The 55,031-nt window shown below is 62.8% G+C and carries 54 protein-coding genes, 2 tRNA genes and 1 pseudogene (2 of these 57 running past the window's edge); 26 read left to right on the plus strand and 31 right to left on the minus strand.

The genetic code is table 11. The features are described from left to right. The 3 genes from BPNPMPFG_RS02010 to BPNPMPFG_RS02020 form a co-directional block, all read right to left on the minus strand. A protein-coding gene (locus BPNPMPFG_RS02010; protein WP_258593015.1) for an undecaprenyl-phosphate glucose phosphotransferase crosses the window boundary here: on the minus strand, nucleotides 1-1,044 show its 5' portion. The gene continues 486 nt to the left of window position 1, outside the view; only the first 1,044 of its 1,530 coding nucleotides appear in the window; the start codon lies at nucleotides 1,042-1,044; its stop codon lies off the left edge, out of view. Between the two features lie 96 nt (nucleotides 1,045-1,140). Further along, nucleotides 1,141-2,271: a glycosyltransferase family 4 protein gene (locus tag BPNPMPFG_RS02015; protein WP_258593016.1), complete on the minus strand. Its 1,131-nt coding sequence runs from the start codon at nucleotides 2,269-2,271 to the stop codon at nucleotides 1,141-1,143. A gap of 8 nt (nucleotides 2,272-2,279) precedes the next feature. Then, on the minus strand, nucleotides 2,280-2,843 hold the full coding sequence (locus tag BPNPMPFG_RS02020; RefSeq protein ID WP_258593017.1) for a polysaccharide biosynthesis/export family protein: 564 nt from the start codon (nucleotides 2,841-2,843) through the stop codon (nucleotides 2,280-2,282). A 257-nt stretch (nucleotides 2,844-3,100) separates the two neighbouring features. On the opposite strand from BPNPMPFG_RS02020, the gene BPNPMPFG_RS02025 reads away from it, so the two are divergent. Further along, a complete protein-coding gene (locus BPNPMPFG_RS02025; RefSeq protein WP_258593018.1) occupies nucleotides 3,101-5,380 on the plus strand; it encodes a GumC family protein in 2,280 nt (759 codons plus the stop codon). 45 nt (nucleotides 5,381-5,425) lie between these two features. On the opposite strand, the gene BPNPMPFG_RS02030 is transcribed toward BPNPMPFG_RS02025, so the two are convergent. The 6 genes from BPNPMPFG_RS02030 to BPNPMPFG_RS02055 form a co-directional block, all read right to left on the minus strand. After that, nucleotides 5,426-6,262, minus strand: a complete 837-nt coding sequence (locus BPNPMPFG_RS02030) for a GNAT family N-acetyltransferase (protein ID WP_258593019.1) — start codon at nucleotides 6,260-6,262, stop codon at nucleotides 5,426-5,428. A gap of 5 nt (nucleotides 6,263-6,267) precedes the next feature. After that, nucleotides 6,268-7,014, minus strand: coding sequence for an aspartate/glutamate racemase family protein (locus BPNPMPFG_RS02035; RefSeq protein WP_258593020.1), 747 nt, complete (start codon nucleotides 7,012-7,014; stop codon nucleotides 6,268-6,270). Between the two features lie 2 nt (nucleotides 7,015-7,016). Beyond that, a complete protein-coding gene (locus tag BPNPMPFG_RS02040) occupies nucleotides 7,017-7,835 on the minus strand; it encodes an ABC transporter permease (protein WP_258593021.1) in 819 nt (272 codons plus the stop codon). A 1-nt stretch (nucleotide 7,836) separates the two neighbouring features. After that, a complete protein-coding gene (locus tag BPNPMPFG_RS02045; protein ID WP_258593022.1) occupies nucleotides 7,837-8,748 on the minus strand; it encodes an ABC transporter permease in 912 nt (303 codons plus the stop codon). Nucleotides 8,749-8,957: 209 nt separating this feature from the next. Then, nucleotides 8,958-10,247, minus strand: coding sequence for an ABC transporter substrate-binding protein (locus BPNPMPFG_RS02050; protein ID WP_258593023.1), 1,290 nt, complete (start codon nucleotides 10,245-10,247; stop codon nucleotides 8,958-8,960). 34 nt (nucleotides 10,248-10,281) lie between these two features. After that, nucleotides 10,282-11,370: an ABC transporter ATP-binding protein gene (locus BPNPMPFG_RS02055; RefSeq protein ID WP_258593024.1), complete on the minus strand. Its 1,089-nt coding sequence runs from the start codon at nucleotides 11,368-11,370 to the stop codon at nucleotides 10,282-10,284. A gap of 263 nt (nucleotides 11,371-11,633) precedes the next feature. Here BPNPMPFG_RS02055 and BPNPMPFG_RS02060 point away from each other — a divergent pair, with 263 nt between their 5' ends. Then, entirely contained in the window at nucleotides 11,634-12,347 is a 714-nt protein-coding gene (locus BPNPMPFG_RS02060; RefSeq protein ID WP_258593025.1) for a GntR family transcriptional regulator, read from the plus strand. Between the two features lie 3 nt (nucleotides 12,348-12,350). Here the strand turns inward: BPNPMPFG_RS02060 and BPNPMPFG_RS02065 are convergent, their stop codons facing one another. Continuing rightward, nucleotides 12,351-13,580: a GNAT family N-acetyltransferase gene (locus BPNPMPFG_RS02065; protein ID WP_258593026.1), complete on the minus strand. Its 1,230-nt coding sequence runs from the start codon at nucleotides 13,578-13,580 to the stop codon at nucleotides 12,351-12,353. Nucleotides 13,581-13,671: 91 nt separating this feature from the next. Between BPNPMPFG_RS02065 and BPNPMPFG_RS02070 the strand changes: the two genes are divergently transcribed. Beyond that, nucleotides 13,672-14,730 carry a polysaccharide deacetylase family protein gene (locus BPNPMPFG_RS02070; protein ID WP_258593027.1) on the plus strand — a complete coding sequence of 353 codons (1,059 nt, stop codon included), beginning with the start codon at nucleotides 13,672-13,674 and terminating at the stop codon, nucleotides 14,728-14,730. Between the two features lie 22 nt (nucleotides 14,731-14,752). Here BPNPMPFG_RS02070 and BPNPMPFG_RS02075 read toward each other — a convergent pair whose 3' ends face one another. Next, nucleotides 14,753-14,968, minus strand: coding sequence for a DUF2842 domain-containing protein (locus tag BPNPMPFG_RS02075; protein WP_258593028.1), 216 nt, complete (start codon nucleotides 14,966-14,968; stop codon nucleotides 14,753-14,755). Nucleotides 14,969-15,121: 153 nt separating this feature from the next. On the opposite strand from BPNPMPFG_RS02075, the gene BPNPMPFG_RS02080 reads away from it, so the two are divergent. Further along, nucleotides 15,122-16,213: a COX15/CtaA family protein gene (locus BPNPMPFG_RS02080; RefSeq protein WP_258593029.1), complete on the plus strand. Its 1,092-nt coding sequence runs from the start codon at nucleotides 15,122-15,124 to the stop codon at nucleotides 16,211-16,213. 6 nt (nucleotides 16,214-16,219) lie between these two features. Here the strand turns inward: BPNPMPFG_RS02080 and BPNPMPFG_RS02085 are convergent, their stop codons facing one another. The 4 genes and pseudogenes from BPNPMPFG_RS02085 to speB form a co-directional block, all read right to left on the minus strand. Continuing rightward, on the minus strand, nucleotides 16,220-16,543 hold the full coding sequence (locus tag BPNPMPFG_RS02085) for a hypothetical protein (protein WP_258593030.1): 324 nt from the start codon (nucleotides 16,541-16,543) through the stop codon (nucleotides 16,220-16,222). Nucleotides 16,544-16,625: 82 nt separating this feature from the next. After that, nucleotides 16,626-17,470 (minus strand): annotated as a pseudogene (locus BPNPMPFG_RS02090) (aminoglycoside phosphotransferase family protein). After that, the gene (gene argC / locus BPNPMPFG_RS02095) at nucleotides 17,467-18,393 is read right to left on the minus strand and encodes an N-acetyl-gamma-glutamyl-phosphate reductase (protein WP_258593031.1); all 927 of its coding nucleotides are present in this window, start codon (nucleotides 18,391-18,393) and stop codon (nucleotides 17,467-17,469) included. Before argC ends, BPNPMPFG_RS02090 begins: the two are co-directional and overlap by 4 nt. Nucleotides 18,394-18,423: 30 nt before the next feature. Then, a complete protein-coding gene (speB, locus tag BPNPMPFG_RS02100) occupies nucleotides 18,424-19,431 on the minus strand; it encodes an agmatinase (RefSeq protein WP_258593032.1) in 1,008 nt (335 codons plus the stop codon). A gap of 124 nt (nucleotides 19,432-19,555) precedes the next feature. On the opposite strand from speB, the gene BPNPMPFG_RS02105 reads away from it, so the two are divergent. From BPNPMPFG_RS02105 to BPNPMPFG_RS02115, 3 genes are all read left to right on the plus strand, one after another. Beyond that, nucleotides 19,556-20,764 (plus strand): acyltransferase family protein, encoded by a 1,209-nt coding sequence (locus BPNPMPFG_RS02105; RefSeq protein WP_258593033.1) that lies wholly within the window; start codon nucleotides 19,556-19,558, stop codon nucleotides 20,762-20,764. Between the two features lie 151 nt (nucleotides 20,765-20,915). After that, the gene (locus tag BPNPMPFG_RS02110; RefSeq protein WP_258593034.1) at nucleotides 20,916-21,974 is read left to right on the plus strand and encodes a glycerophosphodiester phosphodiesterase family protein; all 1,059 of its coding nucleotides are present in this window, start codon (nucleotides 20,916-20,918) and stop codon (nucleotides 21,972-21,974) included. An 86-nt stretch (nucleotides 21,975-22,060) separates the two neighbouring features. After that, on the plus strand, nucleotides 22,061-23,449 hold the full coding sequence (locus BPNPMPFG_RS02115) for an MFS transporter (RefSeq protein ID WP_258593035.1): 1,389 nt from the start codon (nucleotides 22,061-22,063) through the stop codon (nucleotides 23,447-23,449). Nucleotides 23,450-23,548: 99 nt separating this feature from the next. Here the strand turns inward: BPNPMPFG_RS02115 and BPNPMPFG_RS02120 are convergent, their stop codons facing one another. Further along, nucleotides 23,549-24,427, minus strand: coding sequence for an aldo/keto reductase family oxidoreductase (locus BPNPMPFG_RS02120; RefSeq protein ID WP_258593036.1), 879 nt, complete (start codon nucleotides 24,425-24,427; stop codon nucleotides 23,549-23,551). Nucleotides 24,428-24,518: 91 nt separating this feature from the next. On the opposite strand from BPNPMPFG_RS02120, the gene BPNPMPFG_RS02125 reads away from it, so the two are divergent. After that, the gene (locus BPNPMPFG_RS02125; RefSeq protein ID WP_258593037.1) at nucleotides 24,519-25,418 is read left to right on the plus strand and encodes a LysR family transcriptional regulator; all 900 of its coding nucleotides are present in this window, start codon (nucleotides 24,519-24,521) and stop codon (nucleotides 25,416-25,418) included. Nucleotides 25,419-25,780: 362 nt separating this feature from the next. Here BPNPMPFG_RS02125 and rpsI read toward each other — a convergent pair whose 3' ends face one another. From rpsI to BPNPMPFG_RS02145, 4 genes are all read right to left on the minus strand, one after another. Then, the gene (rpsI, locus tag BPNPMPFG_RS02130; protein WP_111545698.1) at nucleotides 25,781-26,263 is read right to left on the minus strand and encodes a 30S ribosomal protein S9; all 483 of its coding nucleotides are present in this window, start codon (nucleotides 26,261-26,263) and stop codon (nucleotides 25,781-25,783) included. Between the two features lies 1 nt (nucleotide 26,264). After that, complete coding sequence (rplM, locus tag BPNPMPFG_RS02135; RefSeq protein ID WP_013532205.1) at nucleotides 26,265-26,729, minus strand: 50S ribosomal protein L13; 465 nt, start codon at nucleotides 26,727-26,729, stop codon at nucleotides 26,265-26,267. 360 nt (nucleotides 26,730-27,089) lie between these two features. Then, a complete protein-coding gene (locus tag BPNPMPFG_RS02140; RefSeq protein WP_258593038.1) occupies nucleotides 27,090-27,923 on the minus strand; it encodes a class I SAM-dependent methyltransferase in 834 nt (277 codons plus the stop codon). Nucleotides 27,924-28,127: 204 nt separating this feature from the next. Then, a complete protein-coding gene (locus tag BPNPMPFG_RS02145; protein ID WP_258593039.1) occupies nucleotides 28,128-28,580 on the minus strand; it encodes a PaaI family thioesterase in 453 nt (150 codons plus the stop codon). 152 nt (nucleotides 28,581-28,732) lie between these two features. Between BPNPMPFG_RS02145 and BPNPMPFG_RS02150 the strand changes: the two genes are divergently transcribed. The 7 genes from BPNPMPFG_RS02150 (at nucleotide 28,733) to BPNPMPFG_RS02180 (ending at nucleotide 34,138) form a co-directional block, all read left to right on the plus strand. Further along, nucleotides 28,733-29,554 carry an enoyl-CoA hydratase gene (locus tag BPNPMPFG_RS02150; protein ID WP_258593040.1) on the plus strand — a complete coding sequence of 274 codons (822 nt, stop codon included), beginning with the start codon at nucleotides 28,733-28,735 and terminating at the stop codon, nucleotides 29,552-29,554. 2 nt (nucleotides 29,555-29,556) lie between these two features. Continuing rightward, on the plus strand, nucleotides 29,557-29,979 hold the full coding sequence (locus BPNPMPFG_RS02155) for a VOC family protein (RefSeq protein ID WP_258593041.1): 423 nt from the start codon (nucleotides 29,557-29,559) through the stop codon (nucleotides 29,977-29,979). Beyond that, on the plus strand, nucleotides 29,979-30,755 hold the full coding sequence (locus tag BPNPMPFG_RS02160) for an AAA family ATPase (protein ID WP_258593042.1): 777 nt from the start codon (nucleotides 29,979-29,981) through the stop codon (nucleotides 30,753-30,755). Before BPNPMPFG_RS02155 ends, BPNPMPFG_RS02160 begins: the two co-directional genes overlap by 1 nt. Further along, on the plus strand, nucleotides 30,752-31,516 hold the full coding sequence (locus BPNPMPFG_RS02165; RefSeq protein ID WP_258593043.1) for a GNAT family N-acetyltransferase: 765 nt from the start codon (nucleotides 30,752-30,754) through the stop codon (nucleotides 31,514-31,516). The genes BPNPMPFG_RS02160 and BPNPMPFG_RS02165 overlap by 4 nt, the downstream gene beginning before the upstream one ends. Beyond that, nucleotides 31,503-32,024 (plus strand): CoA-binding protein, encoded by a 522-nt coding sequence (locus tag BPNPMPFG_RS02170; protein ID WP_258593044.1) that lies wholly within the window; start codon nucleotides 31,503-31,505, stop codon nucleotides 32,022-32,024. Before BPNPMPFG_RS02165 ends, BPNPMPFG_RS02170 begins: the two co-directional genes overlap by 14 nt. A 144-nt stretch (nucleotides 32,025-32,168) precedes the next feature. Beyond that, complete coding sequence (locus tag BPNPMPFG_RS02175; protein ID WP_258593045.1) at nucleotides 32,169-33,449, plus strand: O-acetylhomoserine aminocarboxypropyltransferase; 1,281 nt, start codon at nucleotides 32,169-32,171, stop codon at nucleotides 33,447-33,449. A gap of 314 nt (nucleotides 33,450-33,763) precedes the next feature. Further along, the gene (locus BPNPMPFG_RS02180; RefSeq protein WP_258593046.1) at nucleotides 33,764-34,138 is read left to right on the plus strand and encodes a cupin domain-containing protein; all 375 of its coding nucleotides are present in this window, start codon (nucleotides 33,764-33,766) and stop codon (nucleotides 34,136-34,138) included. On the opposite strand, the gene BPNPMPFG_RS02185 is transcribed toward BPNPMPFG_RS02180, so the two are convergent. Both BPNPMPFG_RS02185 and BPNPMPFG_RS02190 read right to left on the minus strand, forming a co-directional pair. Next, on the minus strand, nucleotides 34,139-35,176 hold the full coding sequence (locus BPNPMPFG_RS02185; RefSeq protein WP_258593047.1) for a hypothetical protein: 1,038 nt from the start codon (nucleotides 35,174-35,176) through the stop codon (nucleotides 34,139-34,141). Nucleotides 35,177-35,224: 48 nt separating this feature from the next. Beyond that, a complete protein-coding gene (locus tag BPNPMPFG_RS02190; protein WP_258593048.1) occupies nucleotides 35,225-36,475 on the minus strand; it encodes a cytochrome P450 in 1,251 nt (416 codons plus the stop codon). Nucleotides 36,476-36,593: 118 nt separating this feature from the next. Here BPNPMPFG_RS02190 and BPNPMPFG_RS02195 point away from each other — a divergent pair, with 118 nt between their 5' ends. After that, entirely contained in the window at nucleotides 36,594-37,697 is a 1,104-nt protein-coding gene (locus tag BPNPMPFG_RS02195; RefSeq protein ID WP_258593049.1) for an NAD(P)/FAD-dependent oxidoreductase, read from the plus strand. A gap of 18 nt (nucleotides 37,698-37,715) precedes the next feature. Here the strand turns inward: BPNPMPFG_RS02195 and BPNPMPFG_RS02200 are convergent, their stop codons facing one another. Further along, complete coding sequence (locus BPNPMPFG_RS02200; protein WP_258593050.1) at nucleotides 37,716-38,306, minus strand: hypothetical protein; 591 nt, start codon at nucleotides 38,304-38,306, stop codon at nucleotides 37,716-37,718. 339 nt (nucleotides 38,307-38,645) lie between these two features. Here BPNPMPFG_RS02200 and clpP point away from each other — a divergent pair, with 339 nt between their 5' ends. From clpP to BPNPMPFG_RS02220, 4 genes are all read left to right on the plus strand, one after another. Continuing rightward, entirely contained in the window at nucleotides 38,646-39,275 is a 630-nt protein-coding gene (clpP, locus tag BPNPMPFG_RS02205; protein WP_258593051.1) for an ATP-dependent Clp endopeptidase proteolytic subunit ClpP, read from the plus strand. 296 nt (nucleotides 39,276-39,571) lie between these two features. Next, nucleotides 39,572-40,846 carry an ATP-dependent Clp protease ATP-binding subunit ClpX gene (gene clpX / locus BPNPMPFG_RS02210; protein ID WP_023759839.1) on the plus strand — a complete coding sequence of 425 codons (1,275 nt, stop codon included), beginning with the start codon at nucleotides 39,572-39,574 and terminating at the stop codon, nucleotides 40,844-40,846. A gap of 306 nt (nucleotides 40,847-41,152) precedes the next feature. After that, entirely contained in the window at nucleotides 41,153-43,564 is a 2,412-nt protein-coding gene (gene lon / locus BPNPMPFG_RS02215) for an endopeptidase La (protein WP_258593052.1), read from the plus strand. 296 nt (nucleotides 43,565-43,860) lie between these two features. Then, nucleotides 43,861-44,133: an HU family DNA-binding protein gene (locus BPNPMPFG_RS02220; protein WP_224569706.1), complete on the plus strand. Its 273-nt coding sequence runs from the start codon at nucleotides 43,861-43,863 to the stop codon at nucleotides 44,131-44,133. A 152-nt stretch (nucleotides 44,134-44,285) separates the two neighbouring features. Here BPNPMPFG_RS02220 and BPNPMPFG_RS02225 read toward each other — a convergent pair whose 3' ends face one another. Further along, nucleotides 44,286-45,308, minus strand: coding sequence for an aldo/keto reductase (locus tag BPNPMPFG_RS02225; RefSeq protein WP_258593053.1), 1,023 nt, complete (start codon nucleotides 45,306-45,308; stop codon nucleotides 44,286-44,288). A gap of 174 nt (nucleotides 45,309-45,482) precedes the next feature. Between BPNPMPFG_RS02225 and BPNPMPFG_RS02230 the strand changes: the two genes are divergently transcribed. Together BPNPMPFG_RS02230 and BPNPMPFG_RS02235 are read left to right on the plus strand one after the other, a co-directional pair. Then, on the plus strand, nucleotides 45,483-46,049 hold the full coding sequence (locus BPNPMPFG_RS02230; RefSeq protein ID WP_258593054.1) for an SIS domain-containing protein: 567 nt from the start codon (nucleotides 45,483-45,485) through the stop codon (nucleotides 46,047-46,049). A 3-nt stretch (nucleotides 46,050-46,052) separates the two neighbouring features. Further along, entirely contained in the window at nucleotides 46,053-46,796 is a 744-nt protein-coding gene (locus BPNPMPFG_RS02235; RefSeq protein ID WP_258593055.1) for a creatininase family protein, read from the plus strand. Here BPNPMPFG_RS02235 and BPNPMPFG_RS02240 read toward each other — a convergent pair. The 4 genes from BPNPMPFG_RS02240 to BPNPMPFG_RS02255 form a co-directional block, all read right to left on the minus strand. Then, nucleotides 46,793-47,107: a hypothetical protein gene (locus BPNPMPFG_RS02240; protein WP_258593056.1), complete on the minus strand. Its 315-nt coding sequence runs from the start codon at nucleotides 47,105-47,107 to the stop codon at nucleotides 46,793-46,795. The two genes, BPNPMPFG_RS02235 and BPNPMPFG_RS02240, sit on opposite strands and share 4 nt — an antisense overlap. 2 nt (nucleotides 47,108-47,109) lie before the next feature. Next, the gene (locus tag BPNPMPFG_RS02245) at nucleotides 47,110-48,075 is read right to left on the minus strand and encodes a carbohydrate ABC transporter permease (protein WP_258593057.1); all 966 of its coding nucleotides are present in this window, start codon (nucleotides 48,073-48,075) and stop codon (nucleotides 47,110-47,112) included. Between the two features lie 12 nt (nucleotides 48,076-48,087). Next, nucleotides 48,088-49,116: a carbohydrate ABC transporter permease gene (locus tag BPNPMPFG_RS02250; RefSeq protein WP_258597036.1), complete on the minus strand. Its 1,029-nt coding sequence runs from the start codon at nucleotides 49,114-49,116 to the stop codon at nucleotides 48,088-48,090. Nucleotides 49,117-49,319: 203 nt separating this feature from the next. Further along, on the minus strand, nucleotides 49,320-50,975 hold the full coding sequence (locus BPNPMPFG_RS02255) for an extracellular solute-binding protein (RefSeq protein WP_258593058.1): 1,656 nt from the start codon (nucleotides 50,973-50,975) through the stop codon (nucleotides 49,320-49,322). Nucleotides 50,976-51,251: 276 nt separating this feature from the next. On the opposite strand from BPNPMPFG_RS02255, the gene BPNPMPFG_RS02260 reads away from it, so the two are divergent. The 3 genes from BPNPMPFG_RS02260 to rbsK are packed head-to-tail and all read left to right on the plus strand — an operon-like array spanning nucleotide 51,252 to nucleotide 53,738. Then, nucleotides 51,252-52,310, plus strand: a complete 1,059-nt coding sequence (locus tag BPNPMPFG_RS02260) for an ABC transporter ATP-binding protein (RefSeq protein ID WP_258593059.1) — start codon at nucleotides 51,252-51,254, stop codon at nucleotides 52,308-52,310. A 26-nt stretch (nucleotides 52,311-52,336) separates the two neighbouring features. Beyond that, nucleotides 52,337-52,789 (plus strand): RbsD/FucU family protein, encoded by a 453-nt coding sequence (locus tag BPNPMPFG_RS02265; protein ID WP_258593060.1) that lies wholly within the window; start codon nucleotides 52,337-52,339, stop codon nucleotides 52,787-52,789. Nucleotides 52,790-52,793: 4 nt separating this feature from the next. Further along, complete coding sequence (gene rbsK, locus BPNPMPFG_RS02270) at nucleotides 52,794-53,738, plus strand: ribokinase (RefSeq protein WP_258593061.1); 945 nt, start codon at nucleotides 52,794-52,796, stop codon at nucleotides 53,736-53,738. A gap of 222 nt (nucleotides 53,739-53,960) precedes the next feature. Here rbsK and BPNPMPFG_RS02275 read toward each other — a convergent pair. Next, nucleotides 53,961-54,037 (minus strand) — tRNA-Asp (locus tag BPNPMPFG_RS02275). A gap of 217 nt (nucleotides 54,038-54,254) precedes the next feature. Here BPNPMPFG_RS02275 and BPNPMPFG_RS02280 point away from each other — a divergent pair. Continuing rightward, nucleotides 54,255-54,330: transfer RNA gene (locus tag BPNPMPFG_RS02280), tRNA-Val, on the plus strand. Between the two features lie 31 nt (nucleotides 54,331-54,361). Here the strand turns inward: BPNPMPFG_RS02280 and BPNPMPFG_RS02285 are convergent. After that, the gene (locus BPNPMPFG_RS02285; RefSeq protein ID WP_258593062.1) at nucleotides 54,362-54,589 is read right to left on the minus strand and encodes a hypothetical protein; all 228 of its coding nucleotides are present in this window, start codon (nucleotides 54,587-54,589) and stop codon (nucleotides 54,362-54,364) included. A gap of 225 nt (nucleotides 54,590-54,814) precedes the next feature. After that, nucleotides 54,815-55,031: the 3' end of an SDR family oxidoreductase gene (locus BPNPMPFG_RS02290; protein ID WP_258593063.1), read on the minus strand. The gene runs 554 nt beyond the window's last position; the window shows 217 of its 771 coding nt (coding positions 555-771); its start codon lies off the right edge, out of view; its stop codon occupies nucleotides 54,815-54,817.

The following is a 55,031-nucleotide window of genomic DNA, read 5'->3' on the forward strand; positions in this document are numbered from 1 at the left end:
CGGCCCCTTGCTGTCGAGCTTGATGGCGATGGCGGTGGCCAGCATCACCGGCGAGAACACGACGATGCCGATGAGACTGAAGACGATATCGAAGGCGCGCTTGGCGACCGAATCCCAGTCGTTTATCGGCTTGTCGAAGATATCGAGCATCGGCACCGAGCCGATGTAGGAATAGGCGCGCGGGCGAAACTGCAGCGCGTTGGAATGTGCCGACAGCCGGATGTCGACCGGCAGCACCCACAGCTTCTTCAGCAGCTGCAGCACGCGCGATTCGGCGGTCAGCGGCAGCGATACGATCAGCATGTCGATGCGGGCGATGCGGGCGAACTCGATCAGTTCCGAGATCGTGCCGAGCTTGGGATAGCCGGCGACGATGGGCGGCGAGCGCTTGTCGCCGCGATCGTCGAAGATGCCGCAGATGCGGATGTCGTTGTAAGGCTGTTTTTCGACCGAGCGGATCAGGATTTCCGCCGCCTTGCCGCCGCCGACGATGACGGCGCGCCGCTCCATGCGGCCATCGCGCGCCCAGCGCCGGATCAGCTTCGACATCACCAGCCTGAGGCCGAACAGGAGAACGAAACCGACGACGAACCAGGTGCCGAACAGCAGGCGCGAATAGTCTTCCGACATCTTCATGACGAACGCTGTCAGCGCCATCAGGGCGAAGGTGCCGGCCCAGACCAGCAGGACGCGGCCGAAATTGGCGATCGGCCGCATCAGCGACACGACCTGGTAGCAGTCGGTGACGTCGAGCAGCACCACGGCCAGGAACGACGAGGCGGCGATCGTCAGCGGATACTGCCAGGCGAGATAGAACCCGATGTAGTGGAAATAGACGCCGAGCCCGGACAGGAACAGCAACCCGAATTCGACCATGCGCAGCACGCCGCTGACCATGATCGGCGACATCGTATCGCGCCTGTACTGCGAAGCGACCTGGCGGGCGACATCGTTCATGCCGCCGGGCGCATCGCCATCGGCCGGGCTGTCGAATTTACGCACCGCTTCTGCTGAAAAGCGGTGCGCGGGGTCGATCTCGTTCATGGAGTTTTCCGCAAGCTTCCCTCAGGTGAATAGCAAAAGAGAGCTAAGAAACCCTTGAAACAACGTGTGGCTTTGGAACGGCTTGGGGCCGCGGCCCTATCTATTGAGCGCGCCGAAGTAGGCCTTCTCGATGTCGGCGGCCATTACATCGACGCCGAAGCGTGCCTTGAGGCTGGCGCCATCGGGCATCAGCTTGCGATAGGCGGCTGGGTCGGTCAGGGCCTGGCGCATCTTGTCGGCGAGCTCGGCTGGGTCGGGCCGGATCAGGGCAGCGGAGCCGGAGCCAAAAATCTCCGGAATGCCGCCGACGGAGGTGGCGATCACCGGTTTTCCCGCGGCAAGCGCCTCCAGAACGATATAGGGCATGGCTTCGGCGCGCGAGGGAACGATGACGAGCGCAGCCAGCGCGAAAGCTTCCCGGGCAGGCATCGGCGGCAGGAAGCGGATTTGGTTCTCAAGCCCTAGTCGCTTCACTTGCGCGTGGTAGCGCGGCAGGTCGTCGCCGTCGCCGACCATGACCGCGGTAAGCGTGCGGCCGAGCCGGGGGCCGGCGAGGGCCAGCGCGTCGATGAAGATGTCCGGTCCCTTCAGGTCGCGCATCATGCCGATATAGAGCAGATCGACAGCATTGGGCCTGGTGATCGCCGGCTCGAATTCGGCGGCGCGCAATCCGTTGTAGACCAGGCTGTTGGGGATCGACGGCTCGCCGACCTTGCGGCGATAGGTTCGCCTTTCGTAGTCGGAAACAAACAGCAGGTAGTCGGTGAAGTGCGCCATGAAGCGCTCGAGCGCGAAGAACAGCTTTCCGGTGGCCGTCTTCTCGTCATAGTGGAGGGAGCCACCATGCGGCGAATAAAGGCGGGCTACGCGAGACCTTGATACCCGCAACAATGAGCCGAACAGACGAGTATAGGCGCCACCCTTGGCGCCGTGCCCGTGCAACACGTCCGGCCGCAATTCCTTGATGATCCTGTAGGTGCACCAGGCCGACGCAAGGTCGCCCGGGCCGACATGACGCTGCATCGGCGTGCGATGGATGCCGAGCGCCAGCATGTCCTTCATTTGCTCGAACAGGCGTTCCTCGAATGCGCCGCCCGTCATCGAATCGCAGACAATGCCGACGGAATGTCCGGCCGCGACCTGCGCCTCGGTCAGGTCGCGCACATGGCGGAAAATTCCTCCGACGGGTGAGCGAAAGCAATGGACGATCCTGAGTGTGTCCGCCACGTGGTTCGTCAGAACAGGCGTTCGCGAACGTAAACGGTGTCGCCGGGCAGCAGCGGGTCGGAGGTGACCACGCGGCCGGTCATCACCTTGCCGTTGATGTCGCGGGTGATGTCGACGCTTTCCTGGTTGGCGCGCGGCGTGAAACCGCCGGCAATGGCGATTGCCTTCTGCACCGTCAGGCCGGGGACATACGAATATTGGCCGGCAGCGCCCACTTCGCCCATGACGAAGATCGGCCGATAGCGATCGATCTCGACCGAAACGTCGGGATCGCGCAGATAGCCCTGCCGCAATTTGTCGGCGATTTCCTTTTCCATCTGCTGTGCGGTGTGGCCACGCGCCGGCACGGCGCCGACAAGCGGGAAGGAGAGATAGCCGGATTGGTCGACGCTGTAGGTGTTGGTCAGCCCGTCCTGCTCGAAGACCGTGACGCGGACGCGGTCGCCGGCGCCAAGACGATAGGGCTGGTTGAGCACCTCATGGAACGCAGCCGGTGTCGGCCGGTAGCTGGAACAGCCGGCGAGCATCGACACGGCAAGCAGCGCGCGAAAAAGGGAAGCAGTGCTTTTCATGACCGGACAGGTACCTTCGACTGGCCGCTGCAGCGTCGCAGCAACTCTGGGGATCGAGGTCCGTTATCATCCTGTTAGGGTTAATGGCCGGTAAAGGGAGCGGCAGACACTCGGCGCGTCGGCAAGAGTTTTACGATTTTTGGCGGTTTTGTTTGTCGCTCGCCAGTAAACCCTAACGAAAACTTACTTCGGTCTTAACGGCTGAGTTACCATAGTTGTTTACGGTGCGTCCTGACCCAGTATCGGAGTAGGGATGCATGTCCGTTCAGTCCGCGGCCGCAGATGTCGACGTCGATCTCAGGCAGCTCTTCGCCAGCCTGGCGAGGAACTGGCTGCGCATCCTCGTTGTCGCGCTGGTGGTGACCGGCGCGGCTTTCGCGCTCGCCTCGCTTGCCACGCGCCACTACAAGGCCCAGACGCAGGTAGAGATTGCTCCGCGTGAATCCGTCTATACGCGGCCGGCCAGCAACGGCGACACCGACAGGCCGATTCTCGATGAACAAGGCGTTGCCACTCAGGTCCAGATAATTTCCTCCAACGAAATCCTCAAGCGGGTCGCGCAGAAGCTTGGTCTGGAAAAACTGCCCGAGTTCGACGAAGCGCTCGACATGTCGGCGTTGAACCGCGCTCTGGTCCTCGTTGGCTTGAAGAGCGACCCGATGGAAATTCCGACGGAAGAACGCGTTCTCAAGAAAATGCGTGAGAAGCTCAACGTCTATGGCGTCGAGAAGACCCGCATCATTGCCATTGAGTTCTCATCGGAAGATCCCAAGCTTGCGGCCGCCATACCCGACGCCATTGCCGCCGCCTATATTGCGGGGCAGGGGGCTGCCAAGCTCGAATCGAACAATGCCGCCGCCGATTTTCTGGCGCCGGAGATCGCCGATCTGCAACGGCAGGTGAAGGATGCCGAGGCCAAGGTCGCCACCTACCGGGCGCAATCCGATCTTCTGATGGGTGGCAACAACTCGGTGCTTGCCACGCAGCAGCTTTCCGAACTGTCGAGCGAGCTGACGCGCGTGCGCGCCAACCGCGCCTCGGCGGAAGCGACCGCCAACAGCGTGCGCCAGGCGTTGCAGGGCGGCGGTTCGCTCGATGCCGTGCCTGAGGTCTTGTCTTCCGATCTGATCCAGCGCCTGCGCGAGCGGCAGGTTGAGCTCAGGGCCAACATTGCCGATCTGTCCACGACCTTGCTCGACAATCATCCGCGCATCCGGGCGCTTAAATCTCAGCTTGCCGATCTCGACGGCCAGATCCGCAATGAGGCGCAAAAACTGATGAAGGGTCTGATGACCCAGGCGCAGACCGCGCAGGCTCGTGAGAACCAGCTCGTTGCCGACGTCAACACACTGAAGGCCGCTTCGGCCCGTGCCGGCGAACAGCAGGTCGAACTCGATGCCCTGCAGCGTGATGCGACCGCCAAGCGCCAGCAGCTCGAATCGTACCAGACCAACTACCTGGCGGCGGCGTCGCGCAAGGACCGCAACTATCTGCCCGTCGATGCCCGGGTAGTTTCTCCGGCCCAGGTCCCCTCCGAGGCCTATTTCCCGAAGATAGGGCCGATCGTCGGCGCTGCCTTCGCCGCGTCGCTGCTGATCATGGCCATCGTGACGCTTCTGAAGGAGCTGTTTTCAGGCCGCGCGATGCGGCCGGCGACCGGCTCCCGATTCGAACGGATCGATGAGGTCGCGATGCCTCATGTAGCTCGGGCGCCCGATAGCGTCGCGATGCCGGTTGTCCGCCAGGAGGTCGACGTCATCGATGAGATGGGAGAGTATCCGGCTGAAGCGGCGGTCGAGCCCTACAGGGCCGCGATGCGCTATCCAACTGCCGAGACCGTTGCTCCTGATATGGCCGGGACGCCCGACATGGTCGCAATGCCCGAGGCGGCGCCGACCGAGAAGGCTGCTGTCGAGCCCGAACCGGCACGTTCCACCCTTGGCGAAATCGATGTCGAGAAGGCGGCGGAGAAGCTGATCGCCAGTGGCGCGGCGCGTGCCATATTCGTCTCGCCGGAGGGCGACGAGGCCGCCGCATCGGCGGTCCTGGTGGCGCGTGAAGTTTCCGACGCCGGCCTGCGCGTCCTGTTGCTGGACCTCACCGCTTCCGGCGCTGCCTCGCGGCCGATGCTGGACAGCGGGCTCTTCCCCGGCATCACCAACCTGCTCGCTTCGGAAGCGCAGTTCAGCGACGTTATCCACGCCGATCTCTACTCGGATTGCCACGTCATTCCGGTCGGCACGGCTGATCCGGTCCGCGCCATGCGCGCCGCGGACCGGCTGCCGATCATCATGCAGTCGCTGACAACAGCCTATGATCTGGTCGTGGTCGAATGCGGGCCTGCCGACGCGCAAGGCATCGGCCGTCTGGCCGGCGATGCCACCGAAGTCTTCCTCTCCATGCTGGAGCCGGATGATGAAGTGACGCAGGCCGCGGTCAAGCTGATCGAAAGCGGCTATCCGGACCTGACGCTGGTGACGCCGCTCGGCCACGAACCGCCCCGCAATCCGGTGCCGGGACGGCGCTCGGCGGCGTAGACGAGTTGCAAATTCTCTGGCGGACGCTGTTCGGTCCTGAAAGTTCTATCCCAACTCCAACGTCGTCACGCCGAATATCCTGTGCGGGCCGAGCTTTGGGGGCTGGCCCTTGTACATGCGGCTGGTGGTGAAGGTCGGTGAGAAGCCTGCCGCGTCGAGCGCTGCGATGAAGTCCAACTGGGTCGCTGGAACGTCGATGTGCAGTTCGCCGCCTCCGCACATACCCGCCAGTCCGTCGAGCAGTTGCAGCGCGATCTCCTTATCGTCGGCAAACAGCGGGCCGATCTTGAAGCCTGAGCGGCACGGGCGCGCCACCGCATAGCCGGTGGTGCCGCGCGAGCTGATCGCCGCCAGCCCGTAGTGAGGCGCCGGCAGCCAGCGCTGCAGGAAGGCCCGTCTCGGTGCCGGAAAACAATGGGTGTCATAGGCGATGATGTCGGGCACGAGCTGCGTCGTCACCGTGCGCAGCCCATCGTCCCTGACCGCCGGGCCCGCCTTGCGCCCACTGTAGCGGATGGTCTCGTAGGCGGGCCTGAAGCCCTTGTGCCGGTAATTGGCCTGCTGCTCGGCGACGCCGTCGAGGCCGATCGTGCGGCCCGCCAGCCTCGCCATGCCGGCAGTCCACACCGCCTTGCCGTAGCCCTTGCCGCGCATATCCGCCCGACAGATGTAGAGGCCGATGAAACCAAATTCATGGCCATAGGCCACCGCCGAGATTGCCGCGACCATTTCGTTACCGACAAAGGCGCCGATGAACCCTTCGGGATCCGCTGCCTGGAACATTGCCGCGTCCTCAAGGCCGGGGTTCCAGCCTTCCACCGCCGCCCAGTCGACAAGAATCGCCAGTTCCTGCAGCGACAGTGTGCGGATGGTCGGCTTCATGGCACTCACTCCGCGGCGACGGCTCCAGGCGAGAAGGATTTCAGCATGCCACGGTAGGGCTTGGCCAGTGGGCTCGCATAGGCGCCGCGCTTCGATGTCGACAGGCCGAGCGCTACCAGCGCCTCGGCCTGTTTCATCGCAGCGCCGACACCGTCGATGACAGGCAGGCCGAATTCGGCCTGGAGCCGGTGGGCAAGATCCGCCATGCCGGCGCAGCCAAGCACGATGGCTTCGGCGCGGTCCTCCTCGACGGCCCGGGCGATTTCGTCGCGCAGCTTCCCGATCGCGCCTGATGCCGGATCTTCAAGGGCGAGCACCGGAATGTCGGCGGCCCGTACACGCGCTCGCCCCGCCATGCCGTAGCGCTGCACCAACCCCTCCACCGGTATGCGGGAGCGTTCGGTGGTGGTGACGACGGTGAAGCGCTGGGCGATGAAGGACGCGATGCTGAGCGCCGCCTCGCAAATGCCGATGATCGGGATGTTGGCCATGGCGCGCGCGGCATCCAGGCCCGTATCGTCGAAACAGGCGATGATGGCCGCCTGCGCGCCGGCACGCTCGCCGGCGGCGATCTCCATCAGCAGGCCGGGCACGGCGAGCGCCTCGTCATAATAACCTTCGATCGAAGCCGGCCCCGTGGAGGAGGTGACGGCGACGACCTCCGTGGTGGCGCCTGCCACGGCGCGCGCCGCCGCACCGATGGTTTCGGTCATGCTGGCCGTCGTGTTGGGATTCACCACAAGGATCCGCATGGTCAGGCACGCACCCGGCGGCGGCCGACATAGAGGATGGCGCCAAGCGTCGCCAGGATCACCAGGAACGAGAAAACCGTGGTCACCGTGCCCAGCGCGTAGAGCACCGGCGTCGTCACATTGGTGGTCATGCCGTAGATCTCGAGCGGCAGCGTGTTGAAAGTGCCTGATGTCATCAGCGTGCGGGCGAACTCGTCGTAGGACAGTGTGAAGCCGAACAGGCCGACGCCGATCAGGCTCGGCGCGATCATCGGCAGCACGACATGGGCGAAGGTCTGCCAGGAGGTGGCGCCGAGGTCGCGCGCGGCTTCCTCGTAGGCGGGTGAGAAACGGTTGAAGACGGCGAACATGATCAGCACGCCGAAGGGCAGTGTCCAGGTCAGATGGGCGCCGAAGGCCGACGTGTACCAGGCCGGGCGAAAACCGATCTGCTGGAAGACGACGCCGATGCCCAGCGAAATGATGATCGAGGGCACGACCAGGCTGGCGACTGCCAGGTAGAACAGCGCGGTGGCACCACGAAACTTCTGGCGGAAGGCAAGGCCGGCGAGCAGCGACACGGCGACGGTGACGATCATCACCATGACACCCAGCAACAGCGAGCGCTTGAAGCTGCCGCCGAAATCGCCGACCGCCTGGCGCTCGAACAGATTGGCGAACCAGTGCAGCGACACGCCGTTGAGCGGGAAGGTGAGGCCGCCGGTCTCGCCCTGGAAGGAGAGGATCAGGATCGCCGACAGCGGGCCGTAGAGGAACAGCACGAACAGCGTGAAGAAGGCCGCCAGCACGTAGAATTCGATGGTGCGTTTTTCGTGGCTCACGTCAAAGCTCCTTGCGGATATCAACGATGCGCAGGATGCCGGCGACCATCAAAAGCACCAGCACCAGAAGCACCACCGCATTGGCGGCGGCGGCAGGATATTGCAGTAGCGACATCTGGTTCTTCATCATCAGCGCGACCGATGCGCTTTGCCCGCCCGACATCACCTGCACGGTGGAGAAATCGGCCATGACAAGCGTGACGACGAATATGGTGCCGATCGCCATGCCAGGCTTGGCCAGCGGAATGATGACGTTCCACAGCACTTGCCAGCCCGAAGCGCCGGCATCCCGCGCGGCCTCGACCAGCGATTTGTCGATGCGCATCAGCGTGTTGAAGATCGGCGTCACCATGAACAGCGTGTAGAGATGCACCATGGCCAGCACGACCGCGAATTCCGAATAGAGCAGCCATTCGATGGGCTTGGGCACCAGGCCCAACTGCACCAGCGTCGAGTTGATCAGCCCGTTGCGGCCGAGCACCGGGATCCACGAGATCATGCGGATGATGTTGGAGGTCAGGAACGGCACGGTGCAGACCAGGAACAGCACCATCTGCATGGCCGTGGTGCGGATGTGGAAAGCCAGGAAATAGGCGACCCAGAAGCCGATGAACAAGGTCAGCGCCCAGACGATGGCCGCGAATTTGATGGTGTTGAGATAGGTCTTCCAGGTCACCCAGGAGCCCAGCACATCCGAATAGTTGGTGGTCAGGAAATCCGGATACATGGCGGCGAAGTCGTAATCCCAGAAGGACACGACGACGATCATGATGATGGGCAGCAGCAGGAACGCACCGAGGATGATGGCCAGCGGCGCCGACTGCAGGTAGGGCGTGATGGCACTGAGCGACAGGCGACGGCGCCGGGCGGGCTTGGCGGCGGCGATTGCGGGGCGTTCGAGAGCGACTGTCATCAATGGTCCCGGTGCAGGTTCGCGATGCGGGCGGAGCGGCTTTTCCTTCTCCCCTTGTGTGGGAGAAGGTGGCCGAGCGAAGCTCGGTCGGATGAGGGGTGCTGGACGGATCACCCACGGTGGAGTTTCTTCCGACACCCTCATCCGTCTTGGCGCTGCGCGCCAATCCGCCTTCTCCCACAAGGGGAGAAGGCGGGGCGCTGGCTGCATCAGGCCGCGATGAACTCGTTCCAGCGCTTCACCATATAGCGGTCCTCGTCCATGACCGAGTTCCAGCAGGCGACCTTGCCCATGCGCTCCTCGAAGGAGCCGCCGTCTCGCACCGCACCCGCCTTTTCCATGACGGTGCCGTCGGGCGCCTTGATCTCGCCCTTGGCCGGCTTGCCCTCGATCCAGTAACCCCACTCGTCCTCGGACATGAACTTCTTGGCCGAGACCATATTGGCCGAGTAGTAGCCTTGGCGGTTGAGGTAGCCACCGACCCAGCCCGACGTGTACCAGTTGATGTATTCGTAGGCCGCGTCGAGTTCGGCGCCCTTGAGGTGGGCGGCGAGGCCAAGGCCGCCGCCCCATGAGCGGTAGCCTTCCTTGAGCGGCTGGAAGCGGCAGGGAATGCCCTTGGAGCGCACCGCGGCGACGGCCGGCGACCACATCGACTGGATGACCACTTCGCCCGACGCCATCAAATTGACGCTCTCGTCGAAGGACTTCCAGAAGGCGCGGAACTGGCCGCCCTGCTTGGCCTTGATCAGGAAGTCGATCGTCTTGTCGATCTCGTCCTTGGTCATGTTGCCCTTGTCGGCATATTTGACGTTGCCCATCGCTTCCATGATCATCGCCGCATCCATGATGCCGATGGAGGGGATGTTGAGGATCGCTGTCTTGCCCTTGAAGGCCGGGTCCATGATGTCCGCCCAGCTGTTGATGTCGCGGCCGACGAGGTCGGGGCGGATGCCCAGCGTATCGGCGTTGTAGATTGTCGGCACCATGGTGAACCAGTTGGTCGGCGCCTTGGCGAAGGTCTTTGAATCCTGCGCCTCAACGAAGCCGACCGTGTGCGGCGCCGTGCCCTGGGCAATCACGCTGTCGGGCATCAGCTTGCCGGTTTTGAACAGCGGCACCAGTTCGTCGTAATATTTCAGCTTGCTGACATCCATCGGCTGCAGCACGCCGGTGGGGAACACCTTCTTGCAGATCCAGTATTCGATGTCGGCGATGTCGTAGCTGTCGGGCTGCGTCACGGCGCGCTGGGCGGCGGCGTCGGAATCGGTCGCCGTCATCTCCAGCGTGATGCCGAGGTCGGCCTTGCACTTGTCGGCGATGGCGTTGAGGTTCGACACGCCGGTGCCGAACTGGCGCAGCGTGATGTTGGACTGCGCCCAGATGGTCGGGAAGCCGGTGATGACGCCCGAGCCGGCGGCGAGGCCGACGGCGGCGGCGCCTGTCTTGAGCAATGAGCGGCGCGAAATGCCAGTCTTGTTTTCCATGGTGTTTGTCATGCCTATTCCCCTGTCTTGTTTTGCTTCGTTGAATTCATGAATGAAGGCGCCCGAGGACGATGGCATCCTCGGAATCCCAGGCGAGCGGAACGGCGTCGCCAATGGCGACGGGTCTGGCGAAGAAGTCGGAATCGTCGATGATGACGGTGAAATCATCGATGCCGGCGCCGGTGACCGACAGCTTCACCGTGGCGCCGCGATATTCGATGTTGGAGACGATGCCGGTGAAGCCGAGGCCGGGCGCGGGGGGCTCGCCGATGCGCACATGGTCGGTGCGGATGGCGATGTCGATCGGCGCTCCCGGCTTCTGGTCTTGCCCGCAGGCAGCAAGCGAGGCGCCGCCATTGACGTCGAAGACGACCATGCCGTCACGTTCTCCGGTGACGCGGCCCGAGATGACATTGTGGTCGCCCATGAAGCGCGCCACGAACGCCGTGGCCGGCCGCTCGAACACGTCGCGCGGGGGTGCCGCCTGTTCGATGCGGCCGTCATTCATCACCACGATCAGGTCCGCCAAGGCCATGGCCTCCTCCTGGCTGTGGGTGACGTGGACGAAGGTTATGCCGAGCGAGGTCTGCAGCTTCTTCAACTCGGCGCGCATGCGTATCTTCAGGAACGGGTCGAGCGCCGATAGCGGCTCGTCGAGCAGCAGCGCCTCCGGATCGGTGATGAGCGCCCGCGCCAGTGCCACGCGCTGCTGCTGGCCGCCGGAAAGCTGCGCGGGGCGGCGTGTGGCGTAAGCCTCCATCTGCATCAGCTTGAGCATGTCGAACGCCTTGGCGCGGCGCTGTTCCTTGTCGACGCCCTTCATCTTCAGGCTGAAGGCGACATTGTCGATGAGGTCGAGATGCGGGAACAGCGCGTAGGACTGGAACATCATCGCCGTACCGCGCTTGGCCGGCGGCAGGTCGGTGACGACGGTGTTGCCGAGGCGGACATCGCCCGACGAAATGCTTTCGTGGCCGGCGATCATGCGCAGAGTGGAGGTCTTGCCGCAGCCGGAGGGGCCGAGCAGGCAGCAATAGGTGCCGGCCGGTATCTTCAGGCTGATGTCCTCGACGGCGGTCGTCGTTCCATAGACTTTCGAAACGGACACGATGTCGATCTCGGCGGCTTTGGACATTCAGGCTTCCCCGTTGGGTCGCATTAACCAATGCATCATGCGTGCCAATCCGCGGACGATCGGCCAAGCGTTTGAATTGTCTGAAAAATCAGGATTCTTGGGTGCCGCCTATCTGAAAGGCTTCCTTGTGCATTGCACAAATTATGGGCGATTGTGCGCGATATGCACAAGAATCGTATGCAATCTTTTTCGGCTTCGTGTTCACTTTGCCTCTCGTGCGGAGGCGACGAGTCGCGTTAGAAGGGGGCGGGAACATCATCGCCATGAACATTGCCGATCAGATCTATTCCGCCGCCGACAGCGCCAACCAGGATCGCGCCCAGGCGATCCGCGACAATCTGCGCGACGCCATCGTCGATCGCCGGCTGGCGCCGGGCACCAAGCTGTCGGAAGGCGAGGTCGGCACGCTCTTCGACGTTTCGCGCACCGTGGCGCGGGCAGCGTTGCAGATGTTGTCCTTCGAAGGGCTGGTGCGCACCGAGCGCAACCGCGGCGCCTTCGTCGCCAACCCTTCGCCCGAGGAAGCGCGCCAGGTGTTTGCTTCGCGCCGTTTGATCGAGCCGGGTATCGCCATTGCCGCTTGCGGGCGCGTCACCGCTGCCGACATCGCCGCGTTCCGGGCCCAGCTCGACGAGGAAGGCCGCTTCATCGCCGCGCGCGGCCCGACGGCGCGGCGTTCCGAAATCAAGGCGTCCGGCGATTTCCATTTGCTGCTCGCCTCCGTGGCCGGCAATGCCATCCTGCAGCGTTTCATGGAGGAACTGGTGGCGCGCTCGTCGCTGGTCATCGCCCTTTACGGGCGGTCTGGCGTATCAGCCTGCGGGCATAGCGAGCACACGGAAATTGTCGGCGCACTGGAGAACGGCGATTGCGGGCTGGCGAGCCGGCTGATGCTGCACCACATCGACCATATCGAGGCCGATCTCGATCTGCGTGTCAGAGCCGGCCCGGCGCTCCGGGAAGCCCTCAACTTCTGAAAGCTAGCTCTCATCCTCGCCTGCGGCGGGCGCTGCCTGTCCTGCCGCCCTGCGGCGCAGCATCTTGGTCAGCTTCCAGATCGTCGGGCTGTTCTTGACAAAGGCCTTCAGCCTTGCGCCTTGCCTAAGTGTCAGCGCCAGCACGCGACCCCTGGGGGTCAAGGGGACCAAAACCTCGAAGTGCTGGGTCTCGATATCGCACCATTGCCGCTTGTAAGGCTCGTCGCCGACAGAGAAGTCATAGACAGCGAAACCGGTCTCGCAGGCTTGCTGGATGTTGTCGAAGAACAGGAAGTCGCCCGGGCTGGTGTGGCCAAGATCGTCCTCGGCGATCGCTCCGAACTCGCAGATCAGGCGTTTGCCCGAGCGGCTTGACCCGGTGACGGCACGGAGCTTGCCGGCAACCTCTAACCCGTGCAGCACGAAGGCGGGCCTGTCTTCGGCTAGCGCTTGCAGGAACAGCGCGCGGAAGAAGGTGCGTACCTGCTGGTCGCCGAAGACGTTGGCGATGCCCATCTTGCGGAAGCGCAATTCCTTCATCTCGAAAAAGGCATCGAGCTGCCTGTTCACCTCGTCGGGGGTAGCGGCCTCGATGCGGCGATGACTGCCGACGGCCTCGAACTTGCGCATTTGCGAGCGGTGCTTCTTGCGTTTGCGCTTGCCGCTGGCGCGCAACAGCAGCGCATCGAAGCCACCGGCGAGGTCGACGGCCAGCGACAGATTGGGGCTGGCAAAATGGTCAAGCAAGGCGAGTGGATTGGCGACACCGTCGAGATCGGGCAGCAACCGCTCGAGCGCGATGAGGTCGATGTCCGGCCGTGTCCTGGCGATGGCCGCCAGCATCGATCGGATGGCCGCGACATCCGCCCTGGCCAGCCATTGCGGATCGGCGGCGACGAAGTTGCCATTGGCATGGCGGTCGCCCATGAAGCGAGCGACGCGGAACGGACCTCTCGCGGTGACCTCCAGGGCCAGCGCGAAAACCGGCCTGCCTTCGGCGCTCAGCGTTGCAACGAGGAGGTTCGGTCCGGTCTGCTCTGCCCAGGTCAGGATCCAGCCGGCACTCTGTGCCGGTGCAAACAGGGCCGAACGGCAGAACCTGGCATAGGCCGCGAGCCCTTCGCCCGACACCACAGAAATCGATAGGTTGGCCTGATCCCCTGGCAAGGCACGCGGCGACGCCTCGGTCGCAGCGAGCCGATTGCCGTCAAATGACGCGGTTGCGTCAACCATACCTCAATCCTTACGGCGTATTGATGGCGATTTGGGGAGCCGCATAGGCGCATTCCGTGCTTGGATCAGCCTAGGCGCAAAAGGTGAATGAATGATCGACGGGGGCGAGGCAATCCGGAAACTGGCGCTCAACGTCGCCCGCTATTCCGGTCTTGCACCGCTGGCCAAGCCGTTCATCGGCGGCATTGGCGCCATATTGATGCTGCACCGCGTTACCGCGACACCCGCAAAGCCTGACAGCGTCAACCGGCATCTCAACATCGCGCCCGGCTTCCTCGATGCCGTGATCGCCGACATGAAGGCGAGCGGCTATGCCTTCGTCTCGATGGACGAAGCGGTCGAGCGCATCAAGGCAGGCGGCAAGGGAGGCGAGTTCGCCACCATCACCGCCGACGACGCCTATCGCGACAACATGACCGAGGCCTTGCCGGTGCTGGAGAAACACGGCGCGCCGATCACCATCTATGTCGCGCCCGGGCTGATCAGCGGCACCGCCGATCTGTGGTGGGACGTGGTCGAGGAGATCGTCGACGCGTGCGATAGCCTCACTCTGGCGAAGCCGAATGGCTCGCTGACGATCGATTGCTCGACCACCGCGAAGAAGGTGCAGGCCAACATACGCCTGCACGTCTATCTTACCTCCGAAGTCCGCGAGGAGGACCTGCAAACCGTGCTGCGTGACCTTGCTCGCGCAAGCGGCGTTGACACCAACGGCCCGCGCCTGCGGACACTGATGAGCTGGGACGAAATCCGCAGCATCGCCGCGCACCCGCTGGTGACGATCGGCGCCCACACGATCAACCACAGCAATCTGAAGCGGCTTTCCGAGGTCGATGCGCGGCACGAGGTCGGCGCCGTGCGTGGCCTGTTGCAGGCTGAACTTGGCCAGGAGCCGCGCCATTTCGCCTATCCCTACGGCTATGCAAGCGCGGTAGGCTGCCGCGAAGTGGGCTTTGTCCGAGACGCCGGCTACACCTCCGCCGTGACCACGCGCCACGGTTTGCTGCGCGCCGAACATGCCGGCTTCCTGCATGCCTTGCCGCGCATCTCAGTCAACGGCCGCTACCAGAGCGTCGCTCACATCCGCACCATGCTGTCGGGCGTGACGACGCCGCTCGCCAACGCCGGCAAGATGGTGGTCACCATCTGACGGCAGCCGGCCGGGTTCCTGTTCAGCGCTTCGCCTTCGGCTCCAGCATCAGCCATTTGATGATGCCCATCGCCGGCAGCACCCAGAGCAGGCCGCTGAACAGAAAGAAGCTGAATTGCACGAGGGGGCCGGACTCCGAGAGACGAGCGACGGCGAAAATCGACGCGATCAGGGCGTAGATGATGACCAGCGCCACCAGCAGAAACATTCCGATCAGCTTTTTCAGACGAATGGGCATGTCGCGGTCTCGTCGATCGCTATCGCTTAGGCCGAACGGGAGACGCGTGCAACCAGTGAGACGCGGCGCGACGGCGTGCCGCGCCGCCTGGCCTTGCCAGCACGGGTGCGATGGTCCACCAATCCGCGAAACCAACCTGCCGGGACCAAGACCATGGCTGCCATATCAGTCGCCGCGCCATACGTTGCCCGCGACCGCGACCTGCACAACCGGGCGCTGTTGCGCGGCTGGCTCTATGTCGTGCTGCTGGTGCTGTTTGCGCTGGTGCTGGTCGGTGGCGCCACCAGGCTCACCGATTCCGGCCTGTCGATCACACAGTGGAAGCCGATCCACGGCGTGATCCCGCCGCTCAACGAAGCCGAGTGGCAAGAGGAATTCCAGCTCTATCAGCAGATTCCGCAATATGCCGAGCTCAACAAGGGCATGAGCATCGAGGCGTTCAAGTCGATCTTCTGGTGGGAATGGGCGCACCGCATCCTGGCGCGCAGCGTCGGCCTGGTCTTTGCCCTGCCGCTGCTGTTCTTCTGGGCGACGCGCCGCATCGAACGCGGCCTGGAACCGAAATTGGTGGGCATCCTTTTGCTTGGCGGCCTGCAGGGCGCCATCGGCTGGTGGATGGTAGCCTCGGGCCTGGTCGACCGCGTCTCGGTCAGCCAGTATCGGCTGGCGACGCATCTGACGCTGGCGGCGCTGATCTTCACCGCGACCATGGTCGTGGCGCGTGGGTTGGCGCCGCATTCCGAACCCGCCGCCGATCGTTCGACGCAGAGGCTGGCCGGGTTCATCGTGCTTTTGGCTTTGATCCAGATCTATCTCGGCGGGCTGGTCGCAGGGCTCGACGCCGGCCTGAGCTACAACACCTGGCCGCTGATGGACGGCAAGATCATCCCGGGTGATCTGCTGATCCTCGAGCCGGCGTGGCGCAATTTCTTCGAAAGCCCGAAGACGGTGCAGTTCGTCCATCGGCTCGGCGCCTACACGGTGTTCATAGTGGCCCTGTGGCACATGATCGCGACGCGTCGGCGGCTGCCGGGCTCAACCCATGCTCGTCGCGCTATGCTGCTGTTCCTGCTGGTGCTGGTGCAGGCCTCGATCGGCATCGGAACGCTGCTGATGCATGTGCCGCTGCACATGGCGCTGACCCACCAGGGGTTTGCGCTGGTCGTACTGGGCTTTGCCGTTGCGCATTGGCGCGGCACCAAGGGTGCCTATCCGTTGCCGCATGAGATAGCGGTCAGGAGCTGAGTCCCGTTACATCCAGAAGGCGTTGGACTGCGTGGTGTTCGCGCCGTCGAATTCCGCCTGACGCAGCGCAGCAGCGGATGGTGCGGACTGCGCTTGCGCCTGATTGCCTTTGGCTACGTTGTCAGCGGCCTTGAGCGCATCGAGCCTCGCCTGCAATGCGGCCATGTCTTGCCGCAATTTGGCGGCCTGGACCTGATCCGAGATTGCCTTGGCTTGGTCTTCCATCTCCTGGATCTGTTTTTCGAGCGCCGCCTCCTGGGCTGCATTGCTCGACGAACTGGATGAGGAATACTGGCTTGCCTGGGAGGAGCTCGAAATCGCGCTGACCATGACAAATCCCCAGTGGAGCCAAGCCATATCAGTAGGCGATTATGGTTAACGAGACGTTAACGGCGCCGATTTGGCAGCGAGATCAGAAGCTTGCCCGCACGGCCTGGATCGCCACGGCAATCGCCAGTTCGCGGTTCTCCTCGACCGCGTTGCCGTCCTCGTGATGTCAGGATGCCGACAGGCAACCATAGGCGATGGCGTGGTCAAGAATGGCGGGCGGCGCCTGGCCCAGCGTCTTGGCAAAGATCTCGGCCATATGGGCTATGCGCTCCGGATTGAGGCAAAGCTCGTCCGGTCGAGTGGGTTGTAGAACATGTTCGCGGCGTCGAAGCCGGGATCGCCGAGCACGCCCTTCGGGTCGATCGCCAGCCAGCCGCGCGATCCGTGTAGGATGTTTTCGTGGTGCAGGTCACCATGCAGAGGCCTGATATCGTGCGGATTGGCCAGCAACCGATCGGCGATGGTAGCAGCCTCGACGTAGAGGCTGTCATGGCCGGTGTCGCGGTCGGTTTCGGCTTTCCTGAACAGGAGGCTTGAAAACCGCTCCCTGAGCGGCTGAAGCTCGGGCGGGAAGGGGTCTTTCCCAGGCGAAAACAGTTTCGCCATCACATCCGCCGCGATTGCGGTCGCGGCGTTGTCGCCTTGTCCGTCGAGAACCTCGGAAAGTGGCGTTTCTCCGGCATATTCGAGCAACATGCTGTAGCCGTCGCGGCCAAGCAGGCGGACCGCCCCTTCGCCGTGCCGCCAGGCGAGAAAATATTCGCCACGCAATTCGTCGGCGACATCGTCGAAAGGCTTGAGTGCCTTGACGATTGCCGGCGAGCCATCCTCGCGCCGCACCTTCCAGATGCGGCTCGAAAAGGTCTCTGCGATGAGTTCGGGCGCGCTGACCTTCCAGCGTCTCGGAAAGACAGGCGCGTCCATCAGAGTCCGAGCATCAGGTCCATGTTCTGGACGGCGGCACCCGAGGCACCCTTGCCGAGATTGTCGTAGACCGCCAGCAGCAGGGCTTGCGCCCGCTCGTCATTGGCAAAGACGTAGACCTTCATCCGGTTGGTGCCGTTGTAGATCTCCGGATCGATCTCCGGCATGCGCTCGAGATGCGCATAGGGCGCAACTTCGACCACACCGCCCTTGATGGCGGCGAAATGGTCGGCGATCGCCGCGTGAAGTTCCAAACCCGTCGGCACATAGTCGAGGCCGCCGAGCTGCAGCGGCACCACCGTGATCATGCCTTGCGCGAAATTGCCGACCGCCGGCTGCATGATCGGGTCATGCGAAAGCCTGGCATAGGCCCTCAGTTCCGGCACGTGCTTGTGCTGCAAGGTGAGGCCATAGGGCAGGAACTCCGGGGCGTCCTCACCCTTGGCGACATAGTCCTCGATCATCGGCCGTCCGCCGCCCGAATAGCCCGAAATGCCGTTGACGGTGACCGGGAAATCCGCCGGCAGCAGGCCTGCGGTGACCAGCGGCCGCAGCGTTGCGATCGGTCCCTGCGGCCAGCAGCCGGGGTTGGCGACGCGTTTCGCCGCGGCGATCGTCTTTGCCTGCTCCTTGTCCATCTCCGCGAAGCCGTATGCCCAGCCTTCGGCGACGCGGTGCGCGGTCGAGGCATCGATGACCTTGGTGGTGTCATTGGCGATCAGCGAGACGCTTTCCTTGGCAGCATCGTCGGGCAGGCACAGGATCGCGACATCGGCGGCATTCAGGAACTCGGCGCGCGCCGCCACTTCCTTGCGGCGCTCGGCGGGAACAGAAATGATCTCCAGGTCGCCGCGCTCGGCAAGCAGCGCCCGGATCTGCAGGCCGGTGGTGCCGTGCTCGCCGTCGATGAAGATTTTCGGTTTCATTGCCTGATCAAATTCCCTGATATTTCAAAACTATATGCCGTGACCATGATTCACAGCGGCACCATTGTGGTTGCCGTTGTTCAGCTCTGCCAGCCGGGCCTTCCGCTCCGCCAGCAGGCCGAGATACTGCATGGCCACCATCGAACCGGCGATCGCCGTTATATCGGCGTGATCATAGGCCGGCGCAACCTCTACGACATCGGCGCCGACAATGTCGATCTGGTTGAGCTGGCGCAGCGTCGACAGGATTTTAGCCGAGGACGGCCCGCCGGCAACCGGCGTGCCGGTGCCCGGCGCAAAGGCCGGATCGAGGCAGTCGATGTCGAAGGTGACATAGGTCTTCTTGCCGCCGGTGCGGTCGACGATGGCGTAGGCGATGTCGGACGCACGCATCTCCTCGATTTCGTGGCCGTAGAGGATCTTGATGCCGAACGTCTCGGGCGCATGGGTGCGAATGCCGATCTGGATCGAACGGTCGGGGTCGATGATGCCTTCATTGACGGCGCGGCCGACGAAGGAGCCGTGATCGATGCGCTTGCCGTCGTCCGGCCAGGTGTCCTGGTGGGCATCGAACTGTACCAGGGCCAGCGGGCCGTGGATGGCGGCATGCGCCTTGAGCAGCGGCCAGGTGACGAAATGATCGCCGCCGAGCGACAAAAGAAAGGCGCCGGATTTCAGGATCTTCGTCGCTTCCCGCTCGATCGTGCCGGGCGTCTTCTGGTGGTTGCCCGAGTCGAGCAGGCAATCGCCATAGTCGACGACCGCGAGATGCTCGAACAGATCGAGTGAAAACGGGTATTGCGGGTCATTGTCGAGGATCGCCGAGGCGCGGCGGATCGCCTGCGGCCCGAAGCGGGCGCCGGGTCGGTTGGTGACGGCTGCGTCGAAGGGAATACCCCACACCACCGCGTCCGCGCCCTTCACGTCCTTCGTGTATTTGCGCCGCATGAACGACAGCGCGCCGGCATAGGTCGGTTCGAGGGCCGCGCCCGTTTTGGAGCGGGCGGTGAAGGCATGGTCGATGTTGTTGGTCGCCATTACGGATCCTCGTTTTTCATCGGGGTGCAACAACTACAGAACCGGCACGGAAGATGCCAGTCACAGCTTGGCGAGACGAAATGGCGCCCCTGGAGTGCCATGACAAAACAGGATTTGTATCACCATGACGCAGACGGCGTTTCTCAATCCTCCCCGCGCCGTGGTGTCGACCCACAGCGGCACGATCGCCGGCGAACGCTTCCTGGTTCTCGATTCGTGGCGCGGAATCTGCGCCTTGCTGGTGGCGCTGTTTCACTTTCCGACCGGTTCGACGATTTCGCAGAGCGCCTTCATCGGTTCGTCCTATCTTTTCGTCGACTTCTTCTTCGTCCTTTCCGGTTTCGTCATCGCCAGCAGCTACGGCAACCGGCTGAGCCAGCCGGAAGAGGTGGCTCGCTTCGCCCTGGTCCGGTTCGGCCGCATCTACCCGCTGCATCTGCTCATGCTTGCCGCCTTTGCCGGTTTCGAGTTGCTGCGCCTGGTGCTGCCGCAACTGCATGGCACCGGGGCTGCTCCCTTCACCGGCGGTTTCGACCTCAAGAGCCTGCTTGCCAATCTGCTGCTGCTGCAGGGTGTCGGCTTCGAGGATCAACTGACCTGGAATGCGCCAAGCTGGAGCATTTCGGCCGAGTTCTTCGCCTATCTGCTGTTTGCGGGCGTGGTCTTCGTCGCCGGCGCGCGCGCCTGGGTATGGTTCGTCGCAGCCGCCGTCACCGCGCCGCTGTTCCTGCTCGGCTTGTCGACCCATCATATGGATGTGTCCTTCGATTTCGGCTTCATCCGCTGTCTGTATGGCTTCTCGCTCGGCGCCCTGCTTGCCTGGTTTCAGCATGATTCCATTGCAGGGGCGCGACAGGCGCTGGCCAAGGGCGGCCCGCGCCTGGCCTGGACCCTTGCCGAGATCGTCATGGTCGCCGTCATCGTGCTTTTTGTCTCGCTGGCGGGCGACAATGATTTCGGCATCGCGGCACCCCTGGTTTTCGCGCTGGCGCTGTTTCTCTTCGCCCATGAAGGCGGCTGGATCAGCGCAGTGCTGAAAACGCCGTTCATGCTGACGCTCGGCGCGCTGTCCTATTCGATCTACATGGTCCACATCTTCGTCCAGGCGCGCATGATCAACGTCGCCGGGCTCGTCGAGCGCAAGCTCGGCCTCGGCGTTGTCGGCGACTTCATGCTGCGCGGCCAGCCAGCGACGGGCTTCGGCGGCGGCTTGACAGGGACCGTTGCGATCGTCGTCATGCTCGCCGCCACCATCACCGTGTCCTGGATCACCTGGCGCTTCGTCGAAATGCCTGCGATGGCGTGGTTCCGCCGGCTTTCGAAACGCATCTGACGCGCACCGATCTCAAGCATGATTCCGAAGAGTGGAAGCCGGTTTTCGGAAAAGATCATGCTCAAACAAGACATCCGCTAGCCGGCTTCGTTCACCGGCCTGTCACGGGCATCGCCTATCCGGGTCTCGATCCGGCAAGGAGCGATTCTCGATGCGGACCATCTGGCTGGGCCTTCTGCTTTCCGCGGCACTTGCGGCCACCTCCGGCCAGGCCTTGCCCAGCGAAATCCGCGCCAGGCAGATTCTCGACCGTTTTGAGCATGCCAACCAATGGCGCGACCACGTCATGGTCGCCGCGCATCGCGCCGGCAGCATGCAGGCCGGCAAGACGCTCTATGCGGAAAATTCGATCGCGGCCGTGGAAGGCTCGATCGCCATGGGCGCCGAAATCGTCGAGGTCGACATCAGGCGCTCGAAGGACGGCGAATTCGTCGTCATGCACGACAGCTGGCTCGACCGCACCACGACCTGCAAGGGCGAGGTGGTCAAGCGCACGCTGGCGGAGCTCAAGACCTGCCGATTGGTGGTTGAGGGTACCGGCTTCATCACCAATGAGACAGTTTCGACGCTGCGCGAGATGCTGCTGGCGACCAGGGACAGGATCCTCATCAACCTCGACAACAAGCTCGATGTCGGCGACCTCTCGGGCATGATCGCGGTGGCGCGCGACCTCGGCATGGCCGAACAGGTCATCGTCAAGGAAAACCTGTGGAACTCCACCCGGATTGCGACGGTGAAGGCCGCCATGGATGCGATCGGCGGCGGCTTCCAGTTCATGCCGATCATTGCCGATGACGCGGTGCATGACGCCGGTTTCACTGAACCGGTCGACCACGCCTTTTCGCCGCGCGCGATCGAGCTGATCAACTGGCGGGCGGGCGCCGAGACGCTGACCGAGACCGGCGGACCGCTGTTCAGCACCCGCATGCGCGCTGCCGCGGTGCGGGGCGACTGGCACGTCTGGGCCGACACCTACGCCATCGTCAACAAGCCGGGCGGCTTCCTGGCCGGCGGCCGCGGCGACGAGCTGGCGGTGCAGGCCAGCCTGCCGCGCGAAGCCTGGGGTTTCTGGGCCGATCGCGGCGCCACCATCATCCAGACCGACGAACCGAAAGCGGCAATCGACTGGCTGGCGGCGAACGGCTACCGCGTGCCTTACGCCGAGCCGAGCGAGCGCATGGAACCCGCCGCGACCGCCAGCATCAATTGATTTGCTGCCTCTGAAGTCTCGGCACATTGTCGCGGGCCGGCGTCTCCTGACGGAACGGTGTCAGTACGAGACCGTTACCCCTGGGCATGTCCAACACCCTGGTTTTCAACCGCTCCGCCAACGTCGCCTATGCCGCCACCGTCGCCGCGACCAGTCTCGGTTTCGTGGTGGTGCAGCTTGACGTTTCGATCGTCAACGTCGCTCTCAACAAGATTGGCTCGGCACTGTCGATGGGCATAGGCGGCCTGCAATGGGTCGTGGATGCCTATACGCTCGCCTTTGCCTCGCTGCTGCTGGCCGGCGGCGCGCTCGGCGACAGGATCGGTGCCCGCCGCGTTTTCGTCGGCGGCATGGCGTTGTTCAGCATCGCCTCGCTGGTCTGCGGCCTGGCACAGGGTGCCTGGGTGCTGATTGCGGCACGCGCCGTGCAAGGCGCGGGTGCCGCTTTGTTGATGCCGTGCTCGCTGGCGCTCCTCAATCGCGCCTACGCCTCCGACAAGGCACGTCGGGCGCGCGCGGTCGGCCTGTGGACAGCGGCCGGCGGCATCGCGCTGTCGGCCGGGCCGGTGCTCGGCGGCTTCATGGTCACGTCGCTCGGCTGGGCGAGCATCTTCCTGGTCAATCTGCCGATCGGCGCCCTCGCCATCTGGATGGCTTGCCGATTTCTTCAGGAGACGCCGCCCAAGGCAGAGAAGCCGCCGATCGACTGGGCCGGGCAGGGGCTTATCGTGCTGACGCTGTTCGCGCTGACTGGCGCCTTTATCGAAGCCGGTTCGTCCGGCTGGATTTCCGTTCCGGTCATCGGCGGACTGGCGCTGGCAATGGTCACCGGTGCCATCTTTCTGCTGGTTGAGAGCAGGACGCAGGCGCCGATGTTTCCCCTCGATCTGTTTGCCCGCCGCGTGCCGGCGGTGACCAGCCTCGTCGGGCTTGCGGTAAATCTGACGCTTTATGGCACGATCTTCATGCTCAGTCTCTATTTCCAGCAGGAACGGCATTTTTCGCCCGAGATGACGGGGCTGGCGTTTCTGCCCTTCATGGCGGCGGTCACCGTGTCGAACGTCGTTGCCGGACGCATCGCCGCAAGATATGGCGCACGATTGCCGATGGCGATCGGTCTGCTTCTCGGTGCGGCCGGCTTCGGGCTGATGGCGCTGATCCAGGCCGACACGTCCTATCCGTCGCTGCTGTGGCGCCTGCTGTTCCTGCCGGTCGGCATTGGCCTTGCCGTTCCTGCCATGACAACTGCGCTGCTATCTGCTGTGCCGACGGAAATGTCGGGGACCGCGTCTGGCGTGCTCAACACCGTGCGCCAATCGGGTGGCGCCATCGGCGTGGCGTTGTTCGGGTCGGCGCTGGCGCTGGGCACCATTGAGGGCATGCGGCTGGCATTCCTGGTCTCGGCGCTTGCGGTGGCTGGTTCGGCGCTCTGCGCATTCCTGTTCATCCGGGATGCGGGTCATTCCGCCGGATGAGAATGCTCAATGCAAAAGGCCGCACGCAGGCGGCCTGTTGCAGACGTTGGTCGGACACTGCTATCGCAGGGTGTCTGGTACACCCGGGGTGCCGCTTAGTCAGGCCGCGGCGACGCTCGCCACTCCGTCCAACTCCTTGAGCACTTCGTCCGAAAGCGCAAGTTCGGCCGCTGCGAGGTTCTCGCGCAAATGCCCGACCGACGATGTGCCGGGGATCAGCAGGATGTTGGGCGCGCGACGCAGCAGCCAGGCGAGAGCGACCTGCATCGGTGTGGCACCGAGGCGCGCGGCGACGTCCGACAAGGTGGACGATTGCAGCGGGCTGAAGCCGCCAAGCGGGAAGAACGGCACATAGGCAATGCCGTCGCGGGCGAGGTTGTCGATCAGGGCGTCGTCATCGCGATGCGCCAGATTGTACTGGTTCTGCACGCAGACGATCTCGGCAATCCGGCGTCCGTCCGCGATCTGCTTTGCAGTCACGTTGCTCAGCCCGATATGCCTGACCAGGCCCTGCCGCTGCAGCTCGGCCAGCACGGTGAGCGGCGCTTCGATCGACCCTTCGGCGGGGCCATGGGTGTCGAACATGATCCGCAAATTGACGACGTCCAGCACCTCGAGCCCGAGATTGCGCAGATTGTCGTGCACCGCCTGGGTCAGCGCTTCCGGAGAAAAGGCCGGCAGCCATGACCCATCAGCGCCGCGCCGGGCGCCGATCTTGGTGACGATGACGAGATCTTGGGGGTAGGGCGCCAGCGCCTCGCGGATCAGCTGGTTGGTGACGTGCGGGCCGTAGAAATCGCTGGTGTCGATATGGTCGACCCCGCTTGCAACGGCCTCACGCAGCACGGCCAGTGCCGCGTCATGGTCCTTGGGCGGGCCGAACACGCCGGGGCCGGCAAGCTGCATGGCACCGTAGCCGAGCCGCTTCACGGTATGGCTGCCGAGGGTGAAGGTGCCGGCCTGTTTGATGTTGGACATGATTGATCTCCTTTAAGGAGGTGAAGATAAACGCTGCCCAATCTCGTGATAATCAGGTACAATCCACACAGGCTGTGCGGAATGACGAACAATGATGGACCTTGGCGATCTGAACGCCTTCGTGGCCGTGGCGCGCGCCGGCGGCTTTCGCGATGGCGCGCGTGCCAGCGGCGGCAGCGCCTCGGGCTTGAGCGAGGCGGTGCGTCGCCTGGAGGCGCAACTCGGTGTCAGGCTGTTCAACCGCACGACGCGCAGCGTTGTCCCGACCGAGGCGGGCCTCAGCCTGCTGGAGCGGCTTGGCCCGGCGCTGTCGGAGGTGGAGGCGGCCCTCGACGTGGTGAATGGCTTTCGCGACAGGCCGGCGGGCTCGTTGCGTCTCAATGTGCCGGTCAGCGCCGCGCGGCTGATATTGCCCGACATCGTTCCGGGTTTCCTCGCTGCTTATCCCGGCATTCGGTTGGAGGTGATCGCCGATGAGAATTTTGTCGACGTGCTGGCGGCCGGCTGCGACGCCGGCATCCGGTATGACGAGCGGCTGGAACAGGACATGATCGCGGTGCCGATCGGACCGCGCGTGCAGCGCTTCGCCACAGCCGCCAGCCCTGCCTATCTCGATCGCCATGGGCGGCCGCAACATCCGAGCGACCTGCTTGGCCATTCTTGCGTGCGTGGCCGCTTTGCCAGCGGTGCGTTGGTTCCATGGGAGTTCGAACGTGACGGCGAGGTGGTGCGCATCGATCCGACGGGGCCACTGATCGTGCGGATCGGCGGGGCGACCGATCTTGCCGTCGATGCGGCCGTCGCCGGCACCGGCATCATCGGCCTCTTCGAGGGGTGGCTTCGCCCATACTTTGAGAGCGGCGCGCTTGAGCCCATTCTCGAACCGTGGTGGCAGAGCTTTTCCGGACCGTTCCTCTACTACCCTGGCCGGCGCCTGGTGCCGGCGCCGCTGCGGGCGTTTATCGATTATATCAAGGCCGGCAAGTCCTGAGGCCTGCCGGCAGGCATGAACAGCGCCGGCGCCATCACCCCACCCGGTGCTACGCGCCTACCTCCCCATCGACGTAGGGCAATCGCATATGGATTCTTGCGAAGAAGGACCCCCACCCTAACCCTCCCCACAAGGGGGAGGGAATGCTGCCGCGCGCTTCCCCTTTGGCGTAAAACGTCGGCAATTTGCCGAGATCAGCGCCTACGAATCTCCCTCCCCCTTGTGGGCCCTTGACGGGGAGGTCGCGCCGCAGGCGCGGTGGGGTGACTGCCGAGCCGTAAGCAAAAAGGCCGCCCGAAGGCGGCCTTTCGATCTCGGTAGGTCCTCGACGTAGCGCTTCGAGAACTGGCCCCAAGCGCTTCTTAGCGCTTCGAGAACTGGAAGCTGCGGCGGGCTTTCGCCTTGCCGTACTTCTTGCGCTCGACGACGCGGCTGTCGCGGGTCAGGAAGCCACCCTTCTTGAGCACGGCGCGCAGCGTCGGCTCGTAGTAGGTCAGCGCCTTGGAGATGCCGTGGCGTACCGCGCCGGCCTGGCCGGAGAGACCGCCGCCGATGACGGTGGCGACGATGTCGTACTGGCCCGAACGGTTGGCGGCGATGATCGGCTGGTTGAGGATCATCTGCAGGACCGGACGCGCGAAATAGGTCGCGAATTCCTTGTCGTTGACGACGATCTTGCCGGAACCCGGCTTAACCCAGACGCGCGCAATGGCGTTCTTGCGCTTGCCGGTGGCATAGGCGCGGCCCGACTTGTCGAGCTTCTGGACGTGGACGGGGGCTGCCGGCTGGGTGTTGGTGTTGCCGGTGGCGGCGCCCAGTTCTGCGAGCGAGGAAAGCTCAGCCATCTTATGCGACCTTCTTGTTCTTGGCGTTCAGCTTGGCCACGTCGAGCACGACGGGCTGCTGGGCGACATGCGGATGCTCGGCGCCTGCATAGACGCGCAGGTTCTTCATCTGGCGACGGCCGAGCGGGCCACGCGGCACCATGCGCTCGACGGCCTTCTCGACGACACGCTCGGGGAAACGACCCTCGAGCAGCTGACGCGCGGTGCGCTCCTTGATGCCGCCGGGGTGGCCGGTGTGCCAGTAATAGACCTTGTCGGTGAACTTCTTGCCGGTGAACACCACCTTGTCGGCATTGATGACGATGACGTTGTCGCCGTCGTCGACATGCGGGGTGAAGGTCGGCTTGTGCTTGCCGCGAAGATGATTGGCGATGACAGTGGCGAGACGGCCGACGACGAGACCCTCGGCGTCGATCAGGATCCACTTCTTCACCACATCCGCAGGCTTCTGCGAAAAGGTTGTCATGGTTTTCTGCTTTCGGTTCGGACCTTCATAAGGGAAGGCGTTTCTTGTTGCTTGGATTGGCGATGAGCGCTTGCCCGCCGCCAATAACAAAACGGCGGCCTTTGCGGGCCGCTGCCTCGTGAGGGTTTATAGGCGAGGGTGGGTGTTGCGTCAAGGCGATAGAAAAGTGCGTTGGCGTATAAAATATAGAAAAACCAATAGGTTGATAAAAAGGTATTATTTTACCACATTGAAATGAGTCGACGTGAACAGAACCGAGACAACATGCTGGCGCTATGCCGCGCGATGTTCGGCGAGACCGTAGGCGAGTTGGGATCGACCCGGTAGCGGGTCGCCTATTCCCAGTCCAATCCAACGCTTTTACGCCATACGACAGACCGTAAGGACAAAGAGCTCTCGATAACAGAAGTCAGGCTGGTCGAGCAGCTCGCCCGGATTTTGGCCCAGGCGCTGCCAATAGTTCCGGTCGGCTTCGCTGAGGTCGTAGGTGGCTGAAACGGATGCGAAGTAAGCCAAGAGATCGGCGACATAGGCGCGCGTGAAAGGCGAAACGGGTGCCCAGCGCTCCACGAGCCAACCCTTACGCCATAACGGCGTGACGCCGGCGGCCCGAAGACGAGCGGGCAGCGTCGACCCGCAATCGGTTCCCAGTACCCCCTTGTCGCGGAACGCTTGCAACCGGATCGTCATGAAACGCGAGAGAACGCCCCGGTCGATCGGCAGCATATGAAGCAGAGTCGAGTCGAAGTCCTTGATGGCCAGTGTCCCGCCTGGCTTCAGGACACGGCAAGCTTCCCGGACCGCTTGAACAAACTCGCTCGGAGTCAGGTACTGCATAACGTTGGCCGACCAGACGCAGTCGAAGGAAGCGTCGGCAAAGGGCAATTCAAGAACGTTGCCGGTTTGGGCGTGGATGGCCGGTTCCTGCCCAACGCCCAGTGTCCAGCCCTTCACCCGCGAGATGTTCTCAGGCGCCAGGTCGATCACATCGATTGTTCCGCTCGGGCCAACCAAGTCACGCAAGGCAGGCAAGAAGCCGCCGCCACCGCAGCCGGCGTCCAGAACCGCCCAACCCGGCTGAATGCCTATTGCAAGCAGCGCCTGTTCATACTCAGGACGCGAAGACTCGAAGTGCAAATCAAGCCATTCCGCATTGCTGGCTTCGTGTCCGGTAGAGGAGGAATTCGTTGCCAAGGGGCTCAGTCTCGGTTACCGACCGTGGGTGCTGGCCAAGATTAGTCGGTTGCTTGCCCGGTGGGAAGCTTTCTTGTTGGCCCGGTCCGACTGCCCTCGTCCACGCCGAGCACCATCACACCATCCTGCTGCGCCTGCCTGCTTCGGAGCATACGCAGCTTTGCCGGCATCTGCCGAGGCGGACAGCGAACGCGGTCGGTATTGCTAGGCGGACCGCTTCGGCGGGATCGAATAGGTGCCGGTGGCATGCGCGATCGTGTGGCCGTCCGGGCCGGCGACGATGTCGATGTCGAACACCATCAGGCTCTTTCCCAGCTTCAGGATGCGGCAGTGGCCGTCGATCGGCCCAGCCTCGGCCTTGCGGACGAAGTTGATGTCGAGGTTGACGGTGACCGAAAGCGCGTCCGGCCCGGCATGCGAGAGCACGCAGACGTATCCGCCGATGTCGGCCAGCGTGAACAGCGACGGGCCGGATACGGTTCCGCCGGGGCGCAGATGCCGCTCGTCGGCATTGAGCCGTACGGTGCAACCGCCTGGGAATACGTCGATCGCCTCGTAATGTTTGAACTGCTCGTTGAGTTGGGGATAGACGGTCTCCATCAGCACATTGACTTGGGCTGCGGTTAGCACCGGCTTGAGATTGGTCTGGGCGGGCATGTCGGCCTCTCGTTTTGCGCTAGGCCTGTATGAACGCAGCGCGGCATTTCTGGCAACACTTTCGTCCCCTGGCGCAAGCGATAGGTGTTGGATGAAACCCGATCCGATATTAGATACTCTCCCAACCCCGAGCGGAATCGCGGAGACTTTCCATGGCCGAAATCCTTGCCATCAAGCCTGCTGCCGTTGACGGTCCGGTTGTCGCAAGGCTGGACAAGGGCGTGCTGCGCCTCACACTCGCCAACCCGCCTGCCAACGCTCTGTCGCTGGCGGTGATGGCGGCGGTGACGGCGGAACTCGAGCGCGCCAAGACCGACAAGGCCGTTCGCGTCATCGTTCTGTCGGCGGCCGGCAAGGTGTTTTGCGCCGGCCACGATCTCAAGGAAATGACCGCGCGGCGCGCCGACGCCGATCATGGCAAGGCCTTCTTCGAACAGACCTTCGCCGCTTGCGCTGCGCTGATGCAGGCGATCGTGCGCCATCCCCTGCCTGTGATCGCCGAGGTCGACGGCCTGGCCACCGCCGCCGGGCTGCAACTGGTGGCAAGCTGCGATCTGGCGATCGCCTCGCATGAGGCGACCTTCTGCACGCCGGGCGTCAACATCGGCCTGTTCTGCTCGACGCCGATGGTGGCGTTGTCGCGCAACGTCTCGCGCAAGCATGCGATGGAGATGCTGTTGACCGGCGAGACGATCGACGCGGCGACCGCCAAGGAATTCGGCCTGGTCAACCGCCTCGTGCCACGCGAATATCTGAATCAGATCGTTACCAAATACGCGCAAACCATTGCTTCCAAATCATCTTTGGTGGTCAAGACCGGCAAGGAAGCCTTCTATGCACAGGCCGAGATGGGACTGGCCGACGCCTATGCCTATACCGGTCGGATCATGGTCGAGAACATGCTGGCGCGCGACGCGGAGGAGGGCATTGGCGCCTTCATCGGCAAGCGCAAACCGGAATGGACGGACGAGTAATCGTGGAACCCCGCATCTCCATCATCACCATCGCGACTGACGATCTCGACCGCGCCGTGCGTTTCTACCAGGCGATGGGCCTCACCCGTCATGCCGGCATCACCGACGGTGTCGCCTTCTTCCAGATGGGCGGCGCCATTCTCGGCCTGTTCCCGCGCGAAAGCGCCGAGGAGGATTCGGGGCTGGCCTTCGCCGCAGCACCTTCCGCCGTCTACCTCGCCTACAACACACGCTCAGACGCCGAAGTCGACGAGGTGCTTGCCATGGCGGAAAAAGCCGGCGGGCGTATCGTCAAGCCGGCCGGCCGCGCCTTCTGGGGTGGCTGGTATGGTTACTTCGCTGACGCCGACGGGCACATCTGGGAAGTGGCGCACAATCCTGCCTTTCCGATCGCGGAAGACGGCACGATTTCCCTGCCCGGCTGATGGCTTACCGCAAGCAGCTGACGCGGCTCAGGGCACCCTATCTCAAGCGCATCCTGCTCGATCCCGCGCGGGTCGAGGATTGGGAAAAATACCCCTGGAACCTGCCGCTTTTTCGCGGCCACGATTTCGAACTCGAATTCACCACGCCGATCACCATCATCGTCGGCGAGAACGGCACCGGCAAATCGACGCTGCTCGAGGCGATCGGCGCGCTCGCCGGCTATGACGAAGCGGGCGGCGGCAAGGGCTACCGGCCGGTCGACCATTCCAGCGCCATCGACAAGAGCGGTGCCGCACTGGCAGATACCTTCCGTGGCCACTGGTTGCCGAAGGTCACCGCCGGTTGGTTCTTTCGCGCTGAATCCTTCTATTCCGTGGCTCGTTATCTCGACCATGCGGCGCTGGAGTCTGGTGGCGCGCCGCCGGATTTCCTGTCTTGGTCGCATGGCGAGGGGTTCATCCGCTTCTTCGAGGAACGCTGCCGCAGGCAAGGCATCTACATTCTCGACGAACCCGAGAGCGCACTCTCCCCGTCGCGCCAGATCGAACTGCTCAAGATGCTGCGGCGGATGGACCAGTCGGGCACGGCGCAAGTCATCATGGCGACGCACTCGCCGCTGCTGATGGCCTGTCCCGGCGCGCGGCTGTTCCGGATCAGCAGGTTCGGGCTCGATCCGACCGATTTCAGCGATACCGACCATTTTCGCATGATGCGCGACTTCTGCACCGATCCGCAGGCGTTTATGGAGGAAGCACTGAGGGAGGATGACGCGTGACGGTCGTTGACGATGATCTCAACTGGCGCATCGAGCAGGCCTGTCGCGAGGGCTGGCCGGCTGCCGTCGAGACGGTCGCGGACGGCTGGCTTCTGCGGCGCTCGGGCGGCAGGATACGGCGCACCAATTCCGCGAACCCTTTGCGCGGCAAGCGCGGCGCGCCCGCCAAGGTGATCGACGCCGCCGAGTCCTTCTACATCGGCCACGGCCAGACGCCGCTGTTCCGGGTGCCTGATATCGCCAACGAACTCGAGGCCGCACTCGACCAGCGCGGTTACCAGCCGGAAGGCGGAACGATCCATCTCCATGCCGGGATCAATGACTTGGCACAGGTTCGCGACGAGCAGGTCGCGCTTTCCCAGGTGCCTGGCGAGGACTGGCTCGCGGCGCGTTTCCGCATGGGCGCCTATGATGATACCGATCGCCGCGTCTTTCGCGAGATGACCGGGTTGATCGTCGGCGACCGGGCGTTTGTGTCCTGTGAGCGCGACAGCGAAATTGCCGCCTTGGCCTATGTCGTCATCCGTGATGGCCTGCTTGTGGTGGAATCGGTTGAAACCGACAGCCGCTTCAGGCAGCAGGGCCTGGGCCGCAAGACGGTCGGCGGCCTGATCGACTGGGCGCGGCAGGCGGGTGCATCGGCGGCATGCCTGCAGGTGGTGGCCGATAATGCGCCAGGCCGCGCGCTCTACGCCTCGCTTGGGTTCAACCGTGAACTTTATCGATATCACTACCGCAGGAAGCCGCATGAACCACGATAGTTATGACAACACCTACATCGCCGGCATCCTCAATTCGGTGAAGACCATCGCCATGGTCGGCGCGTCCGCCAACGATGTGCGACCGAGCTATTTCGTGTTGAAATATCTGCTGGCCAAGGGGTTTTTGGTGTTTCCGGTCAACCCCGGCCAGGCCGGCAAGGAAATTCTCGGCCGGATGACCTATGCCAGGCTGGCTGAAATTCCCGAACCGATCGACATGGTCGACGTTTTTCGCGCGGCGACGGCGGTGCCCGGCATTGTCGACGAGGTGTTGCAACTCGATCCCTTGCCGAAAGTCCTCTGGATGCAGCTTGGCGTGCGCCACGACGAGGCAGCCGCGCGCGCCGAAGCCGCCGGCATCAAGGTGGTGATGAACCGCTGCCCCAAGATCGAATATGGCAAGCTGTCCGGCGAGATCGGCTGGACCGGCGTCAACTCCGGCGTGCTGTCTTCGAAGAAGCCGCTGATGCGCTCGGGATTCCAGAGTTTTGGCGTGCGTCAGAAGTAGAAGCAAAATTATTCCGCGGGCCGGCGCATTTTCCCGCACCTCGGCCACAGATCGTTCGCCGAAGGGCATTTTCTTCTTTGCATTCGCGCCCGGCCTTCGCCAAGAATGCCCGGCGATTTCAAGAGTTTCAAAAGGGAGGTTTCGATGACCCGCACGCCCGGTTTCAACACGCTCGCCGTTCATGCCGGCGCCAAGCCCGACCCGGCCACCGGCGCGCGCGCCACGCCGATCTACCAGACGACCTCCTTCGTCTTCGACGATGCCGATCACGCCGCCTCGCTGTTCGGCCTGAAGGCCTTCGGCAACATCTACACCCGCATCATGAACCCGACGCAGGCGGTGCTCGAAGAGCGCATCGCGGCCCTCGAAGGCGGCACGGCGGCACTCGCGGTCGCCTCCGGCCATGCCGCGCAAGTGCTGGTCTTCCACAATCTGATGCAGCCGGGCGACAATTTCGTCGCCGCCAACAAGCTCTATGGCGGTTCGATCAACCAGTTCGGCCATGCCTTCAAGAACTATGGCTGGGAGGTGCGCTGGGCCGACACAAACGACGTCTCGACCTTCGAGAGCCAGATCGACGACAAGACCAAGGCGATCTTCATCGAGAGCCTCGCCAATCCGGGCGGCACGTTCGTCGACATCGAGAAGATCGGCGACATCGCGCGCAAGCATGGCCTGCCGCTGATCGTCGACAACACGCTGGCCTCGCCCTACCTGATCAGGCCGATCGAGCATGGCGCCGACATCGTCGTCCATTCGCTGACCAAGTTCATCGGGGGCCACGGCAATTCGATCGGTGGCGCCATCGTCGATGGCGGCACGTTCGACTGGTCGAAGTCGGGCAAATACCCGATGCTGTCAGAACCGCGCCCCGAATATGGCGGCCTCGTCCTGCACGAAACCTTCGGCAATTTCGCTTTCGCCATTGCCGCGCGCGTGCTTGGCCTGCGCGACCTCGGCCCGGCGATCTCGCCGTTCAACGCCTTCCTCATCCTGACCGGCCTGGAAACCCTGCCGTTGCGCATGCAGCGCCACTGCGACAATGCGGTCACGGTTGCCGCCTGGCTGTCCAACCACCCCAAGGTTGCCTCGGTGAACTACCCCGGCCTGCCCAGCGACAAGAACAATGCATTGCAGAAGAAGTATTCGCCGCTAGGTGCGGGTGCCGTGTTCACCTTCGGTCTCAAGGGCGGCTATGACGCCGGCGTCAAGTTTGTCGAGGCGCTCGAACTGTTCTCGCACCTGGCCAATGTCGGCGACACCAAGTCGCTGGTCATCCATCCGGCCTCGACCACGCACCGCCAGCTTTCCGACGAGCAGAAGGTCAAGGCTGGAGCCGGTCCGGACACCGTGCGGCTCTCCATCGGCATCGAGGACGTCAACGACATCGTCGCCGACCTCGAACAGGCACTTGCCAAGGTTTGATCTTTGCCCTCCCGTTGGGGGAGGGCTATCGCAGTTTGCAGGCCGAGGGTTTCGCTCTACGAATACCCCCACCCCTAACCAACCGGGGCGAGCCACGGGTCTCGCCCGTCCTTCGGACCCCCACAAGGGGGAGGGAGACTCTCGCAGACGCCGATACCCGGCAAGCTACCGAAGTTCGACGCCGAGTGTGATGGATAAAGGCTGCGGCAGCATTCCCTCCCCCTTGTGGGGAGGGTTAGGGTGGGGGTCCTTCTTCGCAAGAATCCATATGGGGAGGGTCGGCGCGCAGCGCCGGGGTGGGGGTGAGCCGGCGCATGCCGGCTCTTTCATGGAGGCAAGTCTTGGCCGCGCTTTACCTGACAATATCGACTGATGGCGTCGAACCCGAATCTGGTGCGCCGGCGCCAGACCGGCTGATCTCGGGCGATCCGAAATTCCGCACCTGGAACGTCGAGGAGCGGGACGGCGGTCTTTACGCCGGCATCTGGGAATCGACCCCGGGCAAGTGGCGCATCGTCTATGACGAATGGGAGTTCTGCCACATCCTGTCCGGCGTTTCGGTGATCGCGGAAGACGGTGGGCAAGCGCGCATGGTACGGGCCGGCGACAGTTTTGTGCTCAGGCCCGGCTTCAGAGGAAGCTGGGAAGTGCTTGAAACGACTCGCAAGGAGTATGTGATCAAGCTTTGATCACTTCCCCGGGAACTGGCTCAGGCAAGCCTCCGACGCCTTGTCATGGAAGATCAGGGCGTCGGCGTCCTGTGCCTCGACGTCCGCATCGGAAATCTCGTTGCGATAATATTGCGCCAGGAGATCGAGCCCCTCCTGGCTGATGCCCTGGGTCGGCATCTCGCGCGCCAGGCAGCCGCAGAGGCCGAGCGCACGGTCCGGCGAGCCAATTTTGTGGTTGGTGAGGATGAAATCCTGCGCCGGACAGGCATCGAGGAAGCCGTCGAAATTCAGCTTCTGCTGCGCCTGGTCGCCATGGTTGAAATAGGCCGGCGGCCATTGGCTCTTGCCGCTGGCGACATCACAGCCGGTGCCGACATCCTCGGCATTTTTCAGCAGCGCCTGCCAGGCAATCTCTTTCCCGCCCGTTGGATATTCGAAATTCTCGCCCAGCGACGCCGTGTACATGTCGAGATCGGGCTGCGTGAAGCTGGTTGCCTGAAACCGGTTGAATTGGCATTGGCATGCAGCGCTGACGCGTTCGGCTTCGCCCTCTGCCGGCTGCTCGCTGGACTTGCTTTTCTGGCAGGCTGCCAGGAAGGCTGCGCCATCGAGCGACGAGGCAGGAAATGTCGAGGCGTCGACATAGCGCTTTCCGTCCCAGCCGATCGTCATCTGGTCGGACTGGATGTCGAGAAAGCCGTTCCGCTTGAAGGCGCTGAGCCCGATCTTGTCCGGCGGCACCAGCCTTGCACCGGGAATGTCGCCGAGAACCTCCTGATAGCTGTCGCCTTCCAGGACGAACAGGAAGTTGCCGCAATGGATGCCGTCGCAGTCCGGCGCATAGCGATAGGCAAAGATCTCCGGAAAACCGTCGAGGTTGAGATCGACCTCGACGGCAAAGGATGTCGGCGGCAGGTCCTTCGATCCGGTCTGCCGCTCCAGCAGAATCGCCGCCATTTTCCGGGCGATGGCCATGCTGTTTTCCCACGGAATGTTTTCCGGCTGTTGCTGGGCAGCCACCGGAGATACGCATATCAGCGCCATTGCGAACGCCATCGCCGGTCTCGAAAACAACCTCATGTCGCAGCCCCAGGCCCGCTATCGTCAGAAGCTGACGGCGAGCGTTTCCAGCCCATGGAAGTGGTAAGTGTCGCGGAAGCGCGGCTGTTCGGCAAGATGGAGCTTTGGGTGCCGGTTGAACAAGGTTTTCAGCGACACCTGCAGTTCGAGCCGGGCCAGCGGCGCGCCGATGCAGAAATGAATGCCGGCGCCGAAGGACACGTTCTTCTGGTCCGCACGATCCGGGTTGAAGGCGAGCGGATCAGTGAAGGCGCGCGGATCATGATTGGCCATGCCAAGCAGCAGCCCGATCGTCTGGCCCGGCCGCACGACGATACCGGGGACGATTTCGACTTCCTGATAGGCGTAGCGCGTGAACATGTGCAGCGGCGCGTCGAAGCGCAGGCATTCCTCGACTGTCGCAGCGGTCGCTTCGGGTGAGCCGAAGAAGCGGCGCGGGTCGCCGCCTTGCGCCAGGATCGAGCGCACGGCATTGCCGGTCTGATGCACGGTCGCTTCGTGGCCGGCATTGAGCAGCAGGATCGCCGAGGACACCATCTCGTCTTCCGACAGTTTCTGGCCGTCCTCCTGCGCCGAGATCAGCAGCGACAGCAGGTCGTCGCCGGGGTGCCTGCGCCTCTCAGCGACATAGCCACGCAGGAATTCGGAAAACTCGCCAGCGGCGCGGTTGGCCGTTTCCTCGGTTTCGCGTGTGCGGCCATGCATGTACATGGCAACCATCTGGTGCGACCAGCCGAGCAGCTGTGGCCCCATCTCGACCGGCACGCCGAGCATTTCGGCAATGATGGTGATCGGCAGGGGAGCCGCGAAGGCGGGCAGCAGGTCGACGGCTCCGCCCGTGTCGAAACGGTCGATCAACTCGTTGGCGAGCGCTTCGACACGCGGCCGCAACCGTTCTACCTGGCGCGAAACGAAGGCACGGTTGACCAGCGTTCTCAGCCGCGTGTGCACCGGCGGCTCCAGTTCCAGCATCGAATTGGCCTCGATGCCGTCGAATGCCTTGAGATGGCTGCGGTCCTGGTCAACGCCGCGACTGTCTGGAATGCCAGCCGGGTTCTGGCGGCCGAAGCGGCGGTCGCGCAGCAGCCGGTTGACGTCTTCGAAGCCGCCAAAGCACCAGATGCCGAACTCTTCCCAGAAGAATGCATTCGATGTGCCGTGCAGAAAGGCATAGGCCTTGTATGGATCCTGGAAGAAGGCAGGCTCGTGCGGGTCAAGCCTGAGGTGACGGGTGGCTGGATCAAAGGCCAGGGTGGGTGGTGTCGATTTGGTCATGCCAGACCAATAGCGCGGCTTGCCAGCCCGATTCCAGACCGTATGTTGCGGCCAGTGAACTAATGTTGGCGGCCCAATGCGTTGAGCCGGCCGATATGGCTGCGGAAAGACTAACCTGATGAATGTGATCGTTGTCGGCGCGGGTATTGCCGGTCTCTCCACGGCGTGGTCGCTGGTCAAGGCTGGCCACAGCGTTTCCATCGTCGAGCAGGGACCGATCCCCAATCCGCTGGCCGCATCGGGTGACCATCACCGCATCATCCGCCGCGCCTACCGGGCCGGCACCGGCTATGGCCGGCTGATCACCGAAGCCTATCAGGCCTGGGACGAGATGTGGGCCGATCTCGGCGAAAGCCACCTCGATGCGCGTGGATTTGTCTGCATTTCGCGCGAGCCCGGCGACGAGGCCGAGGAATACCGCGAGGGTCTGGAGGAGGGGAATTTCCCGTTCGAATTGCTGGAGCCGGCCGCCGCCACGGAACGCTGGCCGTTCCTTGAAGCCGGCTCGCTCCGCTACGCCTATTTTTCGACCGAAGGCGGCGCGCTGCATTGCCGCAAGATCGCGTCCGGCCTCGCCAAATGGCTGCGGACCAATGGCGCCAATGTCTACGAACACAGCAAGGTCACCGCGATCGACGCCGAGGCTGGCCACATCGTGCTCGAAAGCGGCGAGACGATGCAGGCTGACCGCGTCGTCGTCGCTGCCGGCGCCTGGGTGCTGAAACTGTTTCCGGAACTGGATGGCGAACTGAAGACCTATCGAACCGCACTTGCCTACGTCGAACCGCCGGCCGACCTCAAGGCGGCCTGGGACGCGGCACCGGTCGTCCTCGATGTTGGCGGCGCGGTCGATGGCTACGTGATCCCGCCCTCCGGCGGCGCCGGCATGAAATTCGGCTCCGGACTGCATAGGGTGCCGACCAGCGACGCCGACTGGAACCGTGACCCGGTAGCCGGCGAGGGCGAGGCGATCCGCAACCTGTTTTCGCCGCCGATCGCCCGTATTGACGAGTACAAGGTCACCGAGGTGGTCACTTGCGCCTATACCTTCACCGCCGACGAGAAATTCATGGCGCATGAAAAGGACAAGTGCCTGATCGTCTCGGCCTGTTCCGGCCATGGCTACAAGTTCGGCGCCGCCGTCGGCAGGCGTGTTGCGGCCGCCATTGGTGATGGCGATATCGCCGGCCTGAAGCGCTGGCTGCGGGCGGAGGTCGCCTGAACGTCGCCGGAGCTTGACCTAATCCTGGCAGTGCCTGGGAATATGCACGCGCCGCCAGCCGGACGAACCTTCGCGGACCAGCATGCGCCGCGCGACCGTCTGGTAGGAGGCGGGAACATCGATGATGCGCCTTTGCTCCGGCTGCACCAGCACCTCCTCGGCGATCCGGTCGTACTGTGCCGGGATGACGACGCGCCGCGTGCGTTCGGGCTGGATCACCACGGTCTCGGCAACGCGCCCGTAGCGCGCCTTGTGCCAGATCTTGCACAGCACCTTGCGGCCATGAATGACACGCCATTCCCAGGAGTAGCCGCCGTCATCGACCTGGACAGTGCGGTAGACGGTGCGGGTGACGGCGGGCACGACCTCGTAGGTGACCTGGGCCGGAACGGTCATCACCACGCGTTCGCGGGTGCCATAAATGGCCGGGATAGTGTCGACCTGCTGGCCGGGCGGGCTGACCAGCACGTCTTCGTAGACGGTATCATAGACGGCCGGTGTGCGGACGGGTTCATAGCATTCGACGGCGCGGCCGCCGGCCGCCGTTTGCGAAATCGTGCCGAGCATCGTCAGCCCGGCAATGGTGAAGCATGCGGTTTTCCTGAACATGACACTCCCCCTGTTGAACGGCACAATGACGTTCAACGTTGGATTGTAGGGGATCAGGCGCCGGGGAAAAGAGGATTTGCCGCATTTCGTTAAGCGATGCGGTTAAGAAACTGCTACTCAGGGAATGGAGCTGTGAGGCGGCGGGCCGGCGGAAGCACTCCACTGTTGCGAATCCCGGATTAGAAACCTTGATTCGACTTACCCAGATGGCTAGGACGGGTCGGCCTTGCGCAAGGATGAGCCGGCATCCTATTTACACAATAACGATCCAGAACCGATTCTGCCCGATCCGCCAGCATTCCCGGCGCCGGAATCCCACCGCGAGATAAGAGATAACTAATGAAGAACCCCGTCGAAACCTACATGAACCTCGTTCCGATGGTGGTCGAACAGACCAATCGCGGCGAGCGGGCCTACGACATCTTCTCGCGCCTCCTCAAGGAGCGCATCATTTTCATCACCGGTCCGGTCGAGGACGGCATGGCGACGCTGGTCTGCGCGCAGCTTCTGTTCCTCGAAGCCGAGAATCCGAAGAAGGAAATCAACCTCTATATCAATTCGCCGGGCGGCGTCGTCACCTCGGGCATGGCCATCTACGACACCATGCAGTTCATCAAGCCGGCCGTGTCGACGCTCTGCATCGGCCAGGCGGCCTCGATGGGCTCGCTGCTTCTGACCGCCGGCCACAAGGACATGCGCTTCGCCACGCCGAACGCCCGCATCATGGTTCACCAGCCGTCCGGCGGCTTCCAGGGCCAGGCTTCCGACATCGAGCGCCATGCCCAGGACATCATCAAGCTGAAGCGTCGCCTCAACGAGGTCTACGTCAAGCACACCGGCAAGAGCTACGAAGAGATCGAGAGGACGCTCGACCGCGACCATTTCATGACCGCCGACGAAGCCAGGGATTTCGGCCTCATCGACAAGGTCATTTCGTCGCGCGAGCCGGCTGAAAGCGCTGTGGCATAAGGGCCAGGTGGCAGTTGGATGGCGGCATCACGCGCTTTTGGCGTGTCCTGCGGCATTTCGGCCACAATTGGCTGTTCCCTCGGCGGACAGGATTGCCTACGTTAAGGCTATGTTGAGTTTCGGCGGCTTAGCTTTATGCGGGGCTGTCGCGAATCATTGCCACGTTTTCTGATTTGTGTTTCGTACGGAATGCGTTGCGGGAAGCCGGGAGACTGGCGGCGGCGGATTCCCGCGATAGATAGAGTATGCGCCCTTTCAGCCAGACCATCGGCGGGCGGCCATGAAAGGACATGAAAATGAGCAAGGTCGGCAACAACAGCGGCGATTCCAAGAACACGCTTTACTGCTCGTTTTGCGGCAAAAGCCAGCACGAAGTGCGCAAGCTGATCGCCGGTCCGACGGTCTTCATCTGCGACGAGTGCGTCGAACTCTGCATGGACATCATCCGCGAGGAGAACAAGACCTCGATGGTGAAGTCGCGCGAGGGCGTGCCGACACCGCAGGAGATCCTCAAGGTTCTCGACGACTATGTCATCGGCCAGCCTTACGCCAAGCGCGTGCTGTCGGTGGCCGTCCACAACCACTACAAGCGCCTCGCGCATGCCGGCAAGAACAACGATGTCGAGCTGGCGAAGTCGAACATCCTGCTGATCGGCCCGACCGGTTGCGGCAAGACGCTGCTGGCACAGACGCTGGCCCGTATCATCGACGTGCCCTTTACCATGGCTGACGCGACGACGCTGACCGAAGCCGGTTATGTCGGCGAGGACGTCGAAAACATCATCCTCAAGCTGTTGCAGTCGGCCGACTACAATGTCGAGCGGGCGCAGCGCGGCATCGTCTACATCGACGAGATCGACAAGATTTCGCGCAAGTCCGACAATCCCTCGATCACCCGCGACGTGTCGGGCGAGGGCGTGCAGCAGGCGCTCTTGAAGATCATGGAAGGCACGGTCGCCTCGGTGCCGCCGCAGGGCGGCAGGAAGCATCCGCAGCAGGAATTCCTGCAGGTCGACACCGCCAACATCCTGTTCATCTGCGGCGGTGCCTTTGCCGGGCTGGACAAGATCATCTCGGATCGCGGCAGAAAAACCTCGATCGGCTTCGGCGCCATCGTCGCTTCGCCCGAGGATCGCCGCACCGGCGATGTTTTCCGCCTGGTCGAGCCTGAGGATCTGTTGAAATTCGGTCTTATCCCCGAATTTGTCGGCCGTCTGCCGGTTCTAGCCACACTGGAGGATCTCGATGAGCCGGCGCTGATCCAGATCCTGACCGAGCCGAAGAACGCCTTGGTCAAGCAGTATCAGCGGCTGTTCGAGATGGAGAATGTCGACCTGACCTTCCACGAGAACGCCCTGTCGGCGATCGCCAAGCGCGCCATCGAGCGCAAGACCGGCGCGCGCGGCCTGCGCTCGATCATGGAAGCGATCCTGCTCGACACGATGTTCGAACTTCCCGCGCTCGAAGGCGTGCGCGAGGTGGTGATCTCGGAAGAGGTGGTGACCGGCAGTGCCCGGCCGCTCTACATCTATTCCGAGCAGAAGGAAAAGAAGGGCAATGTCAGCGCCTGACATGAGCCCGCAGCGGAATTCTGAAACGGCGCCGCAAGGCGCCGTTTTGCTGTCGTCGGGGGTTTTGCGGGTGCGCCCGGTCTTGCCGTCGCAAATCTGTCACTCAAGGGCAAGTTGGAGGGGCGGATTTGTACCTGCCCCTTGATCTTTGTGGATCGTGCATCCAACTAATTGGAGAAGGCCGAGGTGCCCGATTTCTGTGCTGTAAAACTCCCGTCACAAACGGTGGTAGGCGGAACGATCCCCGGTCGTTAATATGAGATTCGCGGTTGGCCGACTGGTGGCCGCGACATGAAAGGTTGGACAATGGCCAAAATATCCAAGGCTCCCAGCGACGGCGTCTTCGCAGTCCTCCCGCTGCGCGACATCGTGGTGTTCCCGCACATGATCGTTCCGCTCTTCGTCGGGCGTGAAAAGTCGATCAAGGCGCTGGAAGAGGTGATGGGTCAGGAAAAGCAGATCCTGCTTGCCACCCAGATGAATGCCGCCGATGACGATCCCGAGCCCGATGCCATCTTTGACATCGGCACGCTCGCCAATGTGCTGCAATTGCTGAAGCTGCCCGACGGCACCGTCAAGGTCCTTGTCGAAGGCGCCTCGCGTGCGAAAATCGTCTCGTTCACCGACCGTCCCGACTTCCACGAGGCCCGCGCCACGGCGCTGGTCGAACCGGAAGAAGAAGAGGTCGAGGTCGAGGCGCTGGCTCGTTCGGTCGTCACCGACTTCGAGAACTACGTCAAGCTGAACAAGAAGATCTCGCCCGAAGTGGTGGGCGCTGCCAGCCAGATCGACGACTATTCCAAGCTCGCCGACACGGTCGCTTCGCATCTCGCCATCAAGATTCCTGAGAAGCAGGAGATGCTGGCCACGCTCTCGGTCAAGGAGCGGCTGGAAAAGGCGATGGGCTTCATGGAAGCCGAAATCTCCGTCCTGCAGGTGGAGAAGCGCATCCGCTCGCGCGTCAAGCGCCAGATGGAGAAGACGCAGCGCGAATACTACCTCAACGAGCAGATGAAGGCGATCCAGAAGGAGCTCGGCGAAGGCGAGGACGGCCGCGACGAAGCTGCCGAGCTCGAGGCGCGCATCAAGAAGACCAAGCTCTCCAAGGAGGCCCGCGAAAAGGCGGAAGCCGAGTTGAAGAAGCTCAGGACGATGTCGCCGATGTCGGCTGAATCGACCGTCGTGCGCAACTATCTCGACTGGATCCTGTCGATCCCGTGGGGCAAGAACTCCAAGGTCAAGCAGGACCTGGCCTTCGCGCAGAACGTGCTCGACACCGACCATTTCGGCCTCGACAAGGTCAAGGACCGCATCGTCGAGTACCTTGCCGTGCAAAGCCGCCAGAAGAAGCTGAAGGGGCCGATCCTGTGCCTCGTCGGCCCTCCCGGCGTCGGCAAGACATCGCTCGGCAAGTCGATCGCCAAGGCGACCGGTCGCGAATTCATCCGCATGGCGCTGGGCGGCGTGCGTGACGAAGCCGAGATCCGTGGCCATCGGCGCACCTATATCGGCTCGATGCCCGGCAAGGTCATCCAGTCGATGAAGAAGGCGAAGAAGTCCAACCCGCTCTTCCTGCTCGACGAGATCGACAAGATGGGCCAGGACTTCCGTGGCGATCCGTCGTCGGCGCTGCTCGAGGTGCTCGATCCCGAACAGAACTCGACGTTCATGGACCATTACCTCGAGGTCGAATACGACCTGTCGAGCGTGATGTTCGTGACGACGGCGAACACGCTGAACATCCCTGCGCCCTTGATGGACCGCATGGAGATCATCCGTATCGCCGGCTACACCGAGGACGAGAAGATCGAAATCGCCAAGCGGCACCTGATGCCGAAGGTGGTGCGCGACCATGCTCTGCAGCCGAAGGAGTTCTCCGTCGGCGAGGACGCGATCCGCGCCATCATCCAGACCTATACCCGTGAAGCGGGTGTCAGAAGCCTGGAGCGCGATCTGATGAAGCTCGGGCGCAAGGCGGTGACCGAGATCCTGAAGACGAAAACGAAGACGGTGAACATCACGGCGGCGAACCTCGCCGACTACCTCGGTGTTCCGCGCTTCCGCTTCGGTCAGGTCGAGGCTGACGATCAGGTCGGCGTCGTTACCGGGCTTGCCTGGACGGAAGTCGGCGGCGAGCTGCTGACGGTCGAAGGCGTCATGATGCCCGGCAAGGGCCGTATGACGGTGACCGGCAATCTGCGCGACGTGATGAAGGAATCGATTTCGGCGGCGGCCTCCTATGTCCGCTCGCGCGCCGTCGATTTCGGCATCGAGCCGCCGCTGTTCGACAAGCGTGACATCCACGTGCACGTGCCGGAAGGTGCGACGCCCAAGGATGGACCGTCGGCTGGCGTGGCGATGGCGACCGCGATCGTCTCCGTGCTGACCGGCATTCCGGTCAAGGCGGATGTGGCGATGACCGGCGAGATCACGCTGCGCGGCAGGGTGCTGCCGATCGGCGGCCTGAAGGAGAAGCTGCTGGCCGCATTGCGCGGCGGCATCAAGAAGGTGCTGATCCCGGAAGACAACGCCAAGGACCTGGCGGAGATTCCGGACAACGTGAAGAACGGCATGGAGATCATTCCGGTCGGACGGGTCGGTGAGGTGTTGCGCCATGCACTGGTGCGTATGCCTGAGCCGATCGAGTGGGTCGAACCGGTCAATGCTCCGGTCACGACGGACAGCGCGGACGATGCCGGCAAGACGCTTGCGCATTAGAGCGCCGCGCGTCCACTTGGACGCGCAAAGGACGCTCTAACACTTTAGACTTACGCATGGCCCCGAAAACCGACTACGGTTTTCGGGGCCATGCGTAAGTTTCTGCTAAAGTTGCAGCGCACAAAACAGAGAGCCGGGCTTCGCGCCCGGCTTTTTCATGTGAAGAACCCAGCATTTCCGGGCTTTTTCCGCTTTTTTCCTGCCTTTTCGACTTGGTTGCGGGAACGCTTCTTTCTAAAGTCCGTTTCCTGCCGGATGAGTCGTTAGTTCCGGTGTTCTCATGGAAGGGAATTTTTATGAACAAGAACGAACTGGTGTCCGCTGTCGCCGACGCCGCGAGCATTTCGAAGGGTGACGCGCAGTCGGCGGTCGATGCGGTATTTTCCGCCATCACCGGCGAACTGAAGAAGGGCGGCGATGTCCGGCTTGTCGGCTTTGGCAATTTCACCGTGTCGAAGCGTGCGGCTTCGACCGGCCGCAACCCGCAGACCGGCGCCGAAGTGCAGATCCCTGCACGCACCGTGCCGAAATTCTCGGCCGGCAAGGGCCTCAAGGACGCAGTCAACTAAGCGCCTTTTTCTTTCAGAGAGACCAGAAAAGCCGGGCTGGCCCGGCTTTTCTTTTTTGTGCCCTACGCACGTACATGCGGCCAGAAAAGCCGGGCTTGCCCGGCTTTCTTTTTTGCATCCGACGCCGGCGCATACGGGCTCCGAGGGACGACTTACGCAGTCGGTGCGTCGGAGCGCATCAGGCCTTCCTTCTTCAGATCGGCCCAAAGCGCTGCCGGCAGTTTCGCATCGAGCAGCGAGCGGTTGCTCTCGACTTCGCTCGGCCGCTGGCCGCCGGGGATCACCGAGACGACCGCGGGGTGCAGCAGCGGGAATTGCAACGCCGCCTCGATCAGCCGCACGCCATGGCGTTTGCAGACGCTCTCGATGCCGGCGACCCGGTCGAGGATGTCCTTGGGCGCTTCGGTGTAGTTGTAGTAGGCGCCCGGCTTCGGCCCGGTTGCCAGGATGCCGGAATTGTAGGGGCCGCCGAGAACGATGCCGATGCCGCGCGCCTGGCAGAGCGGCAGGAAGGATGCCAGCGCCTCCTGTTCCAGCAGCGTATAGCGTCCGGCAAGCAGGAACAGGTCGAAGTCGCCGCGCTCGGCCAGCGTCTGCGCCACCTGCCACTCGTTGATGCCGCCACCGAACGCCTTGATCACGCCCTGGTCGCGCAGGGACAGCAGCCCGTAATAGCCCGAGCGCATGAACTCCTCGATGCGCCGGTCGGACGCCTCCTTGCTGCCATGGGTGAAGATGTCGACATCATGCACGAAGAGAATGTCGATGCGGTCGACGCCGAGACGCTCGAGCGAGGCTTCGAACGAGCGCATGACGCCGTCATAGCTGTAGTCGTACACCTCGCGCCGTGTTGGCGTGTCGAAGAACTTGCCGATGCCGGTGCGCTCTTCCGGCGGACAGGCGCGCATGATGCGGCCGACCTTGCTCGACAGCATATAGTCGTCGCGCTTCCTGCCGCGCAGGAACGGATTGAGCCGCGTTTCCGACAGGCCGAGCCCGTACAGCGGCGCGGTGTCGTAGTAGCGGCAGCCGGTCGCCCAGGCGGCCTCCAGCGTGGCGTTGGCATCCTCGTCCGAGACGGCACGGTAGAGATTGCCGAGCGGCGCCGTGCCGAAGCCGAGCTCGGTGAAAGTGATGCCGCCATTGCCGTTGCGGTCGAAATGCCGTGTCTTCATATCCTGCCGTCGCCTCACTTGATTTGTCTGACATGACACTATCATGCCTGTGGCCCGGCAAAAGCGTCGCTGCGCGTTGGACACGCATTTTCGCGGTTGATAGCATGAACGAAATCAAGCCGTTCGTGGCAGCGAAAGCGACAATCCCGGGATGATTTCGATGGCAGGTTTGGCGTGAGCGACAACAATGAAAACCTGTTCTCGACCGCGCTTGGCGAACTCGGCGGCGTGCTGACGCGCGTCGACGAGAGCCGTATCGATACCGCTTGCAAGCTGCTGGCGGGAGCCAAACAGATCGTTGTCTATGGCTGCGGCCGTGAAGCCTTGCAGGTCAAGGGCTTTGCCATGCGGCTTTATCATCTCGGCCTGCCTGTCTCGGTGGTCGGCGACATGACCACGCCGCCGCTGGGGCAGGGGGATGTTTTCCTCGTCAGCTCCGGTCCTGGCGAAACCTCGACCGTGCTCACCTTGATGAGGATCGCGCATGATTCCGGCGCAACCAATCTGCTGCTGACCGCTCAGGCTGAAAGCAGCGCGGCAAGACAGGCTGATTTCACGCTGCTCATCCCGGCGCAGACCATGGCCAACGACCAGGGCTCGCAGAAGACATCGGTGCTGCCGATGGGCTCGGTGTTCGAAGGCGCGCTGTTCCTGCTGTTCGAGGTGATGGTGCTGAAGCTCAGGGAATTGATCGACGCGTCGCCCGAAGCGATGCGCGCCCGCCACACCAACATGGAATAGATCATGCGCTATGAATTGATGCTGCCACACCAGATCCGCAAGGCGATCGCCGAAAACTGGCCGGTCGCATTGCCGCTCGGCGTGCTCGAATACCATGGCGAGCACATGGCCGTCGGCATGGACACGCTGGCCGTCATCAAGACGCTGGAGTTGTTCGAGAAGGAGAGAGACATCGTCATCCTGCCGCCCTTCTATTATGGCGCCGCAAGCTACGCGGTGGCTGCGCCGGAAGGCAGCGGCTCGGTGCAGGTCGGCGGCAATCAACTGGCGCCGTTCGCGGAAGAGCTGTTCCATAGCCTGCTGCGCATCGGTTTTCGCAACATCCACGCCATCATCCACCACCAGACCGAGAACTTTGCCGCCGGCATGCCGACCGATCTCGCCTTCAAGACCGCCGGCCGCCAGGCGATCTTCCGCTTCCTCGAGAAGCAGCGCGGCGAGGGCTGGTGGGGCTCGCAGGCGATGGCCGACTACTATTCCGGACACGCCACGGGTGAGAATTTCTTCAACTGGGTGCAGGTGCATCCGCTGATGTCGGCCGCCATGAACGGCAAGTATCCGTTCGATCATGCCGGCATCGGCGAGACCTCGCTGATGCTGGCGCTATGCCCGGAGGCTGTCGATGCCGGTCATTTCGACGACAACAAGAGCTGGTATACGGCGACCGCCAAGGAGGCTTCGGCCGAGTTCGGGCAAAAGGGCGTCGCGATGATCATGGATCACCTGCGCGCGATCCTCAGAGCCTAACCCGTGTTTGTCCGCCGCTCCGCCCGATAGTCGGCGATCGACTTGTCCGGATCGCTTTTGGTTGCCACGGCCCAGATGAACGTGCCGCCGCCGGCGATGGCGAGTATGACAAAGAGTGTGATGCCGAGCGGAAACGCCTTGGTGTAGAGCGCGATCAGCAGCATGGACAGGCCACCTGCCACCATAGCCACCACAAAGTCGGCGATGACAGCTCGTCCCTGCCAGGCGATCGGAATGACGCCCTTGCCATAGCGGTCGTAGCCCTTGTGGCCAACGCGGATGGTGCGCGCGAACCAATATCTGCTCGCCATGGCTACTTCACCGCGCCCGCCGTCAAGCCCATGACGATGTAGCGCTCGAGGAAGATGCCGATCAACATGAGAGGCGCAATCGCTGCGGTGGACAATGCGGCCATCGACCACCAGTTGATTCCTTGCGATCCGGTCTGGCTCGCCACCATGACAGGCAGCGTCTGGGCGTCAAAGCTGGTTAGCAGCGAGGCGAAGAAATACTCGTTCCAGCACAGAACGATCGATAGGATGAAGGCAGCGACCACGCCGGGAAGTGCAATTGGCAGGACGATCCGGAAAAATGCGCCCCAGATCGAACAGCCGTCAACGAGCGCGGCCTGCTCGATCTCGGTTGGGATCGTGTCAAACTGATCGCGCATCACCCAGATCACGATCGGCAGCACCATGAGCGTGTAAACGAGGATGAGACCGATCCTTGTGTCGAGCAGTGCCAGTTCCTTGTAGAGAACAAGGAAAGGCATCGCGAGGACCACGGGCGGCAGGATGAGTTGTGAGAGGAAAAAAAACGAGATGTCTTTGTTGCCCCAGCGTCCGAATTTGTATTCGAAACGGCTGAGCCCGTAGGCGGCGAGCGAGCCAATTGTCACGGCCAGGGCCGAAGCGCCAATCGAGGCGATGGCGCTGTTGAGGAAACGTTTTAGGAACTCGTCCCGAACGGTTGAGGTCTCAAAGATGGTGTCGGGCGAGAGCCCCAATGATTGCCATCCCTTCCAACTCGGAGCGAAATCGAGCCAGGGAACAAGATGACCTTGTGTCACGTCCCTGCCGATCTTGAAGGATGTCGACAGCGTCCAATAGATCGGAAACAACGCGATGAAGGTCCAAAGCGCAAGTGCGCCGTAGATGAGCAGGCGTTCGCCCACACGCGTTGCAGCGCCCGCGTAGGATGATTCCAGCGACCGATCTTGTCGAGAGGCGCCGTCGGTAACTTCAGCGGCCAAGTTATCCGTCCCTTCTTCACGCGGCATTGGGTCCTGACCCTAGGTCATTTTTTGCATAAACCGGCTTACGGCTTTCAGCAGCAGCGTAACGAACACGATGATTATAACGAGATAGACCTCAGCCACCATTGTGGCATAGCCCACGTTCGAGCGGTCTCGATACTCGCGGTAGATAAAGCTAGAAATGGTGTCGGTCGCGCCACCCGGGCCGCCCGCAGTCACATTGATGACGATGTCGGCGAGCTTCAATTCGAATATGATTCTGAGCACGATAGCTGTCACGCTCACCGGCAGCATCAAAGGAAAAGTGACCTCCCAAAACGATTGCCAGCGATTGGCGCCGTCGACCTTTGCAGCTTCCTTCAAGTCGGTCGGCAGGGCCTGCAGTCCGGCGAGCAGCATGGTCAAGATGAACGGAATCCATACCCAGCTGTCCATCACAATGATGCTCGTCCTGGCGATCCAGGGCGACGTGAAAAAGGCCGGGTTTTCCCAACCGACATATCGGGCGAACGTCGCCGCGGGGCCGAAACGGTTCTCCATGATCGACTTGCCGATCATCCAACTGACCGCGACCGGGCTCAACATGAAGGGCATGAGGAAAGCGATGCGGAAGAACTTCCGAGCGCGAATATCGGCGTTGAGAAGCAGGGCCAGTGCGAAGGCGATCGCATATTGGGCGATAACGGTTAGTACATAGAACACCATATTGCCGAGCGCATTCCAGAAATAAGAGTCGCTCAGCAGAGTCCGCAGATTGTCGAGGCCGTTGAAGTGGTGGCCCGACTGCGCGTTCAGGTTCCAGTCGGTAAGGGCGATATAGATCCCAAATACGGTCGGGAAGATCACCATCGCCGCGGTGAATAGCAGAGCTGGCAGCAGGAATAGCGTCTGCTGGCCGATCTCGCCGCGCGCCAGAATCTGACTCGCCGCGAGCGCGATGCCCCACAGCAAGAACATATACAAAACCGGCCGCCAGTTCACAAAGCCGATATTGAGTACGCCAGCAGAATCGAGAACCTCCAACGCCGTCATGGCGACCAGAAGCAGGGACGCCAGCCGGAACATCCACCGGCCGAGGGAAACCCATCCCTCCGCGAGTTCCTCGTGCGCCGATTCCAGCTTGCCCCCGGTCACTGATTCTTCCCGTCTGCCTCAACGATCATATGGTCTGCAAACACAGCCCTCTCACGCTCCTACACCCCGTCCGCAGCGACGTTCAATATGCAGCGGACGGGCCATCTTGAGGGTCGGATTATCTGCCGAGGGGCCTATAGGCCCATCGCGATCCTGTAGTATTTGACCTGCTGCTCTCGGCCGAGCTTGTCTGTCAGCTTTTCCCAGGCCGCCGCGATGTTGTCGGCCCCTTGCTGGGCTGTTTCCTTGCCGGCGAAGACTTTCGTCAACTCGTCTTCCGCGACGCTGTAATACTGGAAGATGCCCGGAATGCGCGGCTCGATCGCCGAATTGGGGTGGTTGTAGGAGGTTGACTGCGACTTCATGTAAGATGTGATGTATTTGCGATCGTATCCAGCCGCCACCCATTCGTCCATGTTGGTGTGGCTCTTGCGGTAAGGCTGGAAGCCAGAGGGGTAGGCGGCCGTCCACAGCGACAGGTCCTTGCCGCCGAGGTGCGCGGCGGCGCTCCAAGCGGCCTTGTGCCTTTTGGGGTCGCTATCGACACGCGCCATCACATAAATGCCCCAGCCAAGATAGGCCATATTCGGCGCCTGGTTGGGACCGCTGGCGAGTTTCTCCCATTGCTTCGTCTTGATGTTGTAGACGTCATCGGAGCTAGGCAGGATGTCGAAGTCGAGGGCGTCACCGATGACCGCCGTATCGCTGGTTTTCGCGACGGTGCCGATATCGCCCCACCACGACAGCAGCGAGCCTGTGCCGACGAGGAACTGCTGGAATCCCGTCGTGCCCGGGTCGGCGTTCAACTGATCGGCCGGCTCGTATGGAAGGGCGTCGATCACGTCCTGGATCGCCCGCACGAAAGCTGGATTGTTGACTTGCGGCTTCATATTCTCGTCAAACAGCCAGTTCTTGTTGCCGGGGTATTTGGCGTAGGCCGTCGCGCGGCTGCAGAGGAAGTAGAAGCAGAAACCACCCCACGGCTTGGGCGCGTCGAGATAGCCGTAGACGTCCTTGCCCGCGACTTTCTTGCCCTTGAGGAACTTGGTGACGGTCTGCACCTGCTGCCAGGTCTTCGGCACGCCCCATTCTCCGGCCCCTCCGCCATCCTTCCACGCCTTGGCGAGCTCGGCATCGGAAAAAACGTCGGTGCGGAAGTTGATCGTGTGGCAGTCGCTGTCGATACAGGTGCGATAGATCTTGCCGTTCCACGTGCCGACCGGCGGTTTTAAATAGTCGACGTAATCATCGAACTCGACCTGCTTCTTGACCCAGTCGGGCATTTCCGAGGCGAGCCCCCGACCGCACACGTCGCCTTCGAACGGAGCGCCCATCTCTATGATGTCATAGTCGACCGTGCCGGTCGCGATGGACTGCTGAAGGCGCGCATTGTAGTCGGCCTGGGCGAGATCGATCCATTTGATCGACGCGCCGGTATAGGCCTCCCACGGCTTCAGGAAGCCACGGAACAGGAAGTTGTGCAGGTTCTGGTTGTTGAGCCCCATGAAGGCAAACTCGACGCCCTTGAATTCGCCAGGCTGGACATTGGCCTTGGTCGGCCCGAGGCATAGCTCACCGACCTTCTGCCAGTCGGCGTCCGTGGGGGAGCCATTGCCCGCGCCAGGGACGTTCATGATCTGCAAGCGGAGGTTGTCCGCACGGGCTGGGCTCGTCGACAGGCCAAAAGCACTGCTCGCCGCGAGCGCGGAGACGGCGCCGGCGGCGCCTTTCATTACTTGGCGCCGGCTGGCCTGCATCGCCATTAGCTGGTCATAAATACCTACTCTCATCGAATATTCCTCCCAGAACATCAGTGGTGAAATGGCATGCCAACCCTGTCGGATGCTGGCCTTGATCAAAACGGAAACGCAGGACCCCAATCTGCGTCGCCTCGAGTTCCGATTATCGGGTAGAGTGCCGACATTCCGATTGGCACCCGCCACTATTCTCACAACCAAACGCCGTGTCAACGAGAACAGGTTTTTATCTATAAGAGACTGACTTGCCCTGACAGGTCACGTTGGTTAGCTTCTGCGCCTACGGCCAGCAGAGCCGATGGGGGAGATATGGCTCAAGTCTCGATCAGCAAGGTGGCCAAGGCGTTTGGAACCGTCAAGGTTCTGCACGAAGTCAGCGTCGACATCGCCGACGGGCAGTTCGTCGTGCTGGTCGGTCCTTCGGGTTGCGGCAAGTCCACGCTGCTCAGAATGGTGGCCGGGCTGGAGACCGTCTCCGGCGGCACCATCGCCATCGGCGACCGCGTCGTCAATCATTTGCCGCCGGCCAAGCGCGACATCGCCATGGTGTTCCAGAACTATGCGCTCTATCCGCACAAGACGGTCGAGCAGAACATGGCCTTTGCCCTGAAACTGCGGAAAACCGATCCGGCCGTGGTCGCCGAGCGGGTCAAGCGCGCCGCCGACATCCTCGACCTCAATCCCTATTTGAAGCGCTATCCAAGGCAGCTCTCCGGCGGTCAGCGGCAGCGCGTAGCCATGGGGCGCGCCATCGTGCGCAATCCGCAGGTGTTCCTCTTCGACGAGCCGCTGTCCAACCTCGACGCCAAGCTGCGCGTGCAGATGCGCACCGAGATCAAGGAACTGCACCAGCGGCTGAAGACCACCACCATCTATGTCACCCACGACCAGATCGAGGCGATGACCATGGCCGACAAGATCGTCGTCATGCGCGACGGCCGCATCGAGCAGGTCGGCGCGCCGCTGGACCTGTTCGACCGGCCGGCCAACCTTTTTGTCGCCGGCTTCATAGGTTCGCCGTCAATGAACCTGCTCAAGGGCACCATGCGCAAGGGCGACAAGGCCGGTGTCCACATTGCCGGAACAGTGTTCCCGATTGCATCAGACAATGCCGCACGGGACGGCCAGGCCGTCGTCTACGGCGTGCGGCCGGAGCATCTCGAGATCCATCCCGATGGCGTGTCGGCCAGGATTTCGGTGGTCGAGCCGACCGGCTCGGAAACGCTGGTCTTCCTGCGCTTCGGCGACGGCGAGATGGTGGCGCTGTTTCGCGAGCGCCACGACTTCAAGCCCGGCGATACGCTCACCCTGAAGCCGCGGCTCGACCAGATCCATCTTTTCGACGCCGAGACCGGCACGCGTCTCTGATCTCAAACGGACTTCTAGAGGAAACCATGCTCAAAGGGATCAATCCGCTGCTCAATGCCGATGTGCTGCAGGCATTGCGGGCGATGGGCCATGGCGATGATTTGATCATCGCCGACACCAATTTTCCAGCCGATTCGGTGGCGCGCCAGACGGCGCTCGGCCGCCTGCTGCGCATCGATGCGCCGGCTGCCGAGGTGGTCAAGGCGGTGCTGTCGCTTTACCCGCTGGACACGTTCGTAGACGATTCCGCAGCGCGCATGGAGATTGTCGGCAAGCCGGACGAGATCCCGCCTGTACAGAGGGAAGTGCAGAAGGAAATCGACAAGGCGGAGGGCAAGTCGTGGCCGATGATGGCGGTTGAGCGCTACGCCTTCTACGAACGCGCCAAACAGGCCTATTGCGTCATCCAGACCGGCGAGCGGCGCTTCTACGGCTGCTTCGCCTTCCGCAAGGGCGTCGTGCCGCCGGACGCGGCGTAGCAGCATGGCCTCGAGCAAGCTGATCGTCATGAAGCCTGTCGTCATATTGGGTGTGTTCGTCGCCGACACCGCCTACAGGGCGCAGCGCCAGCCGCGTATCGGTGAGACGATTCTCGGCAATTCGTTCAAGCTGGGACCGGGCGGCAAGGGCTCGAACCAGGCTGTCGCCGCCGGCAAGCTTGGCGCCGATGTCACCTTCCTCACCCGCCTCGGCGTCGATCCTTTCGCCGACATGGCGAGGCAGACCTGGGCGCAGGCTGGCGTGAAGAGCGCCGTCATCGACACGCCGGAAAGCTATACGGGTGCGGCCTACATCTTCGTCGAGGAGACGACCGGCAACAACGCCATCATCGTCAGCCCCGGCGCGGCGATGTTGATTTCGCCGGCCGATATCGACGCCCATGCCGGTCTGATCGGCTCGGCGGGCGTCTTTGTCACCCAGCTCGAGCAGCCGATCGAAGCCGCACTGCGGGCGCTGGAGATCGCGCGCGGGGCAGGGGTGACGACCATCCTCAACCCGGCCCCGGCGGCAACGCTTCCCGACCGCATCTACGCGCTTTGCGACTATCTAACGCCCAACGAGACAGAGGCCGAGGAACTGACCGGCATCAAGGTCTCCTCCATCGATGACGCCCGCCGCGCCGCCGACAGCCTGCTCGCAAAGGGCGTCGGCACCGTCATCGTGACGCTCGGCGAAAAAGGCGCGCTGCTGCACGCGGCGGATCGTTCCGAGCATGTCGGCGTGGTCGATGCAGGCCCCGTGGTCGAAACGACAGGCGCGGGCGACGCCTTCAATGGCGGCCTTGCCGCGGCTCTGTCGCGAGGTGTCGAGCCTCTGCAGGCGGTGCGTTTCGCCTGCGCGGTCGCCGGCATTTCGGTGACGAGGCCCGGCACTGCGCCGTCGATGCCGACGCTGCAGGAGGTCGAGGCCCTGCTGGCCAGGGGTTGATGCCGTCTCGAGATGAAGATTGCAGGTGGGAGCCGGCTGCGTAGATCCGACTCTGAGAACGCTGTTTGTCTTTTGACCCAACCCACGAGCAAGTCCTTGGGCCGATACACGAGGATTGAACTCAGATCGAAACGATCTGAGTTACTTCATCCAAGATGACAATTTTTGACAATCAACGTCGACATTTCTCCGAAGCCAAGGGCTTGATACCCCAAGGAGAAATGGCGCGAGTGACGGGGCTCGAACCCGCGACCTCCGGCGTGACAGGCCGGCACTCTAACCAACTGAGCTACACCCGCGCATTGACGAGCACGTGTCAGCCGTGTTCGTCGTTGGGCCGCTGGATAAGGGGTTCGCCACCGGGTGTCAAGCGCGGCAAGACAGCATAACAGCAAACAGGAGAAGGTTTTTTGACAGCCGGCGTTTTGTTGGCAAAACCAGCCTCCAACCAGGGCATCCTCAGCTCATTTGGCCTTGCGAAGCCGACCCCGACCGCTTAAAGGTCCGGCCCGGAGCGGGCGATTAGCTCAGTTGGTAGAGCGCTTCGTTTACACCGAAGATGTCGGCGGTTCGAGCCCGTCATCGCCCACCATTCCAATCCACACAATCCATCCACGGCCGCGTCAATGGCGAAGCGTGCGATGTAGTGCGGCTGGTCGCCCGTTGGCGGCGGCTTCACAGACGCGGCTGAGGTCGGCGCGGATATTGTCGGAGTTCAACAACTCGGTCGCCTCCGGATAGCCCTCGGCAACCAACGTGGCGATGATGATGGCCGGACTGCCATGGCTACCGCTTTCCGCCAGCGCATGCGCACGCTGAAAGATGTGGTCGGTTCTGAGTGGATCGATCATTTCCAGCCCCTCTGCCGGTTGTTGTCTGATCAACAACCTTTGAGAGGCGCTTGCGTTCCGTACTGTTTTTCGAGTGGATCTCGGCATGCATTGAGCGAAACCACAGAATCGGCTGCTCAGCGATACTGTACAATCTTTGTCCAGACGGTCACGTCACGAGGCGCAGCGCGTCTATCGCTTAGCCATTACGGGAGGTCGAATCTTGCTTTTGCCCTAACTCAACGATCACGGCGGCAGGAGCCGGAAATCGTTGCCCTCCGGCAGCAATTGCCCACCATCGACAACAATGGTCGTGCCGGTGATGTAGCAGGCGTCGTCGGAGGCGAGGAACAGGAAGGCATTGGCGACGTCGCGCGGGCTGCCGAGCCGGCCGAGTGGGATGGAATCTTCCATGTTCTTGATATAGGCCGCGCCGCGATGCAGCTCGATCGCTTCGGTCAGG

The organism is Mesorhizobium sp. AR07, from assembly GCF_024746815.1.
Lineage (GTDB): Bacteria > Pseudomonadota > Alphaproteobacteria > Rhizobiales > Rhizobiaceae > Mesorhizobium.

Bases quoted from the DNA above. Each gene is read 5' to 3' on its own strand.
- BPNPMPFG_RS02020 (WP_258593017.1), bottom strand. From the start codon at position 2,843: ATGAAAAGCACTGCTTCCCTTTTTCGCGCGCTGCTTGCCGTGTCGATG.
- BPNPMPFG_RS02025 (WP_258593018.1), top strand. From the start codon at position 3,101: ATGTCCGTTCAGTCCGCGGCCGCAGATGTCGACGTCGATCTCAGGCAG.
- BPNPMPFG_RS02030 (WP_258593019.1), bottom strand. From the start codon at position 6,262: ATGAAGCCGACCATCCGCACACTGTCGCTGCAGGAACTGGCGATTCTT.
- BPNPMPFG_RS02035 (WP_258593020.1), bottom strand. From the start codon at position 7,014: ATGCGGATCCTTGTGGTGAATCCCAACACGACGGCCAGCATGACCGAA.
- BPNPMPFG_RS02045 (WP_258593022.1), bottom strand. From the start codon at position 8,748: ATGACAGTCGCTCTCGAACGCCCCGCAATCGCCGCCGCCAAGCCCGCC.
- BPNPMPFG_RS02050 (WP_258593023.1), bottom strand. From the start codon at position 10,247: ATGACAAACACCATGGAAAACAAGACTGGCATTTCGCGCCGCTCATTG.
- BPNPMPFG_RS02055 (WP_258593024.1), bottom strand. From the start codon at position 11,370: ATGTCCAAAGCCGCCGAGATCGACATCGTGTCCGTTTCGAAAGTCTAT.
- BPNPMPFG_RS02060 (WP_258593025.1), top strand. From the start codon at position 11,634: ATGAACATTGCCGATCAGATCTATTCCGCCGCCGACAGCGCCAACCAG.
- BPNPMPFG_RS02065 (WP_258593026.1), bottom strand. From the start codon at position 13,580: ATGGTTGACGCAACCGCGTCATTTGACGGCAATCGGCTCGCTGCGACC.
- BPNPMPFG_RS02070 (WP_258593027.1), top strand. From the start codon at position 13,672: ATGATCGACGGGGGCGAGGCAATCCGGAAACTGGCGCTCAACGTCGCC.
- BPNPMPFG_RS02075 (WP_258593028.1), bottom strand. From the start codon at position 14,968: ATGCCCATTCGTCTGAAAAAGCTGATCGGAATGTTTCTGCTGGTGGCG.
- BPNPMPFG_RS02080 (WP_258593029.1), top strand. From the start codon at position 15,122: ATGGCTGCCATATCAGTCGCCGCGCCATACGTTGCCCGCGACCGCGAC.
- BPNPMPFG_RS02085 (WP_258593030.1), bottom strand. From the start codon at position 16,543: ATGGTCAGCGCGATTTCGAGCTCCTCCCAGGCAAGCCAGTATTCCTCA.
- argC (WP_258593031.1), bottom strand. From the start codon at position 18,393: ATGAAACCGAAAATCTTCATCGACGGCGAGCACGGCACCACCGGCCTG.
- speB (WP_258593032.1), bottom strand. From the start codon at position 19,431: ATGGCGACCAACAACATCGACCATGCCTTCACCGCCCGCTCCAAAACG.
- BPNPMPFG_RS02105 (WP_258593033.1), top strand. From the start codon at position 19,556: ATGACGCAGACGGCGTTTCTCAATCCTCCCCGCGCCGTGGTGTCGACC.
- BPNPMPFG_RS02110 (WP_258593034.1), top strand. From the start codon at position 20,916: ATGCGGACCATCTGGCTGGGCCTTCTGCTTTCCGCGGCACTTGCGGCC.
- BPNPMPFG_RS02115 (WP_258593035.1), top strand. From the start codon at position 22,061: ATGTCCAACACCCTGGTTTTCAACCGCTCCGCCAACGTCGCCTATGCC.
- BPNPMPFG_RS02120 (WP_258593036.1), bottom strand. From the start codon at position 24,427: ATGTCCAACATCAAACAGGCCGGCACCTTCACCCTCGGCAGCCATACC.
- BPNPMPFG_RS02125 (WP_258593037.1), top strand. From the start codon at position 24,519: ATGATGGACCTTGGCGATCTGAACGCCTTCGTGGCCGTGGCGCGCGCC.
- rpsI (WP_111545698.1), bottom strand. From the start codon at position 26,263: ATGGCTGAGCTTTCCTCGCTCGCAGAACTGGGCGCCGCCACCGGCAAC.
- rplM (WP_013532205.1), bottom strand. From the start codon at position 26,729: ATGACAACCTTTTCGCAGAAGCCTGCGGATGTGGTGAAGAAGTGGATC.
- BPNPMPFG_RS02145 (WP_258593039.1), bottom strand. From the start codon at position 28,580: ATGCCCGCCCAGACCAATCTCAAGCCGGTGCTAACCGCAGCCCAAGTC.
- BPNPMPFG_RS02150 (WP_258593040.1), top strand. From the start codon at position 28,733: ATGGCCGAAATCCTTGCCATCAAGCCTGCTGCCGTTGACGGTCCGGTT.
- BPNPMPFG_RS02160 (WP_258593042.1), top strand. From the start codon at position 29,979: ATGGCTTACCGCAAGCAGCTGACGCGGCTCAGGGCACCCTATCTCAAG.
- BPNPMPFG_RS02170 (WP_258593044.1), top strand. From the start codon at position 31,503: ATGAACCACGATAGTTATGACAACACCTACATCGCCGGCATCCTCAAT.
- BPNPMPFG_RS02175 (WP_258593045.1), top strand. From the start codon at position 32,169: ATGACCCGCACGCCCGGTTTCAACACGCTCGCCGTTCATGCCGGCGCC.
- BPNPMPFG_RS02180 (WP_258593046.1), top strand. From the start codon at position 33,764: ATGCCGGCTCTTTCATGGAGGCAAGTCTTGGCCGCGCTTTACCTGACA.
- BPNPMPFG_RS02185 (WP_258593047.1), bottom strand. From the start codon at position 35,176: ATGGCGTTCGCAATGGCGCTGATATGCGTATCTCCGGTGGCTGCCCAG.
- BPNPMPFG_RS02190 (WP_258593048.1), bottom strand. From the start codon at position 36,475: ATGACCAAATCGACACCACCCACCCTGGCCTTTGATCCAGCCACCCGT.
- BPNPMPFG_RS02195 (WP_258593049.1), top strand. From the start codon at position 36,594: ATGAATGTGATCGTTGTCGGCGCGGGTATTGCCGGTCTCTCCACGGCG.
- BPNPMPFG_RS02200 (WP_258593050.1), bottom strand. From the start codon at position 38,306: ATGTTCAGGAAAACCGCATGCTTCACCATTGCCGGGCTGACGATGCTC.
- clpP (WP_258593051.1), top strand. From the start codon at position 38,646: ATGAAGAACCCCGTCGAAACCTACATGAACCTCGTTCCGATGGTGGTC.
- clpX (WP_023759839.1), top strand. From the start codon at position 39,572: ATGAGCAAGGTCGGCAACAACAGCGGCGATTCCAAGAACACGCTTTAC.
- lon (WP_258593052.1), top strand. From the start codon at position 41,153: ATGGCCAAAATATCCAAGGCTCCCAGCGACGGCGTCTTCGCAGTCCTC.
- BPNPMPFG_RS02220 (WP_224569706.1), top strand. From the start codon at position 43,861: ATGAACAAGAACGAACTGGTGTCCGCTGTCGCCGACGCCGCGAGCATT.
- BPNPMPFG_RS02225 (WP_258593053.1), bottom strand. From the start codon at position 45,308: ATGAAGACACGGCATTTCGACCGCAACGGCAATGGCGGCATCACTTTC.
- BPNPMPFG_RS02235 (WP_258593055.1), top strand. From the start codon at position 46,053: ATGCGCTATGAATTGATGCTGCCACACCAGATCCGCAAGGCGATCGCC.
- BPNPMPFG_RS02240 (WP_258593056.1), bottom strand. From the start codon at position 47,107: ATGGCGAGCAGATATTGGTTCGCGCGCACCATCCGCGTTGGCCACAAG.
- BPNPMPFG_RS02245 (WP_258593057.1), bottom strand. From the start codon at position 48,075: ATGCCGCGTGAAGAAGGGACGGATAACTTGGCCGCTGAAGTTACCGAC.
- BPNPMPFG_RS02250 (WP_258597036.1), bottom strand. From the start codon at position 49,116: ATGTTCCGGCTGGCGTCCCTGCTTCTGGTCGCCATGACGGCGTTGGAG.
- BPNPMPFG_RS02255 (WP_258593058.1), bottom strand. From the start codon at position 50,975: ATGAGAGTAGGTATTTATGACCAGCTAATGGCGATGCAGGCCAGCCGG.
- BPNPMPFG_RS02260 (WP_258593059.1), top strand. From the start codon at position 51,252: ATGGCTCAAGTCTCGATCAGCAAGGTGGCCAAGGCGTTTGGAACCGTC.
- BPNPMPFG_RS02265 (WP_258593060.1), top strand. From the start codon at position 52,337: ATGCTCAAAGGGATCAATCCGCTGCTCAATGCCGATGTGCTGCAGGCA.
- rbsK (WP_258593061.1), top strand. From the start codon at position 52,794: ATGGCCTCGAGCAAGCTGATCGTCATGAAGCCTGTCGTCATATTGGGT.
- BPNPMPFG_RS02285 (WP_258593062.1), bottom strand. From the start codon at position 54,589: ATGATCGATCCACTCAGAACCGACCACATCTTTCAGCGTGCGCATGCG.